Here is a 57671-nt window from a genome sequence, read left to right as displayed (position 1 = left end):
AATATGAACAACTGTATACCTACGGCGCTCGATCGTTTTCTATCTGGGATGCCAATGGCCTTCAAGTGTTTGATTCAGGGGATCAGGTAGCGCGAATTACGGCATCTGTGCATGGAGAGGCGTTTAACAATGATGAAGATGAAAATGAAGGTGATACACGCTCTGATGCCAAAGGGGCAGAGCCTGAAGCATTGACTTTAGGGAAAGTTGGCGAACGTTTATTTGCGTTTATTGGCTTAGAGCGAATGGGGGGCGTCATGGTCTATGATGTCACGAATCCTCATAGCGTGCATTTTGTTGATTACTTTTTTAACCGTGGCACTGTGGAAGGTGAAGATGTGTCAGGGGACTTAGCGCCAGAGGGCATGGCCTTTGTTTCGGCTGAGAACAGCGTAACGGGTAAGCCTTTATTGATCATTGGTAATGAAATTTCTGGCTCTATTGCTGTATGGCAAATTGGCTACGCAGAGTAACCAAATCTGATTGTTTCTGTGTCGCTTGATGGAAATGTAAAATGGCGTATTGAGAAATACGCCATTTTTTAGTGGTACTGTTTAACTCACTGAGCTTTTTAACGTGATTGACTCTGAGGCTGATGCGCCGCTTGTGGCATGTTGATGTTTACCTAGTGAAAAACAAAATAGGGCGACAAGTAATAAGGCGCAATTGACTAAAATGACATCTAACAGTAAATACGGATGTGGAGCGTGCCCAAATAGCACTTGGATCAAGTCATAAAAAGGGCATATCGCAAAGAGTACCGCTGCGGCTAATAGTTGCTGCACCATTGCTTGGCGAATGGCCTTTCGTTGCATACTATTAAAGAGTGCATGTAACAGACTAATGCCGATGGCACAGAAAAATAGCGTTGGCAGTAAATCGGTCCGTGTCCAACTGAAGGGGGCAAATCTAGCGCCTATAAAGCTGCAAGCAACGGCAATTAAAGTCCCTGTTGATAATGCTAATGTCATTGCTTTCACAAAGGCTAACCCGCGTTTACTTTGTTGACGGTTGTTTTCTCGCTTTTCAAGCCACAATAAATTACCTGTTAAAATAAGATAGCAACAACCCAAACCAAGAATAAAGTAGATAAACTTTAAGGTGATCCCCCCAAACTCTCCAAAATGCAGGCTACTTAGTACAGTATATGTGGCTGCAGTCGGTGCTTGCTGAGCATGATATTCACTGATCAAAGAGGCGTCTTTCAGTGAATAAATAACATGCGTGGTTGGTATTAGGGCATTATGTTCGATTAAACGCACTTCGACTTCGCCATTTTCGTCACCCATGGCAAAAAAGTTTAATCGTGCAATTTTATGGTTAGGATATTTTTCCTGCACATCTTTAAGAATAGTATTGGCGTGGGTATTACTGACTGGGTTGCCAGAATATTCAACGTTAGGTTGGCCGAAGAACCCAGCTGTTTTGATCAGTGCAGGGATGTCTCCTTTAAATACTGCGAAACCAAATCCAGCTTGCAATACAATACTGAGATTAAACATGACCCCAGTTAACGCAAAGATGAAGGTGAAAGGTAAAGAGGATACGCCAATAAGGGTATGACCATCATGGTAAATATCTTTGTTTTTACTGAGTCTATATTGATAAAAGTGACTGACTAGTTTTTTCAGCACAATACAAATACCAGACATAACCATGACAAAGAACAACAAGGTGATCACGCCGACTATCTCAGTACCGTAAGGGAGTAGTAAACTGATATGTAAAAGATACAACATATCACTGAGGTAAAAATCTTCGCCATTATAAGGGAGTAGTTGTCCGGTATTGGCATCAAAATTGAGTTGATGGTCAATATGCAGACCGTCGGCGGTTTCTGTTTCGAATGCGGTATAGTAATAGGGCTGATCTGATTGTGGAATTGAGACTAGTACGCCATGATGGGCCGGTATGTTGTGCTCTTGAGTTGCTATTTTGTCTAAAATTGTTGAGATAGGAACGATTTGTTCAGAGAGTGGGTCAGGTGCATGATATTGGCTATCCCAATGTATAATATTGTGGCGGAATAATGAAATAGAGCCACATACGAAAACGATCATGAGTACGCCTGAAATAATCAGGCCGAGCCAAGCATGTGCATGGGTGAGGTTTTTTAACGTTGTTTTATTCATCCTGTTGGCCCCGCAGTAGTGAAGAAAATACCTGTAAATATGAGAATAACTGGTAAGGCGGCTTTCGCTGCGCGCCCCCAAGCTTGTTTATTCGTATTAGCGGCATAGCACCATGTCATGACACCAGCCCACGAAGATAGCGCGAAGATCAACCCCAATGCCAGTATCAGTCCGACTTGACTAGGCATTAATAGGCTTAAACTACTGGGCACTAAGACCATGAAGATGAGGCCACTTATCAGACCTGCAAAGGTTTTATGCCACATAGCGTGCTCCTAATAGTTGAAAGAAAGCGCTTAGGACTATGACACTTATTAGACTTGACCAAATCCAAGTGGGTTTATGTGCCAATAAGAAAACAGCTGCGGGAATAAAAAACATGGCGAAACATACAGTGTAAAGTACAGCGATAAAAAAGCTGAGTTCAAAGAACATCAAAGTCGCTATGGTGACAATAATGAGTATGCTGGCATATAAGAGGGATATCATGCGTGTTGGCGTTTTTTGATTCTCAGTTCTAAATTGTTGCCTTGGACTGGCGCCGTAGAGCAATATGCCGCATAGCCAGTAAGCGGGTAATAAAAAAAAGTAGCTCATTGTTTTTCCTATTCCTTCAAGTTATTGTTGTATTCATTTCACTGTTGAAACGATAAAAAGATGCCATTTAACTGAGCATCTTTTTATCGGTTGTAAAGCCGCTGTTTACGGGCGGTTTTTTATTACCAATCAAAATTACCACGGAATGTAAGCGACAACTCTCTTGGTTTACTAATGCGAGGATTACGTGCTCTATGCGCGACGTAATATTCTTCATCAGTGATGTTCTTGCCCACTAAGTACACCCCATAGTTATCCCATTCATATCCTAGTTGCATATCAACGACTGTTCTTGCGTCATTTGTGAGATCAAAATACAGATCTCCTGGTTCTAGACCATCTCGGTATGGGTTTGCTCTGTTTGGTGATTCACTGGCATAGCTGGCATTAAGATTGGCAAAGAACCCAACGGAGTCTTGGTAAGTGAGTCCAATATTATGCGTTCTTTGTGGTGCAGGAAATTGACGACCTGATAAGTCAAACTCCGTGTTGCTGCCATTTTGATTGGGGATCTTAATTGAAAAATCAGTAAATTCTGTACCTGCATAACCAATTGCAGCATAGGTTTTTAAGTTATCACTGATCGTATAATTGAGCTCTAATTCGAATCCTTTTACTTCAGAAGTGCCGGCATTAACCGTTTGTATATCAAAGTTATTAGGTGAGAGTTGAACTGATACTTGTTGATCTTTCCAATCTAAATAAAACAGGTTTGCATTGGCTGTGAGCTTACCATCTAACCAAGTAGAGCGCACTGAGAGTTCGTAGTTATCTGTTGATTCCGGTTCATATTCAAATACATTTGCACGAGCTTGGTTTACACCAACGCCGCCAGAACGATAGCCTTTTTGGAAGGTGAGTGTGGTTGAAATATCATCATTTACATGATAGCTCACACCGACCTTTGGTAATACGGTACTGAATGAAGCATCACTTAATGGCGCGACTTGTGATGCACTGTCGGCAAGACCCACGACCAGCGCGTTTATGCCACTGATCAGCGGTACTATCCCTTCATACGGAGTCCCGATATAACTGCTGGGGTTGGGTAAGGCGCTTTTGTTAAGAATATCGTATTGTGCCTCACTGGCATTTTCTTGTTTTTCTCGATCAAAACGAATACCTGCGAGTAAGTCCCATTGTTCGTTCAAATGCCAAACGCCATCTGCGAAAAGGGCATAGCTGGTAATGTTACTGGTTGCTAATGAGTAGACTCTTGTTTTTGCAGGGTTAAAATCAGCATATTGGCCTAAAACTAAGTCTGCGATTTGTGGGCTGAGCTTATATTGAGACTGTAAAGCACTACTCGATAGCCCTAATCGAGCCAATGAATAATTGTTAAGGCCTGTGCTCACTTCTTCCTGTTCACTTTTGAAATAATACGCGCCTGCAACACCGCTAAAATTATCATAGTCAAAGTTAATTCTGAATTCTTGCGTTAGCGTTTTTTCTTCGTTGTTATAGAAGGTTGCACTGCCTGTATCAACTACCGTAGTGTTGCCATAACCTTGGGGATAATCTGAATCCCATGAGTAGATTTCAACAACATCTGAATAAGTGGTGTAAGACGCCAATGAGATGAGGTTATTGATATCATAATTGATAGACAGGGAGATTAAATCTGTTTTGACTTGTCTTTGTCGCGTGTCGTTATAAGAGGTTGAGCGATTGCTAAAGGTATCTGCTCCAGCATCCTTAGTCAGGTTAGCATCTCCATATTTACGTTCTGCATTCATAACGCTGAGCATCGTTGATAGGTTTTCGATACCTGCCGGCTCATAACGGAGTTTAAGGCGATATGTATGTTCGCTGTCAGTGTCAGAGTGGCTGTTATCGTATAGGTTGGTAATGGAGCCATCGTAACGCTTCTCTTCGCCACTGAATCTAAAAGCTAGCTCATCGTCTATTAAGCCACCTCCTAAGGCAATACCAGCTTCTTGCTTACCATTTTCACCCAGGGTCAGTTTAAACTGTCCTTCTTTGTCGTCGTTTGGTTGTTGGGTATTTAAGATCACCGCTCCAGCTAACGAATTACGCCCTTGCAAGGTAGATTGTGGACCTCGAAGTATTTCTATTTGTGTGGCATCCCATGTAGAAAAAGTACCATTTCGAATGAGTCCTTGAGGGATGGGGGCGCCGTCAATATAAACGCTGGCAAGAGCACTATGTCCGTCTCCTGAGACATTCGAGCCATCAATACCACGGATACTAAAACCATAGTCGGTTGCATGTGCATTAGCAGTATTAACGAGAGCGTCTGTAAAGGTGTTGATTTGTTGGTGCTCAATTGTTTCAGCGGTTAACACCGCAACACTGGTGGTGGTTTCTTGTAAGCTACGAGCTATTTTATGGCCAGTAACGATGATGCTTTCAATTTTTTCATCGTTTTTTTTATCCGCTTCGGTGGCTAATGTGGCATTTGAGAGCGCTATTGCGGGTAATAAAAAAGTGGCGCGCATTGCAATAGAGAGAGTAGAGAACTTCATGGCTTCCTTTAATTAAGAATTGTTTTTATTTGTATTTATAGGATTATGCTAACACAAGTGGTATTGCAAATCATTATTATTTTGAGTGTTTTTTGTGCTTTGTAACGTGGTTTTATCAAGATGTTGTGAGTTGGTCTATTTTATTTAAATTAACCCATTTTTATATTGTTGTGTAATTTGCATTAAACTCCCCTGCTTTTCTTAATAGCAGCAGAGGAGTTGGAGGCGGTGAACTCAATAAAGACACTATAGTTTTAGTGTCACAGTGAGTGACATCTTTGGTTTAGCTACATCATAATATAAGTGGTTCCTAAGTAGACTGTTAGCTCGGTTTAAAGCGAAAACCTGCCGCTTAAATTCCGTTTTATCACGTCCGAAAGCCGCGAGATTAAAGCGCATATTTGTAGTGGTATTGAAATTAAATTCAGTGAAAAAGCTCAACTGTGGGGCCGTTTTTTCAGTGTAAATTTCGTCATAATAGTATTCAGTATAAACATGACTTTTTTGGTAATGTACTCCCCAAGATAACGCATTGAAATCCTGTTTAAAGTCTAAGTTTAACTGCTGTGGGGTAAGGCCTGTAATAGCTCTTTTACCTGTTATTGAATCGTTAAATATGGCATGTCGATAAGTATGCGTCATTTCTAAACGACTATTGGGTACAATTTTATCGGCTTGAAGTGTTATTTGTAAATCAGTACCAAAATACTGGGCGGACCCTGCGTTACCAATGCCAACTTCAGTGTCAGACAATAAAGTGTACTCGTGGATATCACGTTGCCATTGATAAAAGGTGTTTAGGTTAATGTTGACGAGTGTGTTTGGTACGTAATTGGCTTGCATTTCAAGCTCATCATATTTCATCGGCTTTAAGCGAAGGTTACCGATGAATGCCCTGTCATAGTTTGATTCTTCACTGGCTATAAACGGTTCAAAATCAAGTTGTTTGACTTGTTGCTTCAATGTTGCTGAAATAGATACAGTACTTTTATTATCAAAACTGAGTCTTACAAATGGTTTAATATACACTTTGCTAAATTCGAAACTGTCATTCCCTAGGGTTGTTAACTTGGCGCTTTCAGCATTGATTCGCGCGTACACTTGCCAATTCTGATTTAATGCATACTGTAATTTGACATACGGTTCATAGCGAATTTCTTGTATATCGCTGGATATATAGTGTGGTGATTGTGCCTCGGATGGTAATGTACTCGCTATGAGCTCATTACGACTATAAGCAATACCTAGCTCGGGTGATAAGGCATGGGTTGGTTGAGACAGTATGACTTTTGCTGCCAGTTCACGCCAATTTTGAGTTTGCATAAACACACTCGAGTCCTGTGGGCGACTATGTGTTGTTGAACTGAAAAATGTAGCGTGAGTATGGGTTTTATCCTGCATATTTTTAAGTGAAGCCACACTGTGTAATTGCCATGTACCCAGGCCTTTATATTGCCAGTCAACGCCAACGTTTAGCTGTGACTTTTGAGTATTTTCTAGAAATAGCTGTTTTGAATTTGTAGAAAATAGATTAAGCGTACTTTCATGATAGTTGTTTTTTTCATTATTAATCGTAAGTTGCAGCAAGTTCTTTTGATTTTCTAAGCGGCTAGTCAAACTGAGCGAGTGGCTTTTATCTTTTTCTTTATATGATTCACCCCCGATGTGATTGGCTATATTATTTGGAGTCTGCTCATAGATATCAGCGGTTGAAATATAGCGTGAGTTTTGGCTATTGGCACTAAACTGATGATTCCAGCCCTGCCAAGGCATGGCTATTTTGAGTGCGATATTATCTAACATGATTCTATCCGCTTGTTGCGCAAATTCAGTGTATAGGGTGGTTTGACTATTATTTTTATGGGTAATGATGTTGATCAATTGTGAGAATTGGCTTGCAACAGAGTAAGGGTGATTGGTGTTATAGAAATCAGCACGCTTAATTTGATCAATGGGTATTTGTTTGAGATACGCTTGGGGAGAGCTATGCTCTGGAATTGAAGGAACCCCATTGATAAGAATATTAACAGTGGCGTTTGATAAGCCCCGTTCACTGGGCTTTTCTACCAGGGTAAACTCTGGGACATTTTCAATAATGTCTAGCGCGTTTTGGGCACTGAATTGAGCCCAATGGTCAGCATTGAGGACTTTGGGTGTGCCCATACTTGTGGTGTTAGCTATGACGTTATGGGTGATGCATGTAGCCAAACCTATAAATAAGTAGCGACATAGATGCTTGAAACGAGTATACAAAACAGGCTCCTTTCTCTCGGTATGATTTTTCTAGTTATTAAATATAAACAAACTAACTACTTCAAAGCCTTAGGGATGATTGGGACGAGTTTTGGGAGGAATTATATAATCGTGCTATTCATCCCTCTGATATTGGGAGAAGCGTATCAGAATGCTCTTGAGAACAGCAATTACGCAGCATCATGCCAGAGTTGTTTGACTTGATGTTTATAGGTTTTGCTCAGGTTGACCGGTTGGCCATTTTTCATCACGATACTGAGACTGCCAGTTGGGGAAGTTTGTATGCGCGTTATATAGTTTATATTAATAAGATGGCAACGGTGGGTGCGTATAAAGTACTTGGCTGGCAAGCGTTGTTCAATTTCCTTTAATGTCGTGCGTTTTAAATACGTTTTCTCCTGGGTAAAAATTTCGACGTAGTTACTGGCTGAATTAATGTTTATGATGTCTTCGAGCGGTAAGACTACTTTATCTTTACCGCTATCAACTAACAGTGTTTGAGCATGATGCTCTGTTGCCGGTTGTTTTTTTAGGTAGTGATACCATATCGCCATAATAATACCAATCACAACTGGGTGAGATGGCGCGAAGTAGACCAAGGTTCTTGAGATTTCATCATGGTAAAAGTAAAAATCAAAAATAGCTTGGTAGGTCATAGAGCAACAAAAAATCACTAGGCCAACGAGAATATAGGGTCGTTTTTTAGTTGCCTGAGTCGGATCGTATAAATGATTGAGTAAACGAAATGTTATAGGGGTCAGTAAGTACCATAGTCCCCACTCTTGCAGCGCCCATAAAGGGTGGTTGTCAAATTGGTGCTTAGTGAGCACGAGCGCATCATGGATGATCGTAAGTATCGATAACAACATGATAATTATCGTCCATACAAGCGTTGACAATATCCACTCATTCTTGAACTGTGATGTCGAGAGAAGCTTGAATTTAATGGTATCGTCCTTTTACTTACCTACCCACTTGCAATTTTATAGCAATAAGGCAGCGTATTTCAATGCTTTAATCTATATAAAATGTAACAATTGAACCTGTAAAAGGTTCAGGTTTTATGAGAACATTGTGACTTTGATACAATCAAGTTGATTAAAGTTTCTTGCTCGAGGATGTTGGTGTGTTGAGTGGAGACCTGCTAACAGGTTGCTTACGGCGGCTTTATAAAAGGACACATCAACATAGCGAAAGCTGGACGAAAAGGCCGTCAAGCTTTCGCATAGTAATGATTATCTCGTTAGAGGTCGCTGTCTTTTTGATTTGATAGCGTAGCAATAAGTTCAGACAGTGCATTGTTAACACTTTGAGCATTATTCCAATCTAAATTATCCCAGTCTAATTCAAGGTTAAGATCTGCAACATTGCTAAACAGTAATGTTTTTAAAATATCGACAGAGTGAATATTCTTTAAGTTATAAGTTGTGGTGACTTTCTTGGCGGCTTTCTTCCCCGCTAATTGCTGCTCAATGAGGTCGCCAATATACTTTCTATCAGATAAATTGAGTAGCTTTTTATCGTGTTCTACTTTGTAATCGTTTTCAATTTTTAAGACGATTTTCTTTGTACCGACAAATGAGTTTGTTAGGCCTTTTTCATAAGCTTCGATGACTTCTGGGTATCGAGTCAAAACATTATAATTATCAAAGGCACCCATGGAAATCCCTAAATTCTTCGCTTTATCCTTAACGGTTAGCTTTTTATCTCCGAGCTTTAGGCGTGCTTGGTCTAGAGAGTCGATTTCTCTCATGGCAGACAAGAATGCTTGTAATTTACCGTATTGAGGCAGGTCTTCGCGACTCGCATTTTCCTGGAATTGCTTTACTTTCGATAGCAGTGGTTTGTTTTCATACACTTTAAATTGTGCAACATGAGAGAAACCATATGCAAACACTAATGCGAAAAATCGACGGTGCCCAGTGAGTATTTGGTAATGACCATCATCTGTAGGAAAGACGGTCGGTGCTTGAATCATTTCTGAAACGGAGATATTTTCGCCAAGCTCAACGATGGACTCGATAGTTGTATTGGCTTTCTTCCATTCATTAGACCCATATTTTAGACAATTTATAATACAAGACTTACCGATCATTACATGATTTTCAGCTTGGTAAATCTCACTGAGTTGTCTTTTGGTGATATTGCGCGTAATAAATTGCTTTGCATGCTCGTCTTCAATAAAAATACACGGCATAAACCTAGCATTTGAATCGTCTGGTTGAACTGAGCTAAGAAAAAGTGATTTATACTCAAATGATTCAATATGAAACAGTTCTTTATTGTTAACGCTGGCCAATAGTAATTGATCTAGTTTTTCTACCATAGTTCTGTTGCTCAAGTAAATTGTGGTTTTGCCAAGTGTGTGACCTGTTTCGGTCATGAAACACGGAACACTTGCATGATAAATGTTCGACATATCATGACTTGTTGTATCATCAGTCTACGATGAATGTCGTTAATTATTATTTTTGAATAGCTAGACTATATCAGAATCAAGATTGTTCGGCCACTCAGGAATTACTGTTACCTTTTTTATTCCAAGTTCTTATAGGTACAGGTAATGAAAGTTGGTCGTTCATTTTACGATATTAATAGATAGGGAGACTTTGACCGAGGTGATGGCAGGTCTGACAATTAAGAATTTATTTAAATCATCTTAAAAAACTAAAATACAGATGACAAAGAGCTGATTTACGCTTTTTGTTGTAGAGCTGTCGCTTTAGGTTTTCTTTTTAGTTATTGTTTTTAATGCTTTTATTTCGTTGTTTGATGGTTATTAATATGACCTTTAATACTTGAGTTCTTCGACTAGCCACATATCGTCTGAAAAGCAGTATTATTTGTTTTTTAGTTGCATCAAAAAGTATGAAGGATTGCACTGATATTTTTTGTTTTTGTAATTGTTATATATTCGGTTTCGTTATATTTTTTATTTTAAGTATTAAAAACAATGTCTTGTGGTTTTTCGTTCTGTTTTTTTTTAGAGGTTAGATAACATTTCATAATTTCAACTTTTTAGGTTTCCTGTGTAATCTAGGTGCTGTTGACGAGATGAAGACAATACGTAAATAACTTCTCTCTAATCTTAAACAAATATGAAAAATGAAGTATGTGTATGCCGTATTTAAATAGCCCATGTATGTTCATTTTATATAGTGCTTACTTATAAAGGTGTAATAGCAATGTTCAATGAGTCTGATGAAAAAAGATACGTAAAACTATATAACAAGACAAAGGATCGCAGCATGCCAGTAGCAAAATCACTATCTAGAAAAGAGCTTGAGTTAGTTAAATGGGCATATGAACAAGGTTACTCTCGCGGAAAGCTGGATGGTGCTGACGGTGTATTTTTACATTCACAAGCAATCAATTCTCAGTTGGAAATGGACCTTGAGAATTTAATTCAACCGCTAAACTAATGGAGCAATCTGACATGTATACTCTCAATAAGAAACAGAGCAGAATGAGCAAATGGTGTGTCACGCCAAAACCTCGACCTAATGCAGATGTCAAATTAATTTGCTTCCCTTATGCTGGTGGCGGCGTATCTGTCTTTTATCCGTGGGTAGATTTGCTTCCTGATAATGTTGAACTCAATATTATTCAACTACCAGGAAGAGGCTCTCATTTTTCCGCAGAGCCGATTGCTGATATGGCATCATTAATTGAATCATTATTTAGTGAACTGGCACCTATATTACACTCTGATTATATTATTTTTGGTCATAGTTTAGGAAGCCGGATTGGTTTTGAATTAATCATCCGGGCTATTCGAGTGGGTTTAAAGCCTCCGATGCATTTCTTTGCATCAGGCAGTGCGGGTCCTCAAAGAAAATGTTTTGATCGGAAGGTTTACGAGCTACCTGATGTTGATTTTATTAAAGAATTAAAAGACATGAAAGGAACACCTGCGGAAATTCTTGAAAACAAAGAATTGATAGAGTTGCATTTACCAATGCTAAGGTCTGACTTTAAAGTTGCCGGGGAATATAGCTATAAAGGAAACGTGAATATACCTTCGCCTGTCACCGTGTTATTTGGTAAAGATGATGCTATTTCTGATGAAGAAATTCATATGTGGGGTATGTATTTTTCTGATTTTTCTAAGGTTGAATGTTCAGGCGGGCACTTTTTTATTGATACGCACCCTCATCAAGTTTTAGCTCAGTTAAATCTTTATTTTGAAACTCAGTTTGCGATAAATGCGGCGTAAACAGAGCGGATTTAATTTATTTTATTTGGCAGACAGCGTTAGAATTTCAAACAATTATGGCGTGTCTTTATTATTTCAATATCTCACTCGTGAGATAGATCTATTTATCGTTAGAGGTAGGGGGTTTCGTTGAAGTTTAATCTAATTTGTCTTTGCATGTCACTGACATACATGAGCGCTGCTCATGGCAGTACGCTTATCGAGTTATACAGTAACGGGGTTAAAAATAACTTATCTGTCAATGCTGAGCGTGTTGCATATTTGGCGGGGTTAGAGGGTGAGAAGCAGTCTTTTGCGCAGCTATTACCTCAATTAAAGTTATCAGCGCATGTGCGTTATGATGCTCAAACACAGGCGTTAGATACTCATAATCTATTGCAATATAAAGGGGCGCAAAAATCAGCATCGGATGCTGCGGAATATGAATTAGGGCTGAGTCAGCGATTATTTGATTTGCCAGCCTACTATGATTATAAAGGTAGTCAGTACGGCTCGACTCAGGCCAAAGTCAAATTTCAACAAGCATTGTCTACCTATACCAGCGATTTTTTATCTGCATACTTAGATGTAGTAGAAGCGCAAGAGAAGTTACTCTTTATTCAAGAGACGCTAGATGCGTATGAAAAGCAAAGTAGTATTATTACTAATCGCTATGCGGTGGGCTTAGTCAAAATCAGTGAATTGAAAGAGTCAGAATCACAGCAGCTCAAAGTTGAATCTGATGAAATACTTGCAAAAAATGATCTCGCTTTGGCTTTTGAGCAATTATCTTTAGTCACGCAAGTTGATGTAGATGCTATTCATGCTTTATCTGGTGAAATACCGGTACTGCATAATCCCGCTGAGTCAATCACACATTTACAAAAAAAGTTTAAGAATAACTGGGGGTTTAAACTTGCGAGTTTAGATTTGACGGTTGCGAATGAGAATTGGAAAGCAAAAAAGGCGAAGCACTTGCCTACCGTGACGAGTCGGTTGAGTTACACCGATAGTAATACCGATTCGACGTACAACTTTCAGCACCCAGATACATTAAATCGGCATGGCTGGAATATTGGCGTGTATTTGGAAATGCCAATTTATAATGGCGGAGGTGTAAGCTCTGCGAGCAGTGAAGCAAAGCTTTCTATGGAGCGCGCGAAATACATGAAAAAGCTTAAACAGTTGGAGGTTAAGCAGCAAATATTGAAAAACCATAGAACTTTGCGTGCAATTTCACACTCATTAGCTGCGAATGGGCTGGCTGTTGAGGCGGTAGAATTAGCATTGAAAAATTCAGAAGATGAATATTTCAGTGGTCTAGGGCCATTTAGTAGAGTGTTAGATAACCGCGCTCGGTTAATGTCAGAGAAGGTTCAGCTGATCCAAGAGAAATACCAGTATGTGAAATTATATATTTCGTTAAAAGAGGTAATGGGTGAGTTATCGAACACTGAAGTTGGTTTTTTAAATCGTTTATTTAGTGGCGTATTAGCACAGAGAGTGACTGTCGATAAATAGGTGCACATAGTGACTCTGCTGTCGCTGACCGATAAATATGAATAGGAGATAGTTTACATGAAATACATGGTTATATTAGGCGCTTTAGCGTTAGTTGCAGGGTGCGGCAGCCAACAATATAATGAAACACAAGTCGTAAGTGAGAAAAAAGCATTTAAAGTTAAAAGTGAATATGCGTTATTGGGTAGCTGGAAAGGAGATACTGCACAGATAGAGTTTCATGGGAGTCACTTTAATCAAGTTTTCTCTAACTCGTTTGTGCAACAGTCTCAAGTACAGACAGGACGGTATAGTCATGATGGCATCGTTCAAAAATTTCATTGGAGCTTAGATTCTGCTGGGATCGTGACGCTAAATATCGTTGATGGAACATGTGGTATCGTCCCGTTAGATTATTGCAATGTGAGTGCAAAAAAACAAATTACATTAAGCGGCTCAGATATCAGTGCTGCAACTTGGGAAATCAAAACAGACGGTGACTTAGATGGCGTTTACGAAAGTACGATTTCAGAGCCGGTTGTTAGAAATGAATTTAGTGATACACAGCTTCATGCGGGCAAACAGTTTTTGAAGTTATCAGATAATTTCGATCGCCCTTTGGAAATGGTCTTAAATGATGATGTGGTTAATTTATTGCTTCCAATTAGTACTGCTTCAACACACAAATATGTGCGCTTGTCTGGGGCTGTTAAGCAATCGGATCATAGCATCATATTTGATAAACATGAAGGTACCACATTAAGTGAACCACAGCGCTTTAAAGTGGCGAATGAAGCTGATGTGTTATTAGATGTAGAAAGTCAAATAAGTGATGTTGTGTTGAGAAGTGGACTCGGTGATAGTGTCGTTATTGATTATCTGATCACACGTAAGATAGTTATGCCGGACAATTTAACCGCATCTCAATTAGATTTGTCACAGTTTAAGGTTACAGAGCGCCATACCATAGTGACAAAAGAGTCAGTTGCGCTGTTAAGCGATCTTAGCATTAACTTAAATGAGACTTACTATTCTAAAATACCTGCAGGCTTTAGTGCATCGGCGGATGGTGCAGGTCACCAGATTGTTTTTCATGAAGGAAATACAGGCGTGATTTCGTTTATAGACCCAAGTAGTGACAATGCAGAGAATACTCAAACATTCACTTGGGAATATAAGAGTGATCAACAAGTGCATGTTGCTTTAGCTAATGGCATAAGCTGGGACTTAGGGTTTACAGGAACTGTACTTGGTGGCTACAGTGCGATTTATCAAAATGAAAGTAATGATATATACGGGCATGACTTCTTAACGCAAGGATACGTTGATCCTAACACATTAGTACCTGGTCGCTTTACGCTTGAGAATACGGATGGGTTATCAACGGTTGATGTTGAGTTCAAAGAGAATGGTGAAATACTGATTCAAGCTGGACCAATTAGCTTTAGTGGTTTTTGGGCTGTCACAGATGAGCGAGAAATTGTGAGCTTTGAATGTGAGCAACATGATGGTGTATTAGTAACAGAGCTAGATCTTTGTAAAAGCCAACTGCAACTGATTGGGACTGACGAGAGTACTTTAAAGTTTGGTCATATACGTAAATTTAAGTTTTTACATAGCAACGGTAATAAATTGGTTTCAACATACAACGCGACCGCTTGGGGTGAACCGCTTACGACCGGCGCTGTACCAGTACATTTTAATTGGGTTTATCGTTGGCAACGCGTTGGAGATTAGTCAGTAACGTAAGTCGTAACACGGTTCAGGAATTGTCTTTTTAGATTAGCCATAAACCTGCTGACTGTATATAGCCACATAGTCAGCAGGTGGAGAGAACAATTTTAAATATTGAAGTTAACTAATTGCCACTTAAACCAAGATTATGAATAAAAATAGAAATTAAAACTCATGATCAATAAGTCGGCCGTTATATGTGCAAGTAAGGAAGAATAAAATGAAACAGATATTAAATCATGCAACACGTATCGATCACTTGGCCATTGCGGTTTTAGATCTAGAATCAGCCATTGATTTTTACTGCGGTATTTTAGGGTTTGAACTACTAAAGCAACGAGAAGTAAAAGGTCAGTTCTCAGGTATGTTAGCTGCCGAATTATGTGGTAATGGTTTTACCATCGTATTGGTGCAAGGTACGAATAAAGAATCTCAAGTTTCTAGGTTTGTTGCAGAGTATGGTCCTGGTGTACAACATGTGGCCATTGAAGTTGATGATGTTGAAGAGGCAAAATCCCGTTTAATGCAGACTGGTTTGCAGTTTTCGACCAATATTATTCATGGCGATCAGTTGAAGCAGATTTTCACACTCAGAGATAAAAACTCCGGCACGATGTTTGAATTTATCGAGAAGAAAAAGCGTACTTCACAATTTGAAAAAACAAGTATCCAAAATTTATTTGAGCAATTAGAACTAGCTGGCGCATATTAGGGGTTAACATGAAGTACACGATTATAGATTTTCTTGAAAAAAACAGTCTCGATAAGCCACATGACATTGCTTTTCGTTTTTTAAGTGATAAAGACTTAACACCAGTAAGTTTAAGTCATAGCCAGTTGTGGGAGGCTGTGCAGTTAAGAGCCGAGCAAATTAGACTAAGAGCACAACCTGGTGAGTGTGTATTACTTTTGTTTCCGTCAGGGTTAGATTATGTCGTTACTTTCTATGCATGTTTAGCCGCGGGTATTATAGCGGTTCCTCTATACCCGCCCAGCAAGAGCAATAAAGTAGATAGAATTACGAAGGTAGCACAAAGCTGTGATGCAAAAGTCGCACTGACTATCTCAAGTGAAATGGATAAAATTAATGAATGTTTTGCACATGATAGTGCACTACAAGCGCAAGTACAGCCGATAGCAGTAGACACCTTACCATTAGGTGAACGTTATAAAAGTAGTGAACTTGAGTTAGAGCAAGTTGCCTTTTTACAGTATACGTCTGGTTCTACAGGGGCACCAAAAGGCGTTATGATTTCCCATAAGAATATTATTGGAAATGTGACGCACCTCACGCATACTGCCAGTGCGACACATGAAGATATATTTGTAAACTGGCTACCGCTGTTTCATGATCTAGGTTTAGTGACCGCCATTTTGTGGCCTGTATACTTGGGAACAAGCTCGACTTTAATGTCTCCAGCGACGTTTGTAAGAGAACCGATCAACTGGCTACAAGCCATCCATGATTACAAAGGCACCATGTGTGGCGCGCCTAACTTTGCTTATAACCTATGTACTAAAAAAATATCAGACTCAGTGCTAGATAATTTAGACTTGTCATCATGGAAAGTAGCTTACAATGCGGCCGAGCCAGTGAATGCTGATACATTACGAGACTTTTCAGCACGTTTTGAACAGTGTGGTTTTGATGGTCAAGGTTTTTACCCAGGTTATGGGATGGCAGAGGCAACGGTATTCATTACTGGTGTGACACGAGATCATCAGCCCCCTATGTTGGTATGCGATAAAGCATCACTTGGTTCGTTTAAATTAGACTTAGTTGATGAAAATCACACCGTGTTGACAAGTGAGTTAGTGAGCTGTGGTTATGCTGAGCAAGATCATCATGTGTGTGTGGTTGACCCCAATACAAAAATGCAATTACCAGAAGGTGAGGTCGGTGAGGTTTGGTTCGCAGGTCCAAGTGTTGCGTCAGGGTATTGGAAACTGGAGGATATTTCTGCGCAGGTATTTGCACAAAGTTATACCCAACTCAATGGTGAACAAAGTAAGCCAGTTTACTTGAGAACGGGTGATTTGGGAGTGCTACAGGATCAGCAGCTATATATAACGGGTCGCCATAAGGACTTGGTTATTTTCCAAGGGAAAAACTATTACCCCCAGGATATTGAGCATGCAGCAAGTGAAGCGCATGACGCTGTACGCAGCGGTTATAGTGCTGCATTTTCTGTCGATAGAGCGGGTGAAGAAGAATTGGTACTAGTGACAGAGCTAACTCGAGAAGCCTTTAGAAAAGCGGATTATAAAGCGGTGACGGACAGTATTCGTGCTCATGTCTATCAGCAATGTGAAGTGCAAGTAACTGAAGTGGTTTTATTGAAACCGTATTCAATTCCAATGACGTCAAGTGGGAAAATTCAGCGTAAGCAAGCTAAGGCAAATTGGCAAAATGATACAATGCCAGCTTTGTTTAGCGTAGATGCGACCAGTGAAGTGGCGGAAATAGTGCAACCAGCCACTGTCATTGAGGAAGCCATACATCAAGTGTGGTGTAAACACTTAGCATTAGAGCAGGCTTCTGTTACTGCGCCATTTTATCAATTGGGTGGTGACTCAATCAATGCAATAGAGATTGCAGCAGAGGTTGGTCGCACTTTTGATGCCATAGATTTAGTTGAACGAGACCTGTTAGAGCATCATAGTATTCGCGCTATGGCTGATTATGTATCGCTAAAGCAAAGTATGGCTAACTTGCATGCAGGTAAGCAAAAAAGCGCTGCGAGTGCGGGGCAGTTAGTATTATGAGGTTAGCGGAATTACTGGAAATATTGGCTCAAAAAGGCGTTACTTTGCAATGCCAAGATGGGCAGCTTGTATTAGAAGGCCATGTTGATACCTTATCGAGTTCAGAGATACAAGCGCTTAAAAAGTATAAGCATGAAATTATTGGTTTAAGTGGTGAAAAGAGCAATGTGTTTGATATCGCAATATGCACTCGAGCACACGCTTATAGTACACAAATGACAAGCCATCAAAAAAGCATGTATCTATTAGAGTCACTTGCAGAACAGCCATATTATAACTTACCCGTGGCGTATAAAATTACGGGCTCGCTACAATTGGATAAACTGCAACATGCATTTAATCGACTCATTGCCAACAATGATGTATTAAGAACGATATATAGTAAGCCAGAAGAGACGCAGCATATTCAGTCGCAGCATGATTTTGTTTTACCCCACTCTAAACTGCGTGATGAAGCGTCTTTGGTAGAGGCGCTGAAATGTGAAGCAAATTATCGCTTTGATTTATCAAAAGAGTGGCCGATTCGCGTTCATGTTTATGAACTAGACACTTATTATGTATTGAGCATTAATATTCACCATATTGCCGCTGATGGCTTCTCTGCAAAGGTGATTTTACAGACTCTCGCAGCTGAATATGCACAACCATGTAGCACGGTTCATCGGGTTGCGCAGTATGCAGATTTCAGTGATTGGCAACAGGCGTACTTAACGTCAGATCATGCAAAAGAAGGTGTTACATATTGGCAGGCGCTATTGGAAGGGGTGTCAAGTTGTCATAACTTTCCAATACAATACCCTAGACCTACCACGCTGAGTGTGCAAGGGAAGCGATGGAAGCAGACGCTAAATAAAGACTTATCGAGTCAGTTGAAACAATGTGCGCAAGAACAAGGAGTGTCTAGTTTTTCTCTATTGCAATCGGTATTTGCGTGTTACTTATCAAGAATGAGTGATAGCCAAGATATTGTATTTGGCTCTGTTTATGGAAATCGTAGTGGCGAGAATGTTGCTAATACGGTGGGTATGTTTGCGAATACATTGCCTTTTAGATTCCAATTCAGTGCTGAAGATAGCTTATCCACAGCAGTCATTCAGTGTCAAAAGCTAGTGAAAAATGCGAAGCAGTATCAATATGTTCCTTTTGAGCAGATCGTTGAACTTGCCAATATAGAGCGTCAAGCCAATCATCTGCCTTTGGTGCAAATTATGTTAGTTGCACAAGACAATGCATTAGAGCAATTTCGTCTTGATGGCTGCCAAGTAGAACTCATGGATAATGATCAAGATGTGTCAAAGTTCGACTTCTCGATTCATATTTATACAAAAGGCGAACAGCTGGAGTTTGTATGGGAATACAATACGCACTTATTTAGTGATGATTGGGTTCAGCATTTAGCGCGTTATCTAGAGCATTTTATTGCGCAGCTCATTGCGTCTCCGACCATGGCTTTCTCAAGTATTCACTTTAAGCATGATGCAACAGCTGAGATCATTGAACCGAATCGGTTCCCAGTTTTTAAGAGTTTACCGGAGCTGATCACAGAACAAGCAAGCGATTATGCAAACAGAGTAGCGATTAGCCATTATTCGGAGCAGTTAACTTATGGACAGTTGGTGGATCGACTTTCTCGAGCTGCAAGCCATTTTCTGGACACTCATTATGCCCCCAAAAGCAGAATTGGTGTTTACATGGAAAAATCCATCGATATGGTGGTCGCTATGTTGGCAATTATGCGTGCTGGTTATACCTATGTACCGCTTGATCCCAGTTATCCGCAGGCACGCGTAGCGCAGATCTGTCAAAATGCGGAATTGGCATGTGTAGTGACGCAAGACGGGCATTTTCCAATCAACAATTCGCAGTCGCATTTTGAGGTTGTGACGGTGGCGCAATTACAAAAAAGCGAAGTTAAAGTTGCTTACCCGGTATTGACTGAGGCAGACATTGCCTACGTGTTATATACATCAGGCTCAACTGGAGTGCCTAAAGGAGTCGCTGTACCACATAGCAGTATCTATTATTCACTACAGGCAAATAAAGAAGTATTTAACTTTAATAAAAATGACACGATGCCAACGATTGGCTCTCAAGCTTTTGGTGTGTCATTGCTTGAAATTTTGGTGCCATTATTAAGTGGCGGGAAAATTGAGATTATTACTCGAGATGATGTATCTTTATTGCCTCAACTAATTGAAAAAACACAGCAGGTGTCAGTATTGCATGCTGTGCCGAGCCTAATGGGGCCTTGGATCGATGAAGTGAAAGCCTATGGTGATGACTGTTACCCTGATTTGAGGTTGTTATTGGTTGGCGGTGAGCCTGTGCCAGACACGCTTTTGAAAAAAATACACGCTTGGCGTGAAGATGTTGAAGTTCGGGTTTTATATGGTATGACGGAGTCATCGGTGGTGAGCAGTAGTTATAATCCAAAGTCGGTCTCAGCATTAAATTACTGTATTGGTCAGCCTCATCCCAATGTGAATTACTTGGTAATGAACCAGTTTGGTGCGATACAACCGAAAGGGTTAAGTGGTGAATTGTATGTGGCTGGGTTGTCATTAGCCGCCGCCTATGTTGGCAACAAGCAGCAAACGGATAAACACTTCACTTATGACGAAAGTACAGCGCAACGAGTATACAAAACGGGTGACCGAGTAAAATGCCATTTGGATGGCCACTATGAGTTCTTAGGCCGGTTAGACAATCAGATCAGTTTAAGAGGCGTGAGAATCGAATTAGGTGAAATCGAAAGCTGCGTTAATGACATAAGCGTGGTGACTCACTGTGTTGTGCATCCTCAATTGATGAATGACACCGATGTTTTATTGGTACTATATTACAGTATTAAGTACGGGGCAGACAGTGAAGACGCTCTGGCACAAATCAAAGCGCAGTTAACTGAGCACTTACCAGTCTCAATGAGGCCGACATTGTTTAGCCAACTGGATGCATTACCGCTTAATGCCAACGGGAAAATTGATCGTAAATCGTTACCTATTCCGCAGTTGAAAAGTGTTTATATTGCACCGGCAACGCCGACAGAGAAAACGATGCAAAATCTATGGTGTGACTTGTTTGAGCTTGATTCTATTTCAGTGGAAGATAATTTCTTTGAATTAGGCGGGCATTCTTTGTTGGCGAGTAAGTTAGTTGCCAAAGCGAATGACATTTTTCAAGTGAGTTTATCAATTTCAGCATTTTTTACTGCACCAACCATTCGACTGTGTGCGATGAAAATAGATTCTGAGCGCGATAAAAACAAGCTGCAATTACTCCAAGCGACAATTGTAAATGATTCAAATAGCGAAGAGCTGATATTTTAATAAGGCACAAAACAATGAATAAAAATAAAGAGCTAACTTCACTTAGTAGGTTGCTATATAACTTTTCTCCGCGACAACTGATATTTGCCGTGGTCCTTGGGATGTTATCGGGCGCACTCTATAGTTTGATTATTCCTTTTATTTTGAGTGGACTAGAAAACGGACAGCTTGAAGTGTCTGGGTATGTTATTTTGGAAGATGGTTCCACTGGCTTTTTTGCATTTGTTGCTGCGATATTATTGACGAAAGTGACATCGGTAATATTTGTGAATAATATTGCAAAGTCTGCGTCTGCCGATTTAAAGTTAAAAGTTGCAGAGCGAATACAAGCGCTTGGTGTTGATACCGTTGAGCGTATCGGTTTTTCAAAAATACTGACGATCGTCGTTGACGATGTCAATCGTATTACAGATGCAGCCGTGGCGATACCTATGATGATCGTCTCCTTTGTGACAGTGCTAGGTATGCTCACTTACTTAGCCTATCTAAATTTGCAAGTGTTTGCTTTTATTTGCGTGGCGATAGTATTTGGTGTGTTGTTATTTCAATTGCCAGTGTTATTTGCAAAAGGGCTCTACACTCGCTCTCGTGAAGATAAAGACATCTTACAAGAAGGTATCAGAGGACTTATTTTTGGTGCTTATGAAATGAAGTTAAGTCATAGCAAAGGCAGAAAGTTTCTGGCGGAAGAGATTGCAGCACCATTGAGTAGTTCGACAAATAAAGAAAAGAAAGGTGACGCGGTTATCCATTTAGCAGGCAATGCCAGTGAGATGATTTGTTTTTTTGTCATTGGGGGAGTGGTATTTCTTTTACCAAGTGATTTATTAAGTTCAGACACAAGCGCTTTCGGAGTGGTAATGGCATTGCTGTATATTACAGGGCCAATTGCAGGCATATTATCGATGATGCAAACACTAAAAATTGCACAAGTGTCATTAGAGCGAATTCATCAATTACAAACGCTTGAGCCAGAGGTTTATAGTTTAAATGAGGCTGGTGCGGTTAAAGATGAATGGCAAAAGCTATCTCTCTCAAATGTACAATATCAATATAAGTCAGATGAATTAGAAGAAACTTTTGCAATTAAACCCATTAGTTTGGAGTTCGAAAAAGGTCATATTTACTTTATTGTCGGTGGTAATGGTTCAGGAAAATCAACATTAAGTAAGCTTATTTCATTCCATTATCGTCCAACACAAGGCAGTGTGCAATTTGATGACACCGCGGTAACAGAAACGAATTTGATGGCAGTAAGAGAGCGTGTTGGGGTTATTTTTTCGAATTATCATTTATTTAAGAAGCTCTATATACCCACAGATGATATTGACCAAGATAAAGTAAAACGCTACTTGGATATGTTTAAACTGACCGGAAAAACTGAGCTCATTGGTAATATATTCACAACCACTAAACTGTCTGATGGTCAAAGACGTCGCTTAGCTTTACTTGTGGCTTTGATGGAAGACAAAGATATTTATATTTTTGATGAATGGGCTGCGGATCAAGACCCTGAGTTTAAAGATTTCTTTTATACCGAGGTGCTGCCAGAGCTGAGAACAGCAGGAAAGCTGGTCGTCGCCATCACACATGATGATAGGTACTTCGATTGTGCCGATAAGGTCATAAAAATGGAATCAGGCGCGGTGAAAGAAGTTGAGCAATACGCGATACGCCAAAGTGAGCCGACACATTTACCTAGCTTAGCTACCGCCTAAAAAAAGAAGAGCAATTTAGTTATGAATATTAGTACCTTTTTAGATTATTGTCTGAATAATCAAGTGATGTTGAGCGTTGATAACAACCAGTTGAAAGTCAATGCACCAAAAGATGTCTTGCAACTAGAGCAAGTAAATTTCATTAAGGAAAATAAGTCAAAGATCATAGAAATATTGTCGGGACTAGAATTACAAAATGAAAAATCTGTAATGTTCTCTCAGCCCGTTGATGATGGCACTATTATTTCAAAAGGTCAGCGTCAGATGTGGCTGTTAGATCAGGTCACGTCTGGTCAACCTTATTGCTTTTTCCGTATTTTGCGCCTGGACGGTCGGTTGGATTTTAAAGCATTAAATGAGGCTTTTGCGGTGCTTATTCACCGTCATAAACAATTGCGAACGACTTACCAAGAAACAGATGGCGTGATAGCGTCAGTATGTTTGGACGATTATTCATTTGCTGTTGAATCTAGTGTGATTCATACAAATAGCAATGGCCAAGCAGCGTTAGATACGCTGATTGCTAATTTCCAAGCTCATGAATTTGATCTGGCATCAGATGTGATGCTTAAAGCACATGTTGCCAGTAAAGGCGATACGGAGCATTACCTATTCATTAAATGCCATCATATTGCAACAGATGGGTGGTCATTAGAACTCATTAACCAAGAACTGAATGTTATTTATAGTGCGCTGGAGTCTGAAAAAACATACAGTTTACCAAGTTTACAGCATGAGTATGGGCATTTTAGTCAATGGCAAAATTATTACCTTAACCACAACGCAGCGGACATTGATCGCGCATTTTGGTCCACATATTTAAGTGATGTATGTGAGTCATTAAACCTCAGCAATGCGACTAAGACGGATAATACGTCATTGATTGCAGAAACAGTGCAAGTTCCGGTTGATAAAATGTTGGTGGCCGAACTGAAAAAAATGTGTGGTAAGCATAATATGACCATGTATACATTGTTTCAGTTTGCTTTTAGTATTTTGTTAGCAAGATATAGCCAGCAACAAGACGTGCTTATCGGCACGCCAGTGGCGAATCGTGATGATGCACCATTGCAGTCATTGGTAGGTTACTTTGTCAATACGTTGCCAATTAGATTTCAAGTAGATGGCCAAGAGTCTTTTGGTGACAGTATAAAGCGTTACCAAGACATGTTGAGTGAAGTCATGGAACATAAAGACCTGCCTCTTAACGATATTGTAAATGCAGCCTCTCTATCGGCTGAGTTAATGACACAAGTTATGTTCACTTACTCGGCGTTTGAATCGAGTGTAACGACTTTAGGTAACATGGCTATAGACATTATAGAGCCCGCCCATCAAAAGACGGATCTAGAATTACATTTAAATTGTATTGAAAATAATGGTGAAGTGATTTGTCAGTGGCACTACGCAAACACTTTGTATGATAATGGTTTTATAGTAGGTATCGCTAATCATTTTGTCACCATGTTACAAGGATTGGTAGATATTGAATCAACGAAAGCGCCGTTATCGCAGATAGCAGTGCTATCAGAGGGTGAAGTACATCACTTAATATATGATCTGAATAACACAGTAAAAGAATACCCTAAAACAGACTGTATTCATGAGTTGTTTGAATCTCAAGTAGACGCAACACCAGATAAAACGGCACTTGTGTTTGAGGGGCAACGTTTAACTTATCGACAACTGAATGAGAAATCGAACCAGTTAGCACATTATTTAGTAGAGCATCATCATGTGAAACCAGACACCTTGATTGGTTTATGTGTTGAGCGTTCTCTGGAAATGGTTATTGGTATTTTTGCCATTTTAAAAGCGGGTGGTGCATATGTACCTCTAGATCCGAGTTATCCTCAAGAGCGCCTAAGCTACATGTGTGAAGATACGGCTTTGCAATTTATCTTGAGCCAATCACATACACATAATGCATTATCTAACTTTACCGGCGTCAATATTACCATAGATAATTTGGGCAGTACCGATGAGTCTTTTTGTAGTCATTGTAGTAAAAGTGATTTAGGTACCGGCACTTTAAATTCAAGTAACCTTGCATATGTCATTTATACATCAGGTTCAACCGGTCACCCTAAAGGGGTGATGGTTGAGCATCAAGCTGTGGTTGCTTTTCTATCTTCGCCAATTTATGTGGATAAAGCGCTTTCCAGCAAGGTTGCCAGCTTATCGTCGTATGCATTTGACGGCTTTGTTTATGATTTATTTTACAGTCTTACTTCGTCGGCTGAGTTACACATATACCCTCAAGATCTGGTGTTGGATGTTGAGCGGTTTAAACTGCAGATTCAAAAAGATGAAATTGAGAACTTTTTCACGACAACCGCTTTATTTAACTTACTAGCAGAGAATCAGGTGTTATCTGGCACGCACATTAAACAAGTTTTATTTGGAGGGGAAAGAAGTGATCCTCGTCTCGTTGAGACGTTTAAAGCTCATCACCCTGACATCAGCTTAATGCATGTTTATGGTCCAACAGAAGCCATTGTATATGCAACGACATGTGATTTGAGTGAACATAATGGGGCGACACCAATTGGACGCCCATTGAACCACAATACTGTGCTGGTTTTGAGTGATGAAGGTGAGTTAGTACCGTTTGGTAGTATTGGTGATTTACACATCGGGGGTGACAGTTTAGCGCGTGGTTACTTAAATCATCATGACTTGACACATGAACGCTTCATTGAAAATCCATATTATGATGCTAGTAATATTAAGAGTGTTAAGCGTCTTTACCGGACTGGAGATCTTGTCCGCTATTTACCTGATGGTAATATTGAATTTGTGGGACGAGCAGATGACCAAGTTAAAATACGGGGCTTTAGGATTGAACTGGGTGAAATCGAAGCACAGTTGTCGTTGTCGAACTTTGTTGACTCAGCATATGTTATGGCACATACCATTGCACAAAGCGCGCAATTAGTTGGTTATGTAAAATCTAAGGAAAAGCTTGATATAGCGGGACAACAAGATCTTGCTCTTCAGATTAAAACAGAGCTTAGTGCAAAGCTCCCAGATTACATGGTGCCTACTGCCATCATAGTTGTCAGTGAGTGGCCACTAACACCCAATGGTAAAATAGATAAAAAAACTCTACCATCAGCAGATAGTCATTTATCAGTTATGACTTATCAAGCACCCGAGAATAACATTGAGCATGCATTGGTGAATATCATTGCAAGCGAGTTAAAGTTAGAGGCCCATAATGTCAGTGTGACAAATGGCTTTTATGAATTAGGCGGCCATTCGTTATTGGCATTAAAAATTCAATCAAAACTGAAAGAAGTGGGATACTTCTTAAGTATAAGCGATATTTTGTTACCGATCTCTTTGCATGCATTAGCGGGAAAAGTACGACACGATGATGAACTCGTTGATAGTTTTGTTCCACCAAAAAATATTATAGAGCCATCTGAAGGGTCTATTACAGTTGAACAGTTGAATATGGTTGAGTTCACTGAATCGCAGCTTACTCAATTGATCACTAAAATCCCAGGTGGCGTGAGCAACATCAGTGATATTTATTCACTTAGTCCTTTGCAAGAGGGGATGCTTTTCCACCATATTATGGACAAGGAAGAGGACTTATACCTTTCATCATTTACCCTGCAGCTTAGCAATAAAGAGGTATTGGAAAGATTCTTCAATGCAATGAATGTACTGGTAAACCGGCATGACACACTGAGAACGGTCTTTTTCTGGGAAGGCTTACCTGAACCGACTCAAGTGGTGATGAAAGAGTGTGAAATCGCTATTACGCATCGAACCTTGGATGCATATGGCTCGATTGAAGCCGGTCGCGCGCAATTAGAGCACTACCGTGAATCACGGATATGTTTGCATGATGGGCCACTTCTTAAGTTGCAAGTGGGTAAATGTGAGGAAAAAGCGGAATATATCGTACTGGTTGAGCACCATCATTTAATCATTGATCATATCGGTTTAGATATTTTAGTTGAAGAGTTAACCGCGATTATGGGGCAACAAAGTGAACCGCTGCTATCGCCCACCCCATATCGGAACATTGTTGCCTATGCAAAGATGAAAAACAGTGAAAACCAAGGGGTGACGTATTTCCAAGATAAACTGGCAGGTTTAGAAGATAAGACAGAGTTATTTAGTTCAAAAATAGAGGGTGACGAACAAACGTTCAGTAAAAATGTAAAACCTTCTACAGCCACCATGCTGCGTAATGTATCAAAGCGTATTGGGCAAAATGTTTCATCGATTTTGCATACGGCTTGGTCTTTAGTGGCATCGCAATGTACGAATAACACTGATATTGCGTTTGGTACGGTATTGTCCGGTAGGCTAAACAATTATGCTAGCAGCCAAAGAACAATGGGCATGGCCATTAATACTCTGCCACTTCGAGTATCAGTTGCGGGGCGAAATGTTAAAGACGTTGTGGAACAAGTTTCGGTCAACCTGCAGGAACTGATTGAAGTTGAGCAAACGCCATTATCGTCTGTACTTAACCTAACGCCTTTAGGTTCAGGGTTATTTAACTCAGTCTTAAACTATCGTCATTCTCATGAAATGCAAGGCGAGAATGAGATCATTAGTGGATGCAACATATTAGGGGCACAAGAAAGAAATAACTATGCTGTATTCATTAATATTGATGACTATGATGCATCTGGTGGCTTTAATATTTCAATTCAAACAGCCAATGGTACCAGTGCTGAAAAGTTGCATGACTATTTTACACATGCACTGAATGGTCTATTACTGAGCTTAGAAGCTGAGCAAAATGTGCCTCTAACTGCAATATCGATTTTACCGGAAAATGAAGTGGAACATCTGACACATACGCTGAATGAGACGCACAGTGATTACGCAAAAGATATGTGTATCCATGAATTGTTTGAAGAACAAGTGAGAGCCAACCCTAGCCATATTGCAGTGGTGTTTGAGGGCATTGAATTTACTTATAATGAGTTGAATGAAAAAGCCAATCAATTGGCACATGCTTTAGTCACAGATTATCAAGTTACACCCGACACTCTGATTGGACTGAGTGTCGAACGATCATTGGAAATGGTGGTTGGGGTGTTGGCTATCTTAAAAGCGGGTGGGGCGTATGTGCCGCTTGATCCAAGTTATCCGTTAGAACGATTAAAGTTTATGGTTGAGGATGCTGATGTCCATTTGATATTGACTCAATCGGCTTTTAGCGCGCTTCACCGAGAGTTTAGCGCACAAGTGATTGAAATTGATGATTTGTGTACCGCACAGGCTAGCGCAAATTCAATATTTGGCCATTTACCAGTCAACAATTTGAATCGCAAAGCCCAAGCGTTAACGTCAAACCACTTGGCGTATGTTATTTATACATCAGGGTCAACTGGCAAACCAAAAGGTGTATTAGTTGAGCATCGAGGTGTTGTTAATTATTTATGTCATGCGAAGAAATATTGGCAACCGGAGCATAAAGGGGCTGTAGTGAGCTCTCCACTGAGCTTTGATGCAACGGTGACAAGTTTACTAACACCGTTAGTATCGGGTAAAGAGCTGGTGGTTTTGCCTGAGGACATGCTGCGTACCTTCGAGTTGTTATCTTGGTACCTATTTGAGCAAGGCGATAGTTGGATGTTTAAAATAACGCCAACGCATTTAGATGGTTTATTCCCATTTTTCACCAATGAGACACCATGTCTGCATGCACATAGCATTGTGATTGGTGGTGAACAGCTAACAACAGCAATAGTAAACAAATGGCAAGGTGAATGCCTACCAAATGCGACATATATTAATGAATATGGACCAACGGAAACGGTGGTTGGTTGTACAACTTATTCCGTCAGTGATGTACGTGATTTGGCACAGTGTAGTGCGAGTGTATTAATAGGTCGGCCAATAAATAATACTCAGCTCTACGTGCTTAATAACGGCATTCAAGCACCTCTCGGTGTTATAGGTGAATTATGCATTGCGGGTGATGGGGTGACACGAGGTTATCTGAATCGCGCAGATTTGACTGAAGAAAAGTTCACCACTTTTACAACTGAATCTGGCAAATCGGAACGTATTTATCGAAGTGGGGATATGGTTCGATATATATCAGATGGCAATTTAGAATTTATTTGTCGAGCAGATGATCAAGTGAAAATACGTGGTTTTAGAATCGAAATCGGTGAAGTTGAAGCACAGCTTGCGCAATTAGAGTGGGTTGATTCAGCTTTCGCAATGATGCAATACGTGGATGGGCAACCGCTATTGAGTGGGTATGTAAAACTGCATAGCCATATGCAGGGGGATGCGTTAACTGATGATTATGCCTCCCAGATTAAGTCTGCGTTGATGCAACGTTTACCAGATTATATGGTGCCGAATGCAATTGTGATTGTGGATGAGTGGCCATTAACACCCAATGGTAAAGTAGATAAAAAAGCGCTACCCGAACCACAAGGGAGTGCACACGAAGGTATATATACGGCACCAGAAACAGACACTGAGAAAGCGCTTGTCGCGATTTGGGCAGAGTTACTTAACTTAGAGATGAGTAAAATTAGCACGACAGCAAGCTTTTTTGACTTAGGAGGCCATTCACTGTTGATGGTTCGACTATTTAGTCATATTCAAAGCGAATTCGGCTTGTCGTTAGATTTAAAAGTACTGTATGACACACCTTATATAAAAGAATTGGCGCAGCTGTGTGATGTGATAATAACAAAACAGCAATTAAAAGAACGTTTAACGCAACGTGTTGAAAGTGAAATGGAAGAGGTCGAGTTTTAAAATGAATGCAAAAAATATAATTAATACATTAGCGATGTCGGATATTGATCTTTATTTAGACGATAATAATCAACTTAAAGCAAAAGCGCCAAAAGGGGCTATCACCAGTGAGCTGCGTGATTTAATCAAAAATAACAAGGCAATTTTGGTTGATTACCTTATTCAATTGGCTGAGATGTACAGTGAACAAACTGAGGGTGACCAGATCAAGGCGTTTGACCGACCGACTGGCAAAGCAAAGGTGTCATTTGCTCAGCAACGCTTGTGGTTTATTGATAACCTGCAAAGTGGGTCGCCAGAATATAATATGCCAATGGCTTTCGATGTTAAAGGAGCGCTTGATAGCACGCTGTTAAATGCTGTGTTTAGTACCATTATCGAACGACACGAAGTGCTACGTACTGTATACCTTAAAGAAGACGGACAAATATTACAGCAAGTTCAGAATATGGCTGAGGCGAATTTTAGTATTCAGCAAGAAGATTTAACCCATCTCACGGATGAGACTCAAGACCACGCGATACAAGCACTTATTGACGCAGATATTACGACACCATTCGATCTTGAAAGTGACTTAATGCTGCGAGTCTGTTATTTGAAGAAAACAGAGCAATCCGGGGTATTACTATTTAATATGCACCATATTGCTTCAGATGGCTGGTCAGTAGAAGTGTTAACAAAAGAGTTTTTGACGCTGTATCATGCTTACTATTTAAATCAAGATAACCCATTATCAGCGCTTGACATTCAATATGCCGATTATGCTCAGTGGCAGCGTGAATACCTAGAGGGAGAGGTGCTAGAAAAGCAGTTAGGGTATTGGGAAAAGCAACTAGATGAGGTGCCTGCGGTTCATTCATTACCGCTTGATCATGCTCGTCCAGTTAATAAGCAGCAAGCGGCATCGGTGGTAAGAGGTACATTACCGAGTCATATTGCAAAGCAGCTTATGTCTGTCGCTCAAGACTATCAGTTGACGCCATTCATGCTATTGCATGGTGCACTCTCTTTATTACTATCTCGCCATAGTAATACCCATGATATTGTGATCGGCACGCCAGTAGCCAATAGGTTGCAAACACAATTAGAGCCTTTGATTGGCTTCTTTGTTAATACGTTAGTACTCAGGGCGAGTACGGAACATAACTCATTGACTGACTTCTTTTCACACATTAAGCAGGTGCACCTAGATGCACAATCAAATCAGGACGTGCCTTTTGAGCAATTGATCGATCACATTAAAGTCCCAAGAAGTAAAGCGTATAATCCGCTGTTTCAGATAATGATGACCACGAGTACCAGCTATGGTATCGATGGTGAAAATGGCATTGATTCATTTCAATTGCCTAATGTGGAGTTAAGCGCCAATGCATCTGATCTTATTCAGGTCAAATTTGACCTCGATATTGACTTAAATATCAGTGATGAGGGCGTTGGGCTGCGATGGACATATGATGTTAGCTTATTTACAGAGCAACATATTAAAGAGTTGAATGAGCATCTGTGTACTTTATTAACAGGGTTGAGCCAAACTCCATCAACTCAATCACCACAGACAGTGCCTATGTTATCAGCAGCGCAAACGCGCCATTTGATACATGATTTAAATGACAATGAAATGAACTACTCAACAGGTAAATGTATTCATGAATTGTTTGAGCACCAGGCGCAAGAGAACCCAGATAATATTGCTGTTGTGTTTGAGGACCAGCAATTAACGTATAAACAATTGAACGAAAAAGCGAATCAATTGGCGCATTATATCCACGCTAATCATAGTATAACACCTGACACTTTCATTGGTTTATGTGCTGAACGCTCGGTTGAAATGGTCATTGGTATTCTGGGAATTTTAAAAGCTGGTGGTGCTTATGTGCCGTTAGATCCTGACTATCCTCAATCCCGTCTGAATTACATGTTGGAAGACGCCCAGTTAAACTTAGTATTGTGTCAATCTCAAGTGCAGGATGTGTTATCCGATTTCCAAGGGACGATTGTACCATTGGATAATTTGGGAGAAGTTGCAGCTGCTCACGTTACGCATGTATTCACGCAATACTCGAAAGAAAACATGTTACCAAGCACGATAAATTTAACCGCATCTAATCTGGCATATGTTATTTACACGTCAGGTTCAACAGGTCAGCCTAAAGGCGTCATGATTGAACATGAGTCACTGGTCTATTCGACGGAATGCCGATATGAAACATACACTGAGTTCACGAGCTTTTTGCTGATTTCTTCGATGTCGTTTGATAGTTCAGTTGCAGGTATTTTTTCCACTTTATGTGGCGGTGCAAAGCTATGTTTACTGAGCACACATAGCAAGGGTGATACCTCATATATTGTGAACCAATTAAAAGCGCATGAAATCAGCCATTTATTGATGGTGCCGAGCTTCTATGACTTGATACTTAATGAAGTCGACAGTACCACACTACCAGCATTGAAAGGGGCAATTGTTGCTGGGGAAAGTTGTTCAAAGAATGTGGTTGAAAAGCATTACCAAAAATTTGCTAATCAACAAGTTGTGTTGTTTAACGAATATGGTCCAACGGAAGCGACGGTGTGGAGTACGGTTGCATCGCTCAACTGCCGTGATGATGTCAGTATTGGTAAAGCTCTGCCAGGTAAATCACTATTTGTCATGCACAATAATATGCTGGTGCCATATGGTGGTATCGGTGAACTTCATATTGGCGGAAATGGATTAGCACGTGGTTATCTAAACCGCCCTGATTTGACAGCCGAACGCTTCATTACGAACCCGTTTTACGATGAAAACACCACAAACAGTTCAACTTATTTATATAAAACGGGGGATTTAGTACGCTATTTGCCAGACGGCAACCTTGAATTTATAGGCCGTTCAGACGATCAGGTGAAAGTCCGTGGATTTAGAATCGAGCTTGGCGAGGTTGAAGCACAATTAGAAAAATTAGCACTGGTGAATTCAGCACTTGTCACAACACATAAAGTAGCAGGTTCACAGCAATTAGTGGGCTATGTTAAAGCACAGCACGATACAAAAACAGATCAGCGGGAAATATTGGTTGCTGACATTAAAATGACATTAGGAAAACAGCTCCCAGATTATATGGTACCGAGCTTCATTATCTTGGTAGATGGATGGCCTTTAACTGCCAATGGTAAAATGGATAAAAATGCATTGCCACATCCAGGGGATGTTGTGCGTAATGAGGTTTTTGTTAGCGCTAAAAATGACATAGAAAAAACGCTAATGGCTATTTGGTGTGAATTACTAGAGCTAGAAAAAGTGTCAACGAGTAGTAATTTCTTTGAAATGGGTGGTAACTCTTTATTGAGTATTACTTTGCAAAAAGTCATACAGGAACGCTTGGACTTAGAAGTTGAGCTCACTGATATATTTGAATATCCAACGATACACAGTTTATCGCAGTTCTTATCAGATGATTGCGCAGCAGAAGAGGAAGCGTTACCGCCTAAATCAGCAAGAACAGTTGAGTTAGGTAATACCGATATAGCTGTGATTGGTATGGCAGGGCGGTTCCCAGGGGCAGATAATGTCGATAAATTTTGGGAAAATATTCGCTCAGGGGAAGAATCAATACAGTTTTTCAGTGATGAAGAATTAAAGGCTGCGGACGTTGACCCTCTCGTACTTCAAGATCCACACTACGTGAAATCGATGGACGTGTTAGATAACATTGCCGACTTTGATGCGAAATATTTTGATTTTACACCACGAGAGGCTGAGTTATTAGATCCGCAACACCGACTTATGCTTGAAGTTGCTTCTGATGCGTTAGAACACTCAGGGTATGGAGATAGGTCACAGCCGAAGGATGTGGGTGTCTTTGTTGGTGTGACGGACAGTGCCTATTTAATCGAGAATCTAATTTCCAACCCAGATGTAGTTGGTGGAGCTGCGCAGAGCCTTGTTTCTAGCACGAGTGCAGGCTTCTTAGCCACAAAATTGTCATATAAATTGAACTTAACGGGGCCGAGCTTAAATGTATTATCAGCTTGCTCCTCTTCACTGGTTAATGTGCATCAAGCATGTAATAGCTTACTGCTTAATGAGTGTGATATGGCGTTGGCTGGTGGTGCGCGCTTAGCGTCATTAAAACCAGATGGTTACTCTTATGTTGAAGGGGGCGTAAATTCATCTGATGGGCATTGTCGACCTTTTGATGTGAATGCATCGGGTACTCGCGGTGGCAGTGGTGGATGCGTACTTTTACTGAAACGCTTAGATAAAGCACTGGCAGATCAGGATACGATTCATGCTGTGATCAAAGGAACCGCGGTAAATAATGATGCGGCTCAGAAAGTCGGCTATATGGCGCCGAGCATTTCGGGACAAACGGCGGTAATTAAAAAGGCGATGGACAATGCCAATGTTGATGCAGAGTCAATTCAGTATCTTGAAGCGCATGGAACCGGGACTAAAATAGGGGACCCTATTGAAGTTAAGGCTTTGCAAAAGGCCTATAAAACACAACAGAAAAGTTATTGTGCATTGGGGTCAGTAAAGGCGAATATTGGTCACTTAGATGTTGCTGCAGGTACTGCTGGTATGATTAAAGTGGTTGAAGCAATGAAAAATAAGCTGATCCCACCTAGCATTAACTTTACACAAAGTAATACTCAGATAAATTTTGAGAAGACACCTTTTTATATTAACAAGGACTTGAAAGCGTGGGAATGTGAAGAGAATGCTGTAAGACGTGCTGGTATTAGCTCTTTTGGGATTGGAGGCACAAATGCGCATGTGATTATGGAGCAGGCCCCAGAGGTAGCACCGAGTACCTCGCCACGAGATACCTGGCTGATACCTATTTCGGCAAAGTCTCCTACAGCAGTCAAAACGGCATGTCACAATTTAGTCCATCATTTAGAGCAGCAAACAGAGCGTAGCGTCAGTATGCACGACATTGCATACACATTGCAGGTTGGCAGAACACAGTATGAATACAGTACTCACGTGTCTTGTCAGTCGATAGAGGATGCAATTAGTCAATTAAAAGACAATCCAAAGGTTGTGAAAAATGAAGGTGACAACTGCTCAATTATATTTATGTTCCCTGGACAAGGGGCGCAATATGTAGATATGGCGAAACAACTTTATATCAATGAGCCAACGTTTAAAGCACAATTTGACCAATGTGCACAGCACTTAGCATTATTATCAGGAGAATCTCTAGAAGCGATTATTTATCCGAGTGAGAATGGTTCAGTGACCACGGATATGGCGCAGACACTTTTAAATCAAACGCATATCACTCAACCCGCGCTATTTACAATCGAGTATAGCTTGGCGAAGCTATTACAGTCTTGGGGTATCGAGCCTGATGCGATGATAGGACATAGTATCGGGGAATATGTTGCAGCGTGCTTGGCAGGTGTGTTTACACTTGATGATGCGTTAAAGTTGGTGAGTGCAAGAGGGCAGCTCATGCAACAAGCTGCGCCAGGCAGCATGTTATCCATATCGATGGCAGCGGAGCATTTACGTCCGCTGTTGGTTATGACTGGCACATGTATGGCAGGAGTAAACTCTGCTAATAACTGTGTTGCATCGGGTAGCAAAGAAGATTTGACACATTTAGAGAAACTACTGGATGAGCGCAATATTAGCTATCGCCCATTACATACTTCGCACGCATTTCATTCAAAAATGATGGATGTCATTTTAGATGAATTCTTACAAGTGATTAAAGGTGTAACGTTGCACGCACCCGTTATGCGTTATGTGTCAAACCTTACGGGTCAGTTTATTACGGCTGAGCAAGCTCAGGATCCACACTATTGGGCGAATCACTTAAGAGGCACAGTGCTATTTGCGGATGGGATTGAGACGATTTTGTCTGACGATGAAGATTTATGTTCTGCGAAGGTTATGATTGAAGTTGGGCCTGGTAGAAGTTTATCTACATTAGCGCGAAAGAGCGCGCAGGCGCGGGAACATGTCATCGTACCCACGACACGACATCCGAATGAATCGACTTGTGATGTCGTTAGCCTACAAGATACGATAGGCAAACTGTGGAGTAATGGTATTAATGTTAATTGGGATGCATTCAATTTGGGTCAGCGCGGACGTCGAGTCCCTTTACCTACCTACCCATTTGAAAAAACACGTTATTGGATAGAAGCGGGAAGCGTATTACCAACTACCCGAGTTAACAATCCGAATGCCAAACTACCTTCAGATATGTGGTGGTCAGTGCCGACATGGAAACAAAAAGCGGCAGTTAAACAGGGAAAAATGCAGCTCGATACAGCATTAAAATCTTGGCTGCTCATCATGGATACTGAAGGTGTTGCAGAGCAGCTATCGGCACATTTACACGCACTTGGTCACACGGTGGTATGCGCGTATCCGGGTGATACATTCAGTTACCTTGGTGAGAACAATTACACTTTTGATATGAGCCAAGAGGCGGAACATTACACATTACTTGATGCTGTGAATGCGCGTACTCCGCTGACTCGTTTAGTACACCTAACGAGCATATCGTCTGGTGCGCAGAACCCTTCAGATGATATGGATAGTTTTTGGAGTACGCAGCAAAGCGGGGCCTTAAGTGCTTTATATTTTATGAAGGCAATTGTTAAAGCTGACCTGAGTACTGATATTGCGGTGGATTGTATTACCAATGAGATTGAAAGTGTGACAGGGGAGGAGTTGATTAACCCAGGACAAGCAACCATAACCAGTTTATGTAAGGTGGCGCCGCAAGAATACCCTGATCTATCATGTCGTCATATTGATATCCAACTGCAACCACATCGGGGTGATACATATTTGACTCGTTTAGGTAAGAGGCTATCTACTGAACTTATGTCCATACAGCGCAGTACAACGGCTGCATTGAGAGGCTCACAGTATTGGGAGAAGCAATATGAACAAACTCACATTGCAGCTGATGCGCCAGCGGCACATACGCTTAAAGATAATGGCGTTTATTTGATCACCGGTGGATTGGGTAACATAGGTTTACTGCTCGCGGGGTATATTAGTAAAACGGTAAGCAACCCTAAATTAGTGCTCGTCGGTCGTTCGGAGTTTCCGCAACGGAGTGAGTGGAGGGGCTTAATACAAAGTCAACCAGAATCAAAGGTATGTGAGCGTATTAATCAGATTCAACAGATAGAATCGAGAGGGGCTCAAGTGTCAGTAATGGCTGCAGATTCAGCGGAATTGACACAAATGGAAGCAGTATTCAATGCGGTTGAACGTGATTTTGGCAAGGTAAACGGTATTATTCATGCTGCAGGGCAGCTACATGGGTCAATGACTGCTTTAGTTGAAACAACGGTGCAGGACTTTGAACAACAATATAGTTCAAAGGTCGCGGGTGTTATGGTACTGGATAAGTTATTGCGCAATCGAAATGTCGATTTTTGCCTACTGATGTCTTCGTTGTCATCAGTGCTCGGCGGATTGGGTTTCAGTGCTTATGCGGCTGCAAATATTTATATGGATGCGTTTGTACAAAACAAACATATTGAAGAAGATGAGCGATGGATCAGTGTTAATTGGGATGGCTGGGACTTTTCAGGTGAAGCCGCGAATAATATCGGCTTTTCAATGACTCCCGAAGAAGGTGAGACCGCTTTTAGTCAGTTGCTATCTATGTCGTACTATCCGCAATTAGTTCACTCAACTGGTGCGTTGGATAGTCGTTTAAAACAGTGGGTTGACAAGGCACCTAGCGAGTCACAACAAACGTTATATGAACGACCAGAACTTGACAGTGATTATGTTGAACCAAGCAACGAGATAGAGCAAAAGTTGGTTGCTATCTGGCAAGATGTTTTGGGTATTGAACAAATAGGCATCGAAGATAACTTTTTTGACCTCGGAGGCGACTCTTTAGTTGTGACGCGCGTAATTAGTGAAGTGAGGAAAACTTTTTCAGTCGGAGAGTCTGTTGTATCTATCTCGGAATTTTTTGAACAACCAGTGATTAAGCACTTAGCTAAAAAAGTGGCGATTGAGCTGGAGGATACTCAAGTTGAGAGTAAGAAAGCGCAATTATTAGAAGCGGGTAAAGCTGTAGAAGAAGGAACATTTTAATGAATTCACCACAACAAATTATCGCACATGCGGAAGCTTGTAATATTGTACTTTATCTTAAAGGTTCGCAGCTGGCTTATATTAGCGAGGAAGGCGAGTTTCCAGAAAGTTTAAAGTCATTGATCAGAAATAATAAAAATGAAATTAGCTCTTATTTACAAAAACAAGAACAGGAGAAGCAGCAAGCACAAGATAAAACACGCATTATACCGGTTGATAAAAAAGCGGTATTGCCTTTGTCTTTTGCGCAGCAAGGACTCTGGTTTATAGATCAGTTAGAAGGGGGAAGTAGCCAATATAATATTCATGCTGCGTTTGGCTTAAAAGGCGAGATTAACTTAGCGGCAGTACAATGGGCATTGAATGTATTAATCGAACGGCATGAAGTGCTGCGAACGGTATATATTGAGAAAGAAGGTGAAGTGCGTCAATTGGTGCAGTCATTGCAGCATATGGAGTTGCCACTTATTGACTTGAGTGAATACTCTGAAATGGATCAGAGAGCCCAAGTACAGCAGTGGTCTGCCAAAGAGATGAACCAAGTCTTCAATTTACAATCTGATTTAATGTTGAAGGCAAAAGTGCTGAAACGCGCTGATCACGACCATGTGTTGTTGTTTACGCTTCATCATATAGCGTCAGATGCATGGTCTCAGGCGATTATGATTGGTGAATTTATTACCTTGTATGATAGCTATTGTAAAAAGCTGCCAAACACCTTGCCACCGATTGATATTCAATATTGTGATTACGCACATTGGCAACGCAACCATTATACAGATGAAAAGATCTCCGAGCAGCTGGTTTTTTGGAAGGAGATGTTAGCAGGGGCGCCGTATTGTCACTCCCTACCATTTGACCGGCCTAGAGCGCAGCATCAAAAATTTGCCGGTGACACATACTCATGGTTTGTTGGTAATGAGACGATGAATGATTTGAAGTCGATAGCCAAAGCCAATCAGTCAACTTTGTTTATGTTGTTGTATAGTGCTTTTTCTGTGTTGATTGGGCGTTGGAGTCAGACTCGAGATGTGGTAATCGGGAGTCCAATTGCAGGTCGGGCTCATCCTCAAGTCGCGCCAATGATTGGCTATTTTATCAATAGCATGATGTACCGTAGTCAGTGGGAAGAAGGTGAGAGTTTCTCTTCTTTATTATCGAGAAATCGACAAAACACCTTATCGGCCTTTGATAATCAGGATATTCCGTTTGATTCATTGGTAGATAAATTAAAAATCCCTAGAGAACTTAGCCATAGTCCGTTATTTCAAATAATGTTCACATTGCAAAATACGGAACAATCAGAGTTTGAGCTTGCTGACTTGGATACCTATCCGGTTATGGGTGAAAACTCGCTAACGAAATATGATCTTCAAATGGTCGCGGAGGAAGATGACGCGGGGATGTGGCTTAACTTAACCTATTCGACGGACTTATTTGATATACAAACAATCAAAGGGTTGTCTGAAAGCTTTGATTTGGTTTTAAAGCAGTTATCAAAAAGCGTGGATATGGATATTGAACATATTGCACTGTCTCCTAAAGTTAAAGCTTTGAATAAGCAGAATTTAAATAGTGGTTTAGACTCAGTGAATGAATTGTTTGAGCAAGTGGCGCACTCGAAGCAGGAAGCAATTGCAATTCAAGATAACGATGAATTGATCAGTTATCAGCAGCTCAACGGCAAAGCCAATCGATTAGCAAGATACTTAATCGCCCAAGGCTTAATTAGCGGTCAAACGGTTGATGTCTGTTTAGAGCAGAATATTCAATGCTATGTGGTATTGTTAGCTGTGTTAAAAGCGGGTGGGGTGTATGCTTATCATGAACTAAAACAGTATGAAACACTGTCAGAGCAGCATGGTTGTTTACGCTCTGGTAACATGTTGATTCATGCAAATAAGCTTGCTAAGGCATGCAATAAAACGAGTTTAATTATAGATGAGTCTCTTTATGTTGAATATGACGACGATGATTTAGACTTTAGTGAAGTGATTTTGAGTGAGGGGGATCCTGCCATTGAAAGTGGCTGTGGTAACGGTACTCAGGTTAGCCATGGCTCGGTATGTGCGCAAATATTGAGACAACAAAAAAGTATGGCCCTGACTGATGAGTCTTCTTTGCTGATTTTACCCACTTCCTCAAGTCTGTGTGTAACAGAGTGGCTCAGTGGTTTAACGGCAGGTGCCAAATTAGTGCTACATGATAATCAATATGCATTGAGAGATGTATTAATCTCTAAAGAAATCAGCCATGTGACGTTAACACCCTCGCTATTGGCTGAGTTGCCCTGCCGCAATGATTATAGTCTTGAACAGGTATCTGTGGTAGCTGAGCATGGGTGCCAAAACTTAGTGTGGCAGTGGAGCGCACTTTACCCCGTAAATACGGTACTCAATGTTGACATGGTGACTTACATTAGTGCTGGACAAGTCGTTACTGGAGAGCCCATAAATTTAGGCCATATTTGCGACAATGATCAGACTAAAGTTCTATACAAAAATGCAGCACCTGTACCACAGGGCGCTGTTGGGCATCTTTATACTTCAGGCGTATCAGGTAAAGGCTGGTATGATAGTGAATTACAGGTTAGACAGCTGAACAATGGCACATTATCGATTATTGATTATAAAGACCACAGTGTGACTCGTGAAAGTCTAGAGTTAGAAGCGGCAGTGTCATCAAACAAAGCGGTCCGTCAAGTTGTTGTGTATGAAGATATTGTGTATGCAAGTTTCATTAATAATAATGACGATATACAAGGGCAACTTAGTCGACTCGAAAAATTGGTTAAAGATGCATCGCCGACTTACTTACTGCCTAAAAATTGTGTTGTTGTCGATCGTATGCCATTGCTTAGCAATGGAAAAATTGATAAAAAGAGACTGAGTGAGCAATCTGCTTTTTGGCAAAAAGAGATTAAAAGTTTTCCAACTCCCGAACATATTATTAGCAAAAGTCAGCATGTTGGAGAGGGAATGCTCACGCGTGATCTTTTATTAGACAAACAAGTATCTATTGCATTAGAGACATTAGCATGTCAGTATAATGTTTCTATGGCCTCAGCTTTTTCAGTTATTTTTAATATGGCCTTAGCAATTCATTTAGAAAGTACATGTGTGTTAAGCACTGTTTCTGGCTTACCGATAGCTGGTTCGTCGTCTGGTTTTATTTTTAATCAGTTTGATAACAGTGGCACTGTGCAAACTAATATGATTGAAACATTGAATAAGTTACATCATGATTTGGAAAATGGTTTTGTAGATCAAAAATGGATAACTCAGGAATATAATAAATTTCATCGAGTGACATTGAAAAACATATTTGACTACCGATTAGATTTCAATTTGAACAACTTAATAAAAGAGTCACACGGCGGTTTGACAGTAAATAAATGTCCAGTCAGTTTGTTAATTACGAATATAAATTCGCAATTAGTGAGTGGTGTTTGGTCGTTAAACGGCAGTACATTTAATCAAACAGAGCTTACAAAATTAGAAAAAGTGATTGAGCTGTTGATATTGGGTGAGCAGTCAAGTTTAACGTTAACTATGGTTAAAGCACAGCTAGATCAACATGCTCGTAGTAAGTTACGTTCGGCTAAGCGTAAATTTAAGCCTGTGAAAAATAAAAAACAATTCCCAATTGAAGGAAACGTAGCATGAGTTTTAACAAGTGGCGAAACAAAAGTTCGGAAACGAAAACATCAAAGAGTTCGGTGGTTTCTAGGGTCTTTTTAGATGAGTCGCCGACCTTGCCAATCGTATATAAATGTCATGTACCTAACGTTGATTTACCAACATGGTACAATCAGAATGAGCAGCAGGTATTAAAGGATTTAGCTGACTTTGGTGCTGTACTGTTCAGAGGTTTTAATATTCATAGTGAAGCAGACTTTCAGGCATTTGTTGCCCAAGGTATTAAAGAGACAGCAAAATATGTGGAGGGGGCAACACCGAGAACTAAGCTCGCTAAAGGTGTGTATACGGCAACAGAATTCCCAGCAGACCAAGAGATCTCCTTACACAATGAGCTGTCATATGTTACTGAACCACCTAACAAATTAGCATTTTTTTGCTTAGATGCCCCTGATGAAGGGGGGCAAACCCAGTTAGTTGATGTTCGTAAAGTACTTAATCGCATTGGTAGTGAGATTGCATCCGAATTCGAAAAACGCGATGGCTGGTTGTTACGCAGAAACTATGGCAATGGATATGGCCCAAGCGTTGAGAAAGCATTCGGGATGGATGACATTGAAGAGATTAAGGCCTATGGAGAAAAAGTAGATCTTAAAGTCACTCAATTAGCAGCAGGTAAAGTGGTAACCGAACAAGTGAGAAAGGCCGTGCATGCTCACCCTGTAAGCGGTGAAAATGTTTGGTTTAATCATATTTCGTTTTGGCATACAAATACGTTGTGCCCAGATGTTAAAGCGAGAATGGAAGAAGATTTATCGCTTGCTGAATTTCCATATTCTACGAGTTATGGTGATGGGAGTGCAATTGATGATGATACAGTGGAAGCGATCCGTCTGGCATATCTCAAAGAAGAAGTTAAATTTGACTGGGTTGCAGGAGACGTACTACTACTTGATAACTGGCTGGTCGCACACGGCAGGAAACCGTTTAAAGGGGACCGTAAAGTGTTGGTTGCGATGGGATAACAGTGATGATGCGTTAATATCTCACGCATGAGAGGTTGACGCATTTTTTATTGAAACTTAAGTTTTTCTAATTGATTTATATTCTAATAAGTATTAATTGACTTGAGTTTTTAATTGAAATATATTTAATAATTGATTATGTACAATAATATAAAATAAATGCGATGAATATACTTTCAAGAAAGATAATCCTGCTTGTCTTAGTTTGTTAGTGTTGTTTTCTAATTTGTATTACGGATTTGTTTGAGGGGTGGTTTGCACTTCTCAATTTTTTATTATGTAATTATTGATTTAAACTTACGGTATTTAAAGGTGCAGCATTTATGTTGAAATTAGATAAACCTATTCCTAATAGGCTATTACTGGGACTAGTACACTCTACAATTACAGGTATTGAAAAAAAAGACTGTTTTTATGATCAACTCCACTATGTAAATAGGAAGTTTATTGAGTCGAATTCTGATGAGTTTTTGGATATTGTGATCGATGGTTTAAAGGATCTTCATCCTGGTTTAAGTCGCAGTGATATTGCTTATGTAAATGATTTTGTTGCACCAGTAAACTTAGAAAATTCAGCGGTTAGACCGGTTTCAGAGTTAAACAAAGAGAACAAGTACCAATGGCATATTGATTCAATTGATCAATGGATGGGGCCTTGTTATAACTTATGGATACCATTGTATCGTCAAAAAGCCTTAGAAAAATTAGATGAAAAGCCTTTATTTGAAGTAATGACAGTGGAAGATGTACCGAGTTTGTACGATGAAGATTCATTTCCGAAAAGTAACTTTTTAATTGATGGAGAAACACAATCGCCAGATTACTTAAGTGTTGCTCAAGAGTTTACGTCGCTGGATATGCGTACTTTAAACGAAAGCTTTTTATATTATGATGCAAAAGGAAAAATCTCTACACTATCTAAAAGTGACATGAAAACAAGTTGTGTTGTTAAACCTTCATTGGGTGATGCTTATATTTTCAGGGCCAATCAATTTCATTCGTCAGGACCATCTCAATTTGAACGAATAGGCATTGCGGTTAAAGTGATTATTACTAATCCTAAATTTGGTTTTAAAGAGCATGATAAATTCAGATATCCACCTCCTTTTGCTGGGTGGGAAGGTTTATTTGCAGGTTGTTATGCACAATACAAGGATTTTACTTCTTTTAAAAAGTATCTTGATTTTAGCATTGTCGGTGAGCAAGTTGAATTACGAAAAAATCAAGAAAAGCTAGATAATATCAATATTGTATTAAGTGAAATTGCCCAAGAAATGCAGCATTTTGCGGATACAGGTGCTTATGCTCCTGAACCAGACAATGCCCAGCAAGAAGAAATGGAAATGGGCTTTTTGTAGGAAGATAAATTAGAGCAACAAAGATGTTACTAAGAGAGAGCTCGCTTCTTATAAATTTATTATTTAATAATATTAAAGTTAAATATAGCTAGGCTTATTTTTACAGTAAATATCACTTTCCCTAAAATTAAATTGATGCTTTTACAAGTGTCGTGAGTTCTTTGTTGATAATTAGATAAACACACATGAATATTTTTTGGTTGTTCATCAACCGGAAAAACAAGGAATAACCAATGAATAATAAAGTGCTGGCGTCTCCGATCCAACGAGCGCATTGGAATCAGCTAAAGAATACGAATAAAGAACAATTAAATACTGCCGCTATTAGTGCTGTCTACCCTGGTATGCTAAATGCTCAGAGTATTGAAGCGTACTTACATCAGTTGGTCGGGTGTTTCGACATCCTCCGCACACATTATGAAACCGATGAATTAGGGGCGTTATGGCAGCACGTTGCCACCGATATGCCAATTCATTTTTCTACTGTGAATTGGCACGGTCTGAATGAATATGAGGTCACTGAGCAAAAGAAAAAAGAGTCAAAAACACCGTCAATTAGCAGTGTAACTGTACCGTGGATACGAGTTGTCGTGGCAGAAATGGTCGATTCATGTTGGCTTCACCTTGAAGTTATGGGGTTGAACACTGATGTTTTCTCACTGAATTATTTGGCTGAATCTTTAATTGATGCAGGTAACGGCCGCCTTCAGGATGCACAAGGGCGGTTACATGACGAGGTCATTCAATATGAAGATTTGGCACCTTGGTTAGGTGATTTCCTACTAGATGAAGAATTATTAGATGCCCGTAAATTTTGGTCTCGAGATAAAAGTGAGCGAGCGTTAGAGCAAAAGCTGTCGTTACAACGTTATGTTCAGGCGACAGAAAGTGCGTATGCGTTTGCTACGATGGCGCTAGATGACCTGTATGATCCCATTGCGAGTTATGCATTTACACATCAAGTGAGTATTGCAGAAGTGATTTGTGCTAGTTTGAGACACACACTAAAAAGATACTCATCAGACGCGGTGCTATCAAGAGTATTTGATAGCCGTGCAGACTGTGATCTTGCCGATGCTATCGGACCGTTAAGTCGAGCAGTGCCTTTATTTCCTGACATGGATGGAGTGTTTGATACCGCAATTAAACAGGAGCAAGCATTAAGTGAGCAGGGCGTTGATTATGGTGAATGCTTTATTAAAAGTCATGACCATGAAACTTCAGGGTTTAGTTTCATTTTTGATAGCATTGAAAGATCGTCAGCGTCGCACTGTGATGTTGAACAAATTATTAGTCTATCGGAAGCGTTAAAAATACAATTTATCTTTATTAATCAGGGGAAAAATAGCCGATTACAGTTTACATATGACACAGGTTATATGGATGAACAGGCAATGGCATATTTTGTAGCAAGTTGTAAAGCTGATTTAATAAAGCACATTGGTGAGGTACGTACTCAGGAGCAGCATGCTTATCAAGGCCGTGGTGACACCGTTGCAGCGAGTTGTCATTCAGTATTGGATCAGTTTACCAACATTGCAGACACAACGGGTGGTTCTGTAATACAAATTGATGGCAAAAAGCATACGTTTGCTGACATTAATGACGATGCAAATCGATTGGCGAACTGTTTGATCGCCGCAGGTATAGGTCATGGTGATGTCATTGCGCTATGCCTTACGCGCTCTATTGAATTTGTTATTGCGATGCTGGGCATTATGAAAACAGGGGCCGCCTATGTCCCGGTTGATATTGATCTTCCTGCACAGCGTATCAGCGCTATGATACAAGATGCACAGGCCAGCTCTCTGATTTGTCAAGGGGATGTGATGGTGGAGGGGTGTCACTCGATTAATTATGCTGAGTTGGATTTGCATGAATATGATACTACAGCGCCTGCGATTAAGATTGCACCAGATGACTTAGCTTATATTTTATTTACATCTGGTTCGACGGGTAAAGCGAAAGGGGTTAGCATTAGCCACAAAGCGCTACTTAACCATATGACTTGGATAAACGAAGAGTTCAAGTTTAACTCTCAAGACCGCTTTTTACAAAGAACGTCAGCAAGCTTTGATGCTTCTATTTGGGAGTTTTGGAGTCCGCTAATGGTTGGTGCAACCATGGTAATAGCGCCACAGGCAATCAATTATGATCAGGCATTATTTAAACAGACTTTGACTGAACAGCATATTACGCGCATGCAGATTGTGCCTTCATTATTAGACTTGTTAATAGAATCAAACTCTGAATCACAGACATATCACTTAGACACTATTTTCTGTGGGGGAGAAGCGTTAAGAACCATAACAGCACTCAATGCAAAGAATGCATTCAATTGTGACGTTGTAAATTTATATGGGCCTTCAGAGTGCTGTATTGATGCACTATTTTGGCGATTTGATGAGCGTTTACAGACTGACTTTGTGCCAATTGGGTATCCAATTAATAACCTGAACTGCCGAGTAATAACGGAAGGTGGCCAGGTTGCAGAGATTGGTGAATCGGGTGAGCTACAAATTAGTGGAGACTCGGTATTTTCTGGCTATTATGGACAAGATGAACTCACTGCTGCTGCGCTTGAGTACTGTGATTTAGCGTCTACCAAGTTCTATAAAACCGGTGATCATGTACAAATTTTATCCGATGGTAACTTAATGTATCTGGAGCGACTTGATGATCAGGTGAAACTGAATGGATTTAGGATTGAACCTGAGGAAGTATCCATGTTTGTCATAAATAATGGTTTGTCGGAACAAGCACAATGTAAGGTGGTCGGTAATAGTTTGTCTCTGTTTTACATTGGTGCCAAGGTGTCTGAGCAAGAGATCATCCTGAAATTGAAAGGCGCGTTACCTGAATATATGGTACCAACCCAATTGATCGAACTAGAAGAGTTTAGCTATTTATCAAATGGTAAGCTGGATTCGAAAGCGTTGGTGACATTGGCTTTAAATTACACAAGTGCGGATTATGTGATGCCATCAACGGATGTGGAAACTAAGTTGGTTGCTATTTGGCAAGAGCTATTGGATACGTCGATGACGATAGGGACATCTCATGACTTTTTCAACATTGGGGGGCACTCATTGTTGGCGATGAAAGTACTTAATCGTATCCAAGAGCAATTTGAGGTCAATATTAGCGTCCGAGTGTTATTTCAAAATAAAACAATTGCCGAATTGGCAGCGTATTTAGAACCAATGATCTTACTAAATGCAACACACGATAGCGAAGTAAGTGAGATGGAGGGAGGATTATTATGAATGTTGTAGATTTATTGAAAGAGGCCAATAGTAAGGGCATTATACTTTATTTAGAAAAAGGTAAGTTAGCTTTTAAAGCGCCTCCCGGCGCGATGGATAATACGATTAAAGCACAAATAGTGGCCATGAAAAGTGACATTGTTGAATTGTTAGAAGAATACGCCACGTCGGGCGCACCGCAGTTAAAAGCAAGGCCGGCACAAGTTGGAGATTCAATAATCACGTCCTATGCACAACAAAGACTTTGGTTCATAGATAGCTTGCAAGGGGGATCGGCAGAGTACAATATGCCGGTCGCTTTTGAAGTAAAAGGTCAGCTGGATTTATCGATATTGTCGCGTGTATTTACCACCATTTTAGAACGTCATGAAGTGCTACGTACTGTGTACGTTGCTGAAGCCGGACGTGCACATCAATATATTCGTGATGTATCTGACATTGATTTTGAGATTAAAGTAGAAGACTGCACTCATTTGAGCGATGATGCGCTTACTGTCGCAGTGAACGCCATGATAAGTCATGATATGGACCAGCCATTTAATCTAAAAGAAGATTTAATGTTGCGTGTCAGCTATGTGAAAAAAGCATCTGATTCAGGTGTATTATTGTTCAATATGCATCATATTGCATCGGATGGATGGTCTACGGAAGTATTGATCAAAGAATTTCTTACCTTATATCATGTGTATAGTGAAGGGCAGGAAAACCCATTACCACCACTGGATATTCAGTACGCAGATTATACTTATTGGCAAAAAGAATATTTAGAGGGGGAGGTGTTAGATAAACAGTTAAATTATTGGAAAAAGCAACTTCATGACGCGCCAATGATACACTCATTACCGTGTGATTATCCGCGACCCAAAACAAAGCAACATATCGGTGCCATTGTTACACATGAGCTTTCAAGTAACCTTGCGCAAGGTTTGTTAGAATTGGCTAAAAATCATAATTTAACACCTTTCATGCTTGTGCATAGCGCCTTGTCATTGCTATTGGCCAGACACAGTAATAGCGCTGATATTGTGATTGGTACACCAATAGCAAATCGCCTTCAAGCTGAGCTAGAGCCGATGATCGGCTTATTTGTTAATACACTTGTGCTGCGCACTAACACGCATCATGAGACGCTCTCTCGTTTTTTTGAACATATTCGATTGGTGAATTTGGATGCTCAGTCAAATCAGGATGTGCCATTTGAACAATTGGTAGAGCGCTTAAAGGTACCAAGAAGCACAGAACACAGTCCGTTATTTCAAATCATGCTCACGACGAACAGTGATTTTGGTGTTAATAGTGATAGCAATGCCCAGTGTTTTCAATTACCAAATGTCGAATTACAGGCGCATCAATCAGACCTTATTCAGTCTAAGTTCGATTTAGAGCTGAATGTGAGTATTAATGAGCAAGGTGTGAGCTTAAATTGGATCTACGATGTGAGTTTGTTCTCAGAGTCTCACATAGCTCAGTTGAACACGCATTTGTGTGAATTGTTAAATAATCTCAGCCATACGGACGTTCAGGCAGAGCAAGCACCTCATGCTGTGCCAATTTTACCTCAAGAAGAAGTTCATCATCTTGTCCATACGCTCAATAGTACGCAATTAGAGTACCCTAATGAACAGTGTATTCATGAGTTATTTGAAGAGCAGGTCGCAAAAACCCCAGAGGGCGTTGCACTGACCTTTGAAAATGAATCACTCACTTATAAACAACTCAATGAAAAAGCCAACCAAATTGCTCACTTCTTACAGATAAATCATGGTGTAAAGCCTGATACATTGGTGGGGTTATGTGTGGGGCGCTCATTGGAAATGGTGATAAGTATACTGGGTATTTTAAAAGCTGGGGGGGCTTATGTGCCACTTGATCCTACACACCCCCAGTCGCGACTCAATGATATTCTAGAGGATACAACACCGGAGGTTGTATTAACTCAGGCTCATTTGACGGATAAATTGTCTAGCGTTGAGGGTAAACTGCTCATACTGGATCAGGAGGTCGATGGCGAGTCTATTTTTACCGAGTATTCAATTGATAACATTGATAAGGCATCAATAAGCTTAACGTCTGAAAACTTGGCGTACGTAATTTACACGTCAGGAACAACTGGTAAACCCAAAGGGATTATGGTTCAGCATAAAGCCTTAATTGCGCGGAAAGTAGGTTGGGATGAGATATTCGAAATTGATAAGAAGCCGCTCACAGTGTTACAAATGGCTGGTTTGTCGGTCGATATTTTGTTGGGCGATATTGTTAAGGCGCTATGTAGTAATGGTGGCAAGCTGGTTATTTGTTCGTACCAAACGCTGATATCTCCGAGTGATCTTCATGGACTAATAGAACATCATCAAGTGAGCTACGGTGATTTTGTGCCAAGTGTTATTAGAGTGCTGACTAGTCACTTATTGGAGAATAAAGCCCGATTAACGAGCTTTCAGCATATATCGATTGGGTGTGAAGCATGGAAAAAAGAAGATTTAGCATTACTCACGCAAGTCATTGATGAAAAAACAAACGTTTACAATTTATATGGACAAACGGAAACCGTCATCGATACGAGTTACTATAAAGCGAATTATCAGGACATGGCGCAAACTAACATGCACTCAATGCCATTGGGTACACCGTTTCCAAATACGTCACTTTATATATTAGATGATAATTTGCAGTTAGCACCGCAAGGTGTTTCTGGAACGCTGTATGTGGCAGGTGATGGGTTAGCGATGGGGTATTATAATAACACGACACTGACGAATGAAAAGTTCGTACAAAATCAGAGCCAAGATCTTACTGGAAATGTCTTATATTGCACGGGAGATCTCGTCCGTTATTTGCCTGATGGTAATTTAGAATTTATTGGCCGTGCAGATGACCAAGTTAAAATTCGGGGTTTTAGAATAGAGTTGGGTGAGGTGGAGTCACAGTTAATCGGATTGACTGATATTGATACTGCACTGGTGATGGCCAAAGAGTCATCAACGGGTAAACAGCTGGTAGGGTATATTAAACTAGATGGTGAATTTGAACACAGTACGCAGTTAGATATTGTTACACGCACTAAAGCATCACTAAAAGCCAACTTGCCAGATTACATGGTGCCTGGTGCGATTATTGTGGTGGATACTTGGCCACTGACGTCAAATGGAAAAATAGATAAGAAAGCACTCCCAGATCCAGATTTGTCGCAGGATGAATATAGTGCACCCACAACGGATGTGGAACGTAATTTAGCCGATACTTGGGCACAATTACTTAACCTAGACGCCACTACGATCAGTATCACAGCAAACTTTTTCGAGTTGGGGGGCCATTCTTTGTTAATTAGTCGATTAATCGCCTCTATTGATAGTGAATATGGTGTGAGTGTGTCTATTAAAGACGTATTTGGTAACCCGACAATTCAGCATATTGCTGAGAAGGTTATTGAGTTGCAAGCGTTAACCGAACCCGCAGTCGTACCTGCGGTGTCTGAAAGCAAGAACTCAATAGTGATATAAAAATAATGAATAGGTGCCTCTAATCGCAGGTTAAAAAATATTGTCTTTAACCGTATTGCTTTGATTGAGCAATACGGTTTTAGGCTACCAAAGAAAAAGCCAACGAGGCCTTGAGGTTGTTGGTAGATGTGTAGCATGCGCTATTTGATTTCAGGCACAGACAACTTTTAACGGGACATGTATTTGTCTTAGGAGGGAAATATGGAATTGAGAAAAGAGTGTAGCTCTATAATTAATATGAGAGACAGTGACACGTTAAGCACCAGTGTCGTTTTGGTTTTATCAGAGCTTGAAAAAAAGAAAATAGAAAAGATTATTGGTGAACATCAGTCTGTTGAATCAGACGATGGTGCAGAGATTATGTATAGCTATTTAGAGACATGGACTAAATTTCCAGAGAGAATTAAAAAGAAATTACTGGAGTTTAAGTTCAAAGGTAATACGAATAGCTATTTGCTGTTAAAAAACTTGCCTCTACAAGCTGGTCTGTGTCCTACCCCACCTAAAAAACATGATGTAATTAGCCGAGAACGTGATTTTGCTGCGCTGTTACAATCGGTTGTATCGGTCTCTCTAGGCTACTTGTACAACTTTAAAGATAAAATAACCAGTGGTTTAGTGGATGATGTTTTTCCTATAAAACAAGATTCTAATAAACAAGTTGGGACGAATAGTGTGTTTCTTGAATGGCATGTAGAAGATGGTTTTCATGAGATGAAAGCAGACTATGTGTCGTTGCTTTGTTTAAGAGAAGATCACAAGGTACAGACGTACTTAATGCCTGCGCGTCATCTTAACTTATCTGATAGTGACGAGCGGCAACTGAGCAAATTTGACTATTTAATTTGGGAAGATTTGACGTTTATTAATGATGGCGAATTGCAAAGCAGTAAAGTTCAAGTGTTGGATGGCACCTCCGATCCTGAGATAATTTACGATCCAGCCTACATGGAGGCATGTAGCAATGAGTCTAAAGATGCAATGGCTGCTGTCAAAGAGTCGATTGTTAAAAATTGCATCTCGTTATCTTTGGCTGAGGGAGACTTACTCATTTTTGATAATCGCAGAGTTGTACATTCCCGTAATGCTTATGAGCCGAAATTTAATGGTGAAGATCGATGGCTTTTACGAACCTTAATTGTTGAGAGCTGGTGGAAAGCGAAAAATAAAAAAGTAAGCTCAACATTATTTGTAAATTAAGTCTTATTTAACCTCAGGTTTGGATAAGGGTTTTGGAATAGAAAATGTTTTGAAAACAAACTTATGTACAATCAAATGATGATATTTTGTTCAATATCAAGGCGCTTTTATGCAGTAATAGCAGGCTATTACAAATGAAAGCAACGCCGAGAGTGAGAAAAATAGCTTTATTGGGCAAATTCGCTTATCCAGAGCTGAGGTTATTTAGCATGAGTAAAGTGAGCGGTGAACTGGGCTGTTCACAGTGTTGTATTATCTGCTATTTAAGCAATTAATCATGATAGTGGCATACATGTCATAGTTTGCTTTACACAAAAGGTTACCTGTTATGGCAGTACATTACACTACACAGGTAACCCTGATTAAAAATAGGGTTATTTTAGAGATTAAGGATAATGTAACTCCACCTAATGTAGCATAGATCTTGCGTAGAATTATAAGTGTGATTTATAGAGTTCGTTTCAATCTGGCGACCTCTAAATTGTGTTTGTAATTGGGATCTCAACCCCTTTTATTTTTAACATTATAGCGGTCTAAAATTTCATCTGAGAAAGGAGTTTTATTCGAGACCATGAAATACTTTTCCATTGGTGTTTTGCCTTTGAGAGCGCTATGTGGTGAGTATTTCAGTGCTTGAGGAGTTATAGTTGCAAGTGCCAATTAATGGATAGTTTCGAATCTATTCACTATCCACATTATAAAGATGGTGAGAAAAGAAACAGCAAAGCACAATATTGACTATATAGATAAAAAGCACAATTTACATGCAACTAAGTTGATGAAAAATCATGGCTGGCAAGAGGTAATCCTGTAACTCCACCCAATTTAGTACAGCTCTTTTGTAGAATTTTATGCAGCCTCAAGATAACTAATTGGTGTCATATCACCAAGTGAATCATGAGGTCGTTCGTAATTATAGATATCTAACCACTCATCTGTGATTTCACGTACTTCTTGCAGTGATTCAAACAAGTATAAATCTAGCACTTCTTCACGGTAACTTCGGTTAAATCTTTCCACAAAGCCATTTTGATAAGGGCTACCAGGTTTTATAAACTCAAGCTTAATACTGTTTTCCATCGCCCACGTTTCCAACATAGTCGAAGTAAACTCTGGGCCATTATCTACTCTAATTTGCTTTGGTTTACCGCGCCAAGCAATGATCTGTTTTAATGTCCTAATCACTCTCTCAGCCGTTAAACTGGTATCAACTTCAATCGCTAATGCTTGTCGATTGAAGTCATCGAGTATATTCAATGTTCTAAAGCGATGTCCGTAGCTTAGTGCATCACTCATAAAGTCCATTGACCAAGATTCATTATGTTGCAGTGGGGCACTTAATGGTTCTGGCGTTCTCGTTGGTACACGGCGTTTTCCTTTACGTCTCAAATTGAGTTTTAGCATGTTGTAAACTCGTTCAACACGCTTCTTATTCCAAGGTTTTCCCTTATTGCGAAGCCTTTTAAATAGTTTGGGCAGCCCCCATCTTTGGTGACGTTCGACCAATGCTAGCAATGCGTCGATAACCTCATCATCTGATGGCCGTTTATGTTTGTAATAAAAAAACTGAGCGGCTTAGCCCTGCCACTTCACAAGCAAATGCGACGCTGATGTTAAATTGGGATCTTAAATGTTCAACCCAAGCTCTGCGTCTACTTGTCTTTACAGCTTTTTTGCAATGATATCCTCAAGCATCGAGTGTTTTAAGCTCAGCGTTGCAAACATATCTTTTAGCTTACGATTTTCTTCTTCAAGTTCTTTGAGGCGTTTAACACCACCATACTTTGAGCGCCATTTGTAAAATGTGCTTTGGCCGATGCCCTGTTTACGGCAAATTTCAGGCACTGGAATACCTGATTCAGCTTCTTTGATCATGCTGACAATTTGAGTTTCGGTAAACTTGCTTTTTCTCATCGTAAATTTTCCTATTTTAGTTAATGGAAAATTCTACTTATGAACTGTTTCATTTTTTGGGGGAGTTACAATCCGGTTAGCGTAACGTGAATGATTGGAGCAGGCCATATTTAAAAATCGCCTGCTTACGCTATAAATGAACCCACGTCTTGGTAATATCACCTCACATCAGCTTCAAAAGGGTATTGCTTTTTAAATTAAATTAGCGGTAAACTAAGAAGTACTCGCTTTAATGTCAATATTGTTTCCTACGCAATTGTGTAGAATCTTAGTCCAATGGATGACTTTTGCTATTGGTTTATCGGGTAAACACTATTGGTGCGAAGAGCAGATAAAAAATCATGCTAACCCAAACTATATCTTGATGTTGTACGTAAGGGGATCATGTCTAATAGGATTGTTATCAAAAATTGATGATATTTTGAGAAGTAAAAAAAGCAATGTTTATTGTCGTCAAGGGCGTTAAATATAAATATCGGTGATTTATAATTTATTCAAACATGACTAAAGCGACCATAAGAGTGGCATAAGGTGAGTCATAAGTTGATGCAATTAGATATCAGTTAAATGCTAGGTTCCTATAAAGTGGTTGTTGTTTATTGAATAGAATAAGAACGTACAAAAATCGAAACGAGGCAACCGTTGTGCGTATTTTGGCATTATTGCTTTTGTGACGCTTTGTTTAGTCGATGTTATTACAACAGTTCACATTAATTTATGGGTATGAGAAATTGAAAGAGGGTAAATGAGCAAGTTAAGCTTTCGCCGAGAAGACTTAAAAGCATGCTCATTATTTTTTTAGTTATTGGAATTTACGTGGCAGCTGCGACATATCGCAACGGATAGGATGAGCGTCACAACACATTATTATAGATGTAATATCACGATTAAGTTTTGTTCGCAGTGTGGGTAACCGTCATTAAGAATAGGGCTATTTTAAATATTAAGGGTAGAGTTTCAGTGGAAAATATTAAAGACTTGATAGCGGAGTGTTCAGAGGCGCTATTCTCATTTGAAGTAGTTGATAATGATCAATTAAAGGTAGGCTTTGACAGTGAGCAGCCAGACCCTGCACTGATCCAACGGATAAAACAGCACAAAGAACACATTGTTTATTATATAAATACCAACGGATATAAAAAGATAATTAAGCATCCCACTCACGAAGTGAACATCCCGTTATCGTATTCACAGCAACGACTCTGGTTCATTGATAATCTTCAAGAGGGCACAACAGAATATAATATGCCCATCGCTTTTGAGGTGTCAGGAGAGTTGGACCTCCCCTTATTAACCCGAGTGTTTAGCACCATCATTGAACGTCATGAAGTACTGCGCACGGTATACCGGGAAGTGCAAGGAGAGACATATCAGGTCGTTCGAGCGATGTCTGATGTTGATTTCAAGATTACACAGGTAGATTTAACCCATCTCACAGGTGAGACGTTAACGTCAGAAGTGGCAGAACAAGCGACCCGATTGACCCGTCAGGTATTTAACTTAAAACAAGACGTGATGCTTCGTGTCGGGTATATCAAACAGACCTCAGAGTCAGGTGTACTACTGCTGAATATGCACCACATCGCTTCCGATGGTTGGTCAATGGAAGTACTTCTAAAAGAGTTTTTTACCCTCTACCATGCTTATAGCGAAGGCCTAGAAAGTGGATTGGCCCCGTTAGATATTCAATATAGTGATTATGCACAGTGGCAAAGAACCTATTTAGAAGGGGGAGTACTTGAAAAGCAGCTCAATTATTGGGAGCAACAACTAGCGGATGTACCCGCAGAGCATACCCTGCCTTTAGATAAAGCCCGCTCAAATGAAAAAGAGCGTAAAGTAGCGATTGTGCAAGGGCAATTATCAGCGCACATTGCAACTCAATTACAAGCGGTAGCAAAAGCGCATCAATTGACCCCTTTTATGTTATTACATGGTGCACTTTCGTTATTGTTGGCTCGGCACAGTAACAGCTCTGATATTGTTATTGGTACCCCAGTTGCAAGCCGGTTACAATCAGAGATAAACCCTTTGATTGGGTTTTTTGCCAATACATTGGTGCTCAGAGCAAATACCAATCATGATACGCTGAGCGCATATTTGTCGCATATCAGGCAAGTACACTTAGATGCGCAATCAAATCAGGATGTGCCTTTTGAGAAGCTCGTCGAACGTTTAAATATCCCCCGTAGTTCATTGCACGGCCCTTTATTCCAGATAGTCATGACCACCAATAGTGATTATGGTATTCACGATGACAGCAGCACAAAGTCATTTCAATTACCTCATGTCGAGTTACAAACCTACCAGAGTGACTTTATTCGCGCCAAATATGATTTAGACATTGATATGAGTCTCAGTGATATGGGGTTGGGCTTAACATGGGAATATGATACCAGTTTGTTTACGCATGCCCATATTACCCAGCTAAATCAGCATTTATGTACACTGTTATCTGCATTAAGCACATTGCAAGCACAGCCTGAGTATGCCATTCATTCTTTACCTATGTTGGCGCAAGAGGAAGTTTACCACTTGACTCATACATTAAATGAGACATCAGTGGCGTACGATAAAACAGCCTGTATTCATACCTTATTTGAGCAGCAAGCCCAACAGCAACCAGATAAGGTTGCGGTGGTCTTTGCAGATAAAATGCTGACGTATAAGCAGTTGAACGAGCAATCAAATAAAGTGGCGCATTACCTACGGGAACATCATGCTATTGGGCCAGACAGTTTGGTAGGCTTGTGTGTGGAACGCTCGCTGGAAATGGTGATAGGAATTTTAGGTATTTTGAAGGCCGGCGGCGCATATGTGCCATTAGACCCAAGTTACCCACAGGCGCGTTTGAACTATATGCTAGAGGATGCCGAATTATCCGTGGTATTAACCCAAAGCGATACCGCGCAGCAACTAGGGGGTTTTACTGGTGAGCTTGTTGCATTAGATGATAAAACACTCTTTGAGCATATATCGGCGGACAATGACGAGAACTCAGAGGTGTTATCGCGGAATTTGGCTTATGTGATTTATACATCAGGTTCAACAGGGCAGCCAAAAGGTGTGATGGTAGAGCACCAAGCATTGTTTAATCGGATCCACTGGATGCACAATAAGTATGGGATGACTGCGGATGATAAAGTGCTGCAAAAAACCCCTTACAGCTTTGATGTGTCGGTGTGGGAGTTTGTGTGGACATTGGCATATGGTGGGCAGCTTGTGGTGGCTAAACCCGATGGCCATAAAGACCCAGAGTATTTGTGTGATTTGATCCAATCTCAAGGGATCACAAAAATGCACTTTGTGCCTTCGATGTTAGGGGTTATTTTAGAGCATAACGAGTTTAAAAATAGTGGCAGTGTGAAACAAGTTTTTTGTAGTGGTGAAGCGCTACAACAGGGTCATGTAAAGGCATTTAGAGACAACTTACCGACGGCTGAGTTACATAATTTATATGGTCCGACGGAAGCGGCGATAGATGTGAGTTATTGGGATTGTGCGGGTGACATTAGTCGTGGTGTTCCGATAGGAAAAGCCATAGATAATATTCAGTTGATGGTGTTAGATCCGCATTTAAATGTGGTGCCACAGGGTGCGATAGGAGAGCTGCATATCGGAGGGGATGGATTGGCGCGAGGTTATTTAAATCAGCCGACCTTAACCGCAGAGCGGTTTATTGATAACCCTTATTTAGAAGCGGGTTTGCCAGATAGTTCACCGCGATTGTATAAAACAGGTGACTTAGCACGCGTTAGAGAAGATGGTGAAATAGAATATCAAGGTCGAATCGACCATCAAGTGAAGATCCGTGGGCTACGTATAGAGTTAGGAGAAATAGAGCATCAGTTAGGGAATGCGCCTTTGGTTGATTCTGCATTGGTGTTGGCCAAGGAGGTAGCGGGGTCAATGCAGTTGATAGGCTATGTCAAACCAACAGATACGCGACTAGAAGATGATAAGGGTACCTTTGTAGCGGATATAAAAGCGTCACTGGGTCGTGCTGTACCAGAGCATATGGTGCCGAGTTTAATTGTGGTTGTAAGTGAATGGCCACTTACATCGAATGGTAAGGTAGATAGAAAGGCTTTACCAGCGATCGAGAGTCAGAGTTTAGAAACAGAGTATGTTGCCCCGCAAACAGAGACTGAATTAGGGCTGGTTGAGATTTGGTCTGAGTTATTAGGCATAGAAGCGACAGGCATTAGCACCACGGCAAATTTTTATGCGTTGGGGGGC

25 protein-coding genes and 1 pseudogene (1 of these 26 running past the window's edge) are annotated in these 57671 nt (G+C 40.3%); 18 read left to right on the top strand and 8 right to left on the bottom strand.

From position 1 onward, the window contains the following. Positions 1-473, top strand: the 3' portion of a protein-coding gene (locus J8L97_RS09300) for a choice-of-anchor I family protein (RefSeq protein ID WP_211048994.1). 1324 nt of this gene lie to the left of the window's left edge; only the last 473 of its 1797 coding nucleotides appear in the window; its start codon lies off the left edge, out of view; its stop codon occupies positions 471-473. A gap of 81 nt (positions 474-554) precedes the next feature. Here J8L97_RS09300 and J8L97_RS09295 read toward each other — a convergent pair whose 3' ends face one another. From J8L97_RS09295 to J8L97_RS09265, 7 genes are all read right to left on the bottom strand, one after another. Next, entirely contained in the window at positions 555-2132 is a 1578-nt protein-coding gene (locus J8L97_RS09295; RefSeq protein ID WP_211048993.1) for a PepSY domain-containing protein, read from the bottom strand. Continuing rightward, positions 2129-2398 carry a hypothetical protein gene (locus J8L97_RS09290; RefSeq protein WP_211048992.1) on the bottom strand — a complete coding sequence of 90 codons (270 nt, stop codon included), beginning with the start codon at positions 2396-2398 and terminating at the stop codon, positions 2129-2131. Before J8L97_RS09290 ends, J8L97_RS09295 begins: the two co-directional genes overlap by 4 nt. After that, positions 2388-2729, bottom strand: a complete 342-nt coding sequence (locus tag J8L97_RS09285; RefSeq protein WP_192509152.1) for a hypothetical protein — start codon at positions 2727-2729, stop codon at positions 2388-2390. Before J8L97_RS09285 ends, J8L97_RS09290 begins: the two co-directional genes overlap by 11 nt. A 122-nt stretch (positions 2730-2851) precedes the next feature. Then, positions 2852-5215, bottom strand: a complete 2364-nt coding sequence (locus J8L97_RS09280) for a TonB-dependent receptor (RefSeq protein ID WP_211048991.1) — start codon at positions 5213-5215, stop codon at positions 2852-2854. 246 nt (positions 5216-5461) lie between these two features. Next, a complete protein-coding gene (locus J8L97_RS09275; RefSeq protein ID WP_211048990.1) occupies positions 5462-7468 on the bottom strand; it encodes a hypothetical protein in 2007 nt (668 codons plus the stop codon). A gap of 170 nt (positions 7469-7638) precedes the next feature. Further along, complete coding sequence (locus tag J8L97_RS09270) at positions 7639-8337, bottom strand: LytTR family DNA-binding domain-containing protein (RefSeq protein WP_211048989.1); 699 nt, start codon at positions 8335-8337, stop codon at positions 7639-7641. A gap of 374 nt (positions 8338-8711) precedes the next feature. Beyond that, positions 8712-9887 carry a hypothetical protein gene (locus J8L97_RS09265; RefSeq protein WP_312037144.1) on the bottom strand — a complete coding sequence of 392 codons (1176 nt, stop codon included), beginning with the start codon at positions 9885-9887 and terminating at the stop codon, positions 8712-8714. An 829-nt stretch (positions 9888-10716) separates the two neighbouring features. Between J8L97_RS09265 and J8L97_RS09260 the strand changes: the two genes are divergently transcribed. The 16 genes from J8L97_RS09260 (at position 10717) to J8L97_RS09185 (ending at position 51518) form a co-directional block, all read left to right on the top strand. Further along, positions 10717-10890: a hypothetical protein gene (locus J8L97_RS09260; protein WP_225738487.1), complete on the top strand. Its 174-nt coding sequence runs from the start codon at positions 10717-10719 to the stop codon at positions 10888-10890. Positions 10891-10904: 14 nt separating this feature from the next. After that, a complete protein-coding gene (locus tag J8L97_RS09255; protein ID WP_247688606.1) occupies positions 10905-11684 on the top strand; it encodes a thioesterase II family protein in 780 nt (259 codons plus the stop codon). A 129-nt stretch (positions 11685-11813) separates the two neighbouring features. Continuing rightward, complete coding sequence (locus tag J8L97_RS09250) at positions 11814-13184, top strand: TolC family protein (RefSeq protein ID WP_247671176.1); 1371 nt, start codon at positions 11814-11816, stop codon at positions 13182-13184. Positions 13185-13241: 57 nt separating this feature from the next. Further along, positions 13242-14900 (top strand): hypothetical protein, encoded by a 1659-nt coding sequence (locus J8L97_RS09245; protein WP_211048988.1) that lies wholly within the window; start codon positions 13242-13244, stop codon positions 14898-14900. Positions 14901-15117: 217 nt separating this feature from the next. Further along, the gene (locus J8L97_RS09240) at positions 15118-15609 is read left to right on the top strand and encodes a VOC family protein (protein ID WP_119862558.1); all 492 of its coding nucleotides are present in this window, start codon (positions 15118-15120) and stop codon (positions 15607-15609) included. 8 nt (positions 15610-15617) lie between these two features. Then, a complete protein-coding gene (locus J8L97_RS09235; protein WP_211048986.1) occupies positions 15618-17663 on the top strand; it encodes an AMP-binding protein in 2046 nt (681 codons plus the stop codon). Then, positions 17660-20989, top strand: coding sequence for a non-ribosomal peptide synthetase (locus J8L97_RS09230; RefSeq protein ID WP_211048984.1), 3330 nt, complete (start codon positions 17660-17662; stop codon positions 20987-20989). Before J8L97_RS09235 ends, J8L97_RS09230 begins: the two co-directional genes overlap by 4 nt. A 14-nt stretch (positions 20990-21003) precedes the next feature. Then, positions 21004-22707 (top strand): cyclic peptide export ABC transporter, encoded by a 1704-nt coding sequence (locus tag J8L97_RS09225; RefSeq protein WP_211048982.1) that lies wholly within the window; start codon positions 21004-21006, stop codon positions 22705-22707. A 21-nt stretch (positions 22708-22728) separates the two neighbouring features. After that, entirely contained in the window at positions 22729-29463 is a 6735-nt protein-coding gene (locus J8L97_RS09220; protein WP_211048980.1) for a non-ribosomal peptide synthetase, read from the top strand. A 1-nt stretch (position 29464) separates the two neighbouring features. Next, the gene (locus tag J8L97_RS09215; RefSeq protein WP_211048978.1) at positions 29465-37531 is read left to right on the top strand and encodes a non-ribosomal peptide synthetase/type I polyketide synthase; all 8067 of its coding nucleotides are present in this window, start codon (positions 29465-29467) and stop codon (positions 37529-37531) included. Further along, on the top strand, positions 37531-41196 hold the full coding sequence (locus J8L97_RS09210; RefSeq protein WP_211048976.1) for a condensation domain-containing protein: 3666 nt from the start codon (positions 37531-37533) through the stop codon (positions 41194-41196). The genes J8L97_RS09215 and J8L97_RS09210 overlap by 1 nt, the downstream gene beginning before the upstream one ends. Further along, the gene (locus J8L97_RS09205; RefSeq protein ID WP_211048974.1) at positions 41193-42194 is read left to right on the top strand and encodes a TauD/TfdA family dioxygenase; all 1002 of its coding nucleotides are present in this window, start codon (positions 41193-41195) and stop codon (positions 42192-42194) included. The genes J8L97_RS09210 and J8L97_RS09205 overlap by 4 nt, the downstream gene beginning before the upstream one ends. A gap of 323 nt (positions 42195-42517) precedes the next feature. Beyond that, the gene (locus tag J8L97_RS09200; protein ID WP_211048972.1) at positions 42518-43552 is read left to right on the top strand and encodes a hypothetical protein; all 1035 of its coding nucleotides are present in this window, start codon (positions 42518-42520) and stop codon (positions 43550-43552) included. A gap of 233 nt (positions 43553-43785) precedes the next feature. Beyond that, entirely contained in the window at positions 43786-46818 is a 3033-nt protein-coding gene (locus tag J8L97_RS09195; protein ID WP_211048970.1) for an amino acid adenylation domain-containing protein, read from the top strand. After that, positions 46815-50318, top strand: coding sequence for a non-ribosomal peptide synthetase (locus tag J8L97_RS09190; protein WP_211048968.1), 3504 nt, complete (start codon positions 46815-46817; stop codon positions 50316-50318). Before J8L97_RS09195 ends, J8L97_RS09190 begins: the two co-directional genes overlap by 4 nt. Positions 50319-50519: 201 nt before the next feature. Then, complete coding sequence (locus J8L97_RS09185) at positions 50520-51518, top strand: TauD/TfdA family dioxygenase (RefSeq protein ID WP_211048966.1); 999 nt, start codon at positions 50520-50522, stop codon at positions 51516-51518. An 849-nt stretch (positions 51519-52367) separates the two neighbouring features. Here the strand turns inward: J8L97_RS09185 and J8L97_RS09180 are convergent. Next, a pseudogene (locus J8L97_RS09180) lies at positions 52368-53432 on the bottom strand (IS3 family transposase). Positions 53433-54392: 960 nt separating this feature from the next. Here J8L97_RS09180 and J8L97_RS09175 point away from each other — a divergent pair. After that, a partial coding sequence (locus J8L97_RS09175) for an amino acid adenylation domain-containing protein (RefSeq protein WP_211048964.1) occupies positions 54393-57671 on the top strand: 3279 nt, incomplete at its 3' end.

Origin of the sequence: Pseudoalteromonas sp. MMG012 (genome assembly GCF_018100875.1) — a bacterium.
Taxonomy (GTDB): domain Bacteria; phylum Pseudomonadota; class Gammaproteobacteria; order Enterobacterales; family Alteromonadaceae; genus Pseudoalteromonas; species Pseudoalteromonas aurantia.
This window is presented reverse-complemented; position numbering and strand designations above follow the sequence as displayed.

What these genes read in the sequence shown, in the direction of transcription:
- J8L97_RS09295 (WP_211048993.1), bottom strand. Translation starts at nt 2,132, where the DNA reads ATGAATAAAACAACGTTAAAAAACCTCACCCATGCACATGCTTGGCTC.
- J8L97_RS09290 (WP_211048992.1), bottom strand. Translation starts at nt 2,398, where the DNA reads ATGTGGCATAAAACCTTTGCAGGTCTGATAAGTGGCCTCATCTTCATG.
- J8L97_RS09285 (WP_192509152.1), bottom strand. Translation starts at nt 2,729, where the DNA reads ATGAGCTACTTTTTTTTATTACCCGCTTACTGGCTATGCGGCATATTG.
- J8L97_RS09280 (WP_211048991.1), bottom strand. Translation starts at nt 5,215, where the DNA reads ATGAAGTTCTCTACTCTCTCTATTGCAATGCGCGCCACTTTTTTATTA.
- J8L97_RS09270 (WP_211048989.1), bottom strand. Translation starts at nt 8,337, where the DNA reads ATGTTGTTATCGATACTTACGATCATCCATGATGCGCTCGTGCTCACT.
- J8L97_RS09265 (WP_312037144.1), bottom strand. Translation starts at nt 9,887, where the DNA reads ATGTCGAACATTTATCATGCAAGTGTTCCGTGTTTCATGACCGAAACA.
- J8L97_RS09260 (WP_225738487.1), top strand. Translation starts at nt 10,717, where the DNA reads ATGCCAGTAGCAAAATCACTATCTAGAAAAGAGCTTGAGTTAGTTAAA.
- J8L97_RS09255 (WP_247688606.1), top strand. Translation starts at nt 10,905, where the DNA reads ATGTATACTCTCAATAAGAAACAGAGCAGAATGAGCAAATGGTGTGTC.
- J8L97_RS09245 (WP_211048988.1), top strand. Translation starts at nt 13,242, where the DNA reads ATGAAATACATGGTTATATTAGGCGCTTTAGCGTTAGTTGCAGGGTGC.
- J8L97_RS09240 (WP_119862558.1), top strand. Translation starts at nt 15,118, where the DNA reads ATGAAACAGATATTAAATCATGCAACACGTATCGATCACTTGGCCATT.
- J8L97_RS09235 (WP_211048986.1), top strand. Translation starts at nt 15,618, where the DNA reads ATGAAGTACACGATTATAGATTTTCTTGAAAAAAACAGTCTCGATAAG.
- J8L97_RS09230 (WP_211048984.1), top strand. Translation starts at nt 17,660, where the DNA reads ATGAGGTTAGCGGAATTACTGGAAATATTGGCTCAAAAAGGCGTTACT.
- J8L97_RS09225 (WP_211048982.1), top strand. Translation starts at nt 21,004, where the DNA reads ATGAATAAAAATAAAGAGCTAACTTCACTTAGTAGGTTGCTATATAAC.
- J8L97_RS09220 (WP_211048980.1), top strand. Translation starts at nt 22,729, where the DNA reads ATGAATATTAGTACCTTTTTAGATTATTGTCTGAATAATCAAGTGATG.
- J8L97_RS09215 (WP_211048978.1), top strand. Translation starts at nt 29,465, where the DNA reads ATGAATGCAAAAAATATAATTAATACATTAGCGATGTCGGATATTGAT.
- J8L97_RS09210 (WP_211048976.1), top strand. Translation starts at nt 37,531, where the DNA reads ATGAATTCACCACAACAAATTATCGCACATGCGGAAGCTTGTAATATT.
- J8L97_RS09205 (WP_211048974.1), top strand. Translation starts at nt 41,193, where the DNA reads ATGAGTTTTAACAAGTGGCGAAACAAAAGTTCGGAAACGAAAACATCA.
- J8L97_RS09200 (WP_211048972.1), top strand. Translation starts at nt 42,518, where the DNA reads ATGTTGAAATTAGATAAACCTATTCCTAATAGGCTATTACTGGGACTA.
- J8L97_RS09195 (WP_211048970.1), top strand. Translation starts at nt 43,786, where the DNA reads ATGAATAATAAAGTGCTGGCGTCTCCGATCCAACGAGCGCATTGGAAT.
- J8L97_RS09190 (WP_211048968.1), top strand. Translation starts at nt 46,815, where the DNA reads ATGAATGTTGTAGATTTATTGAAAGAGGCCAATAGTAAGGGCATTATA.
- J8L97_RS09185 (WP_211048966.1), top strand. Translation starts at nt 50,520, where the DNA reads ATGGAATTGAGAAAAGAGTGTAGCTCTATAATTAATATGAGAGACAGT.